Genomic DNA, 57671 nt, shown 5'->3' with positions numbered 1-57671 from the left:
TAAATTAAAGGATAAATCCCATATATTTCGTTATGATTGATACTATAAAAGAGGAATATGACAGTTATGTTAAAGGCTGAAATTAATTTGGAAAAACACAGATTTATTTTAAGACGCTTGTTTTTAAATGGATATAGAGCGTTTTATAATTTTTCAAAAGAAAGAAATAAGAAAGTAAAAAACTGTCATAAAGGTAATTGCCAGTAAAAACAATGACGGTGGAGTCTTTTCATATATTAAAGACTTAATTAACCGTTCTCCCTGTTTCAAATATTCCCATCGCCACAGTTATCCAATAAACTGACCCTTCAAAATTTTATTCGACTTTATCTCAGTCACTATAATTAAAAATCTCGATCACTATAATTAAAAAAATATAGGTACTTCAATGATTAACAAACTTGTCTCTTTGGCTGAGGCCGTTTCCATATATACAGGGAAGTGTGTGGCTTGGCTAACGTTAGTAATGATGCTACTTACTTGCCTCATTGTTCTGTTGCGATACGGTTTTAATATCGGCTCCATCGCTTTACAAGAATCTGTTCTCTATCTACATGCTTTAGTTTTTATGATGGGTGCCGCTTATACCTTTAAAGACGATGGACACGTTCGAGTGGATGTTTTCTATCGCAATTTTTCAGCAAGAAAAAAGGCGTGGGTAAACATTATCGGCGGCGTTTTCTTTTTATTACCTATGACCTTATATACTGGCTATCTCAGTATGGACTATGTAGGTTCCTCATGGCGAGTGCTGGAAACCTCTCAAGAACCCGGTGGTCTGCCTTTTGTTTACTTATTGAAAACACTCATTCCTTTAATGATGATCAGCTTAATCATTCAGGGCCTTGCTGACATTGGTAAAAGTGTTGGTGTATTGCAGTCGTCTTCTAACACCCTGACTGAGAAAGGACAATAAAATGGTTGAATTAATCCCTATATGGCTCTTTGTGGCTGTCTGCATTTGTTTAATGTTTGGTTATCCTGTTGCATTTTCTCTTGGTGGTACAGCGCTTATTTTCGCGGGTGTTGGTAGTTTAGCTGGTACGTTTGATAGCGTTTTTTTGGAGGCTTTACCAAACCGTTTATTTGGCATTATTCGAAATGAAACGTTAATCGCAGTTCCCCTCTTTGTATTAATGGGTGTTTTGCTGGAAAAATCGAAGCTGGCGGAAAAATTACTCGACAGCATGGCCATGCTTTTTGGCACATTACGTGGTGGTTTGGGCATTTCCGTTATTCTAGTGGGAGCGCTGCTTGCCGCCAGTACCGGCATCGTGGGCGCTACCGTAGTCACCATGGGCATGATCTCTCTACCAACGATGCTACGTCGTGGTTACGACCCTTCTCTTGCTGCAGGGACTATTTGTGCAACAGGAACATTAGGCCAAATTATACCCCCTTCTATCGCCTTGGTATTATTAGGTGATGTCATGTCTAATGCCTTCCAAAAAGCGCAATTAGAGATGGGAGTTTTTTCTCCAAAGACCGTTTCTGTAGGCGATCTTTTTGTTGGAGCCCTGATCCCAGGGCTTATCCTTGTTGTATTGTACATTGTGTATGTATCCATGGTCGCATGGTTGCAGCCTCACAAAGCGCCTGCCGTTTCTAAAGAAGAGTTACGTCAAGGTTCAACTGAATCCATTACGATGATGTTAATCAAAGGGTTGGTACCACCACTAGCATTAATCATCGCAGTACTAGGCTCAATTTTGTCCGGTATTGCAACACCGACCGAAGCCTCAGGTGTGGGAGCATTGGGTGCTGCAATTCTGGCTTTGGTGAGCGGTAAACTGAATCTAGAAACACTAAAGGAGGTGGTTTACTCCACCACAAAAGTCACCGCAATGGTCTTTTTGATATTGATTGGTGCATCGTTGTTTTCTTTAGTTTTCCGAGGGTTTGGTGGTGAAGAATTGATTCATGAGTTCTTCCATGGACTGCCAGGTGGCGTATTCAGCGCCATGATCATTGTTATGATTGTGATGTTTTTACTTGGGTTTATTTTAGACTTCATCGAAATTACTTTTGTGGTTGTCCCCATTGTTGCCCCTGTTTTATTGGCAATGGGCTTGGACCCAGTTTGGTTGGGTATCATGATGGCAATCAATCTACAAACGTCATTCTTAACGCCGCCTTTTGGTTTCGCTCTGTTCTATCTTCGCGGCGTAGCACCAAAAGAATTGAAAACAGCGTCTATTTACAAAGGTGTGATACCTTTCATAGGCATTCAAATATTTGTCTTAATACTGCTAACCATTTGGCCTGAATTGGCAACCTGGTTACCATCTATTGTTTATAGTTAAAAGTTATGGTGTATAGTTAATATTTATAACCAAATAATAGCGGCTTAGGCCGCTATTACTTTTCAGACCTACCTTATTTTTACATAAAGAGAGGAACCGTTAATGAGGTCCGTTCAAATACAACACTATGGTCCAGCCAATGAGCTTGCTTTAGAAAACGTCGCCACTCCCACCATTAGCGCAGGTCAGATCCTCGTTGCGGTCAAAGCCGCTGGCGTTAACCCAGTTGATACTTACATTCGTTCAGGTACCAACAATTACACAGCAAACTTTCCTCATACTCCGGGGCTAGATGGCGCAGGTATTATTACTCAAGTTGGGCAGGATATTGACGGCTTCCAAGTCGGTCAACGAGTGTATTTTAGTCGCAACTTAACGGGGTCCGCTGCTGAATTCGCTGTGTGTATGCCTACGCATACGTTTCCTCTTGCTGATGCATTAAGTTACGAAGAAGGTGCTTGTTTGGGTATCCCATATACCACAGCCCATAGAGCATTATTAGGCCGAGCCAACGCCAAAACAGGTGAAAACGTATTGGTTCATGGCGCAACAGGCGCTGTCGGTATTGCAACCATTCAACTAGCTCAAGCAATGGGAATGAACGTGGTGGCGAGTGCAGGTACAGATGAGGGCAAAGCATTATTAATAAAACAAGGCGTTAGCACGGTATTGGATCATACCCAGCCTGATCATCTGTCTCCTTATCAATCACTTGATCAAGGTTTTGACGTCATCATCGAAATGCTCGCTAACCATAACCTTGACCAAGATATAAAAGCACTCGCATTGGGTGGCCGTGTTGCGGTTGTGGGCAATCGTGGAACCGTAGAGATAAACCCAAGAGACTTAATGGCACGAGATGCAGCCGTGATGGGGGTTGCACTAGCAAACATCAAACCATCTGAACTGAATTTAATCGCTCGATCCCTTTACCCATTACTGAATAGTGGCCTTTTAAAACCCGTCATTCGTCAGGTTTACCCATTAACTGACTTAGCGAAAGCACATGAGGACGTTTTGAAATCCGGTGCTCAAGGTAATTTAGTCGTTAAAATCGAGTAAATAGGCCATTAAACCTATTTATTCTATTTACGTTCGCTCAATTTATAGCCACACTAAGAAGAGAGGAAAAACATCGTCCTCTCTTTTTACTTATGGACACCTTTGTGCGATGCACATCAATAGACAGTGTTATCAACCCAGAGGTCTCTTTTAATTAAAACACGGAATATCACCTTCGTAGGTATATTATAGGTTGTCGTTAAGGAGCGTGTTGTATGAGCGTAACGGTTGTAGTCACATTCAATGTTAAGCCTGACTTAGTAAAGCCTTTTATCAAGCTGTTAGAATCCAATCAAATACATATGATTCAAGCAGGCGCGTTAAGTGTGGCCTTACTCAAAGGCTTAGAGAAAAATAATCGTATTGTCGAAATTGAAAAATGGGAAAGCATCGAAGATCATAAAAACTTCGCGAATGTTGTCCCTACATTGCCGCATTTTGGTAATATCGATGAATATCTATTAGAGCCTTATAAGGTAATGTATTTAAACACATTATCGAGACAAGACGCATTTTAACGAACGCAAAGACCAAACGACGCTTTTAATTTAAAGCGTTGGTGAAACACCTTTTAAATCGTTGACAATATTGGCCTGAAATTTGAACCCAACAGATATTATCCGTTTACCCGACCAAGGAAATACGCACGAGCATGATTACCATCAGCTGGTAGTTGTATTGGACGGCAATACTGACTTTGATATCAACGGTAACGATAAACAGTTGCAAGTAGGCCAAGGTTGCTTGGTCCCCTCTTCGGAATACCACGCATTCAAAGGGTTAGGTGAAAACAGCGTTATGCTGGTCAACCTACCCACTCCTTCAGAAAAAGCCATCACAGATGAAGAATACGAAGTGGTATCTCGACTTTTTGATCAAGCGGCGTATTTCCAGCTTAACCCAAGGCTACAGGTTTTGGCCTCTGCTCTTAGCGGAGAACTGCAACAATACCCAGAAGACAAAATGCTTGCCAGAGCATGTGGCAATACATTACTGAGCTCCATTCGTCACCAACTGAGTACCGCTCATTCGGCAAAACCAAAAGGAAACCAGTTAGACATAGATCAACTCGATCAATTTATTGAATTAAACCTTTCCCGTAAAGTGCATATAAACCAATTAGCAAACTTTTGCTTTTTGAGTGTCAGCCAGTTCCACGAACGTTTCAAAGAGAAAACAGGCATCACACCACACCAATACCTAATGCGGAAACGCATAGAGCGTGCTCAAGCTTTACTCGTAGAAGGCTTCACACCTATCAATGTGGCAGAAATGTGTGGTTTCTCCAGCCAAAGCGCTATGACCAGTCTTTTTACGCAAATATTAGGTATTACCCCGATTAAATTTCAGAAACAGCTACGATAATCGGACTTTTTTATAAAAAAAAACGATTTTTCTGAAAGACTTAACACGCATCCTATCAGTACATTATCCTGACTATAGAAGCACTTATTCAACAGTAACTTTCTTGACTATTATTGAATAAGAACAACATGCACTATGACTCATTCTGTCAGCTGATCTCATTTTCAGACACTCTGATAGGTTATTGCGTTACGGAGAATCTACTATGTTCAATGCCATTGAAGTTTTACAGCCTACTTTCATTGAGAAGCCTCTTAATGAATTATGGTCGCTCATTTCCCCTCTTTATAAAGCGGATGAAGCGGCATGGATGAAAGAGTTATTACCTCTTGCGAAGCCAACTGAAAACGAGCTAAAAAATAGCACCAAAGTAGCCACTCAGCTTATAGAGCAAGTACGTAAAGACGATGACAGCATGTCGATGATCGATTCTCTGCTATTAGAATACAGCTTGGACACAAAAGAAGGCATTTTGCTTATGTGTTTGGCTGAAGCATTGATGCGAGTTCCAGATAAAGAAACAGCAGACGCTTTCATTAAAGACCGTTTAAGCGTTGCCGATTGGGCTTCTCACGCTAAAGGCTCCGATTCATTTTTTGTGAATGCGTCAACATGGGGACTCTTGCTAACAGGCAAGATCGTCACTATGGATGAAACCAAAGACGGTAAACCCGCCAACCTTGTTAATCGCTTAGTAAATCGTGTTTCCGAACCTGTGATTCGTAAAGCAATGAATCAAGCAATGAAAGTTATGGGGCATCAGTTTGTTTTAGGTCGTGATATTAAAGAAGCCTTATCACGTGGTAAAAGCTATCGTGAGAAAGGTTACGCATATTCTTTTGATATGCTTGGTGAAGCGGCGTTGACCGAAGATGATGCTAGCAAGTACCTGCGATCCTATGAAAAAGCCGTCGACGTTGTTGGTAAAGACGGTTATAAGAAAGGCCCTCGCCCAACCATTTCTATTAAACTTTCAGCATTGCACCCACGCTATGAAGTAGGCAATGAAGAAAGAGTCATGACAGAGCTGTTTGAAAGCGTAAAAGGCTTATTAATAAGAGCAAGAAAAGTCAACGTTGGCATTACCATAGATGCAGAAGAAGCCGATCGGTTAGAAATGTCACTGCATTTGTTTGAGAAATTGTATCGTGATGACGCCATAAAAGGCTGGGGGCTGTTTGGTCTTGTTATTCAAGCCTACTCTAAACGTGCACTTCCTGTATTAACTTGGTTAGCGGCATTAGCAAAAGACCAAGGTGATCAGATCCCTGTTCGCTTAGTGAAAGGCGCGTATTGGGACTCTGAAATTAAGCTGTCCCAGCAACGAGGTGTAAATGGTTATCCTGTTTACACTCGCAAAGAAGCAACCGATGTTTCGTACTTAGCCTGTGCTCACTTCTTATTACAAGAGCACACTAGAAAACACATCTTCCCGCAGTTTGCCAGCCATAATGCTCATACTATTGCGACGGTGACCAGCTTATCCAAGCAGTTAGGCGCTTCTACTAATGAATTTGAGTTCCAAAGACTTCATGGTATGGGAGATGCTCTGTATGACACTCTTATCAAAACAAGTGGCACAGACGTAAGAATTTACGCGCCTGTTGGTAATCATAAAGACCTATTGCCTTACCTTGTAAGACGTCTCTTAGAAAATGGAGCTAACAGCTCTTTCGTACATCGCCTTATTGATGCAACGTGCCCTGTTTCTGAATTAGTCGGTCACCCAGTTCCATTGCTAGAAAGCCGTAAATCTTTAGCAAACCCCTATATCGATTTGCCGATGAGTTTGTTTGACGACCGTAAAAACTCATATGGACCAAATATTGAGATTGAATCTGAATGGGCTCCTTTCAAAGCCGAAATCGATACTTTTATGGGTCAAGATACTCAATGGAGAGCCTTCCCAATTGTAGGTGGTAAAAAGATTGAGACCCATAATACCCATACGATCACAAGCCCTTACAACCTAGCAGAAACAGCAGGTAAAATAGATTGGGCAGACGAAAGCACTGTGAATCAAGCAATTGATCTTGCTACAGCGGCTTTCCCAGCTTGGTCTCGGCGTCCAGCAGGCGAGCGTGCGGATTGCCTTGATCGTATGGCAGACTTGATGGAAGAAAACTACGCAGAATTGATGGCTCTTTGTCACCGTGAAGCGGGTAAAACCATTCAAGACAGTATCGACGAAGTGCGTGAAGGCGTGGATTTCTGCCGCTATTATGCTCAACAAATTCGTAGTCATTTTGCTAAACCAATAAAATTTAAACACTTTTTAGGAAATGAACAAACCATATTACGTCAAGGACGTGGTGTGTTTGCTTGTATTAGCCCTTGGAACTTCCCATTAGCCATCTTCATGGGTCAAGTTTCGGCTGCGCTGGCTGTAGGTAATACCGTAATTGCAAAACCAGCAGAGCAGACCAGTTTGGTAGCCGTTCGTGCCATTGAATTATTGCTCGAAGCAGGTGTTCCGGGTGACGTGATTCATCTCGTACCGGGCGATGGCGCAACCGTCGGTGCACCACTCACCAGTGACAAGCGCATTGCAGGTCTTGCTTTCACAGGATCAACAGGCACAGCGCAGTTGATCAACCGTACCCTATCTAATCGTGGTGTTGCACCTATACCTGTTATCGCAGAGACGGGTGGACAAAATGCCATGATTGTTGACTCAACATCACTGCCAGAGCAAGTCGTTCGTGACGCAGTTCGCTCCGCCTTTGCTTCTGCTGGTCAACGCTGCTCTGCACTGCGAGTTATGTTCATTCAGGAAGACATTGCAGACAAAGTTATTCTAATGATAAAAGGCGCGATGAAAGAGCAGTCTGTCGGCCTGCCTTATTTGCACAGTACAGATGTTGGCCCTGTTATCGATAAAAAAGCACAATCTATGCTGTTAGATCATATAAAAGATATGACAGTCAAAGGCACACTTATCGCTCAATCTGCTTTACCAGCATGGGCAGAAGAAGGGACTTTTGTTGCTCCAACAGCCTTTGAAATCAGCAGTATTGACCTATTAACAGAAGAAAAATTCGGCCCTATTATGCATGTGGTTCGCTACAAGGCCAAAGACCTAGACCGCATTATCGATACAATCAATAACTCAGGCTTCGGTCTGACAATGGGAGTACACAGCCGTAACGAAACCACATGTGCTCGTATTGCTAGCCGCGCTCGTGTAGGAAATCTCTACATAAACCGTGACCAAGTAGGAGCCGTTGTTGGCGTACAACCTTTTGGTGGACAAGGTTTATCTGGAACCGGCCCTAAAGCGGGTGGACCACACTACTTACACCGTTTTGCCATTGAAAAAGTTATTTAGGAGTGAATTAAGATGACACAAATACAACCAGCTCAAATTCAAACAGCATTAGAGTCACTTGATCACTGGGAACAGCTCGGCGTAGAAGAAAGAGCAAACTTGCTACGTGTTTCTATACAAAATTTAAAAGGCAGGCCTCAACATATGGCTGAATGGCAAATTAGTAATGCCTTAGCTCATATTGGCGAGGTACTGACATTACCAGGGCCTACGGGTGAGAAAAATGAGTTATCCACTCAAGGTCGGGGAGTGTTTTTATGTACCTCTCATCTAAAGTCAGATAATTCTGAGCATGAAACAGCGTTAACTGGCCAGGTTTACGCTGCGTTAATTGCGGGTAACACGGTCATTTCAGTGGGTGACTTTGGTGAACAAATAACCATGTTACTTGATCCAATACTCCCGAAAGGAGTCATTCAAAACGTGAATGAAATCACCGAAGATCTTATTATTGATTCGCCTTTAATTGCGGGTGTCGCGGCTCTAACATCAACAGAAAAAGCCATTCATCTTTATCAAAGGTTAGCGAAGAAAGAGGGTCTTCTGTGTCAGTTAGTGGAAGAAACGAACTTAGTGAATTTACCAACTATTGCAAACCCTAACTACATCTTGCGTTTTATTACAGAACGTGCCATCAGCATTAATACCACCGCTATTGGTGGTAATGCGACCTTGCTAGAACTAGGCATTATGGAAGAATAGCACTTCCACTTCGTATTAAGGAAGGTGCGACTAAGTCTACTAAGACTCAGTCGCACCTTCCTTAACTCATTTTACAATATATGGCACATCGTAAAATGCGTTTTTATTTACTCTTGTATCTCAAACACTCCGCTTCTTCAGCCAAACGCTTCTTTTATATTCATTGCCACGTTCTCTGGATTTGATTAAATATGCTTCACATTGACAAAGTTAATGATAATTGATTTCATTAGCGTTCGTTATTGTGTTAGCATAATTTTATCAGTTAGATATTTAATTTAATTTGCATTTTGGAGAACATTGTGAAAAAAAGTCTATTGGCGTCACTTATTGGTTTAAGCATCACATTACCCGCTGTTGCAGCAGAATATAATTTTGATGTCACCTTAAAAGGCTATCAAGGTGAAGCAACGTCTTCTGTTGCGTATGGCGGCCAAATCGCTCGTCATGCATTGCATAATTCTCTAAAAAAACTCGTTAAAAAAGCTGATGGATCAAACAGTGATTCCATAAAAGCAGAATTGAATATGTATTATGGAAGTAAAGACGCAGGTCGAGTAATAGTAGACCCTGTCAGTAAAGAAGGTTTTCCAATTCTACAAACTCATATTGATCAGTTATCAAAAGGTAAAGACTTACAATCCAGTGCCTACAAAGGTGCTATCAGCGGCTGGCCTGGCAGTCTGTCTGGCGCAGAAGTGTTGGCTGACATGATCGATAAAGCCAGCCATACAAAAGCCGGTTTTGATCCAATCAATGGTTATGATTACACTCAGTTAATTTCTAAATTCACTATGGGCGCTGTTTTCTACAACAAAGCAGTTAACCATTACCTAGACGAAAAATTGGAAGAAGGTGCTTACCCAAATAACAAACCATACAAAAAAGGGGTTCCATACACAGGTAAAGAACACGTTTGGGATGAGGCATTTGGCTACTTTGGCGCTCCGGCACATTCTCTTAACTTAACGCCGAAAGAAATTGTACAAATCGTTAAGCTAAACCCTGACTATTTAGCAAAAGCAGATTTCAATAACGATGGTAAAGTCGATCTTGTCAGTGAAATGGCCTATGCCTATGCCTCTTATGCAGCTTTTATTGATAGCTCAACTGGCACAGAATACTTCCACACCATTGTTAAAGCGTTCCACGATGGTCGTTCTTTAATTCAGAACGCTGCAGGTGAAAAACTGTCATCAGAAGAGCTATCACAACTGCATGCTTATGCAAAGACCATCAAAACAAAATGGCAACAAGTGATCGCTGAAGCCGCATTCAAATACGCTGGCAGCGTGTATCGTGACTTGGCAACATTAGAGTCACTAAGCCAAACGGGTGGTGACGTTAAAAAAGCCTTCCGCAATTACGCAAAACATTGGGGCGAATTAAAAGGATTTGCACTGTCTTTAAGCGCAGCAGGGCAAGATCTTGGCGCAACAGAAGTTCAACTAAACCGTCTTATTGGATTTAGCCCAGTATTATTTGGTGACTCACAAGTTATTGCATTAAATGGGAAAGGCGAATACGTTCAATCTTCATCTATTAGTATGAAGTCTTACCAATTGAATATGATTAAAGTTCAGAATCTATTGGGCAAAGCATTTTCATTAGACGCACGCTTAAATGATGAAACAGCCAACATCGCGAATGTACTTAAGCAAGTAGACGCAGAAGCAAACAGCGCTGAAAACGACTAGTACTAAAATACATTAATCACATTACTGTCAAGAATAGTAATGATATAAACTGGAGCGGCCATTGATCTTATCAATGGCCGTATTTTTATTTGGATGCTTTTTTTGAATGGTTCTCGCTGACATTAAGCGATGCCTTTGCTGATCTTATTAACCCCAAAAAGCGGGTTACTTTGTTGTATCTATTTACCGCAATTGTTTTTGCCAGTACTTGGTATGCGCTTAAATACGGTAAACAAGGTTTCAAGCATTCCCTTAGTTGGCTGGCTCCTGCTATATGGTGGCACCCATCGTCTAGGCGCGATTACAGTATGTGGTTGCTCAATAAACTGATCATATCACTCATCGGCCCTTCTCTGCTGTCTCAAGCGGTTATTGCTACTTGGATTTATTGGCAGGCATTGAATTGGCAAGCGTTTAGCTGGATCGATGGTACGGCCATTATCACTTTGCCTAATGGCTGGGTTGTTGCTTTATTTACCGCCTGTTTTTTTATTATTGATGATTTCTCACGTTTTTTCCTACACTGGTTAATGCATAAATCGCCTACGTTATGGGCATTTCATCAAGTTCATCACAGTGCTGAAACGATGACGCCGTTCACTGTATTCCGTACTCACCCTTTAGAAGGGATATTGTTTTCTCTTCGCTCAGCCGTTGCTCAGGGTATCGTCATTGGTGTATTCGCGGTCTGTTTCCCAAAACAAATGTCGCTCTATACCGTCTTTGGCGTTGTCGTCAGTACCTATTTGTTTAACCTTTTTGGTGCCAATTTACGACACAGTACACTACCGATCAGTTACGGCAAGTACTTAGAAAGATTCATTGTTTCGCCAGCACAGCATCAATTGCACCATTCCTTAAACCCCTCTCATTTTGATTGCAATTTTGGTGTGGTATTGGCTGTGTGGGATCGTTTGTTTGGAACGTTACAGTTTGGCAACGACCATCAAAAAATACACTTTGGTGTGTCAGGGAAAATGAAGAGCCCTAAATTATTCGAACTGTATTATGTGCCCCTTCAGCTTGCTTGGGTCATCTTTAAAAAACGCTTACTCAACCTAAGAAAGAGGTTGGAACAGATCCAATGACCACATGAAATGCTGAGTTTCATTAAGCTAAAACATTGATTTTAGAGGGTGAAAAACAACTTATTCTAGCTGGTGACAAATTCAGACCTGAAGCTGAGAAATTGGTCCCTATCCTAGCCCATCTAGTGAATTTAATGTCTTTAATTCCGCTGGAGAAATCGCTAAAGGTAACTCAAACCTTGGACACGATTTTGGTACGGACTTGACTGATGCAGAAAAATGGCAATTAGTGGAATACATGAAAACATTGTAACTATAGCCATAACCATTAGCGTCAAACGTCCATAAAAAAACCCAAACCTTCAAGGTTTGGGTTTTTTTATGATTCATGATTCGTTATAAAAAATTAACAATCAGAATTAATCACCGTCACGTGCATTGATGTAAGCACGTTCAGATACTGAGTGCCATGCACCCACTTTTTCACGGAAGTCTTTAAATGATGCATATACTTTTGCACTCATTTCATCGCTCGCTGCCACTTCTTCTAACGTTGTTTCAGACGCCGCTTTCAGAGCGTTCAATACATCTTTAGGAAATGGTTTAAGCTGTACATTGTGCTCTTCAACTAATGTTTTAAGTGCATCGTTATTCAATGCTGTAAATTCATCCAACATATCTTGAGTTGCTTGACGAGCCGCAGAGCGAACAATCAACTGTAAATCTTTTGGAAGCGCGTTAAACGCTGTTTTGTTGACCATTGCTTCCATTGAGGAACCAGGCTCATGCCAACCTGGGTAGTAATAATATTTAGCCGCTTTGTATAAACCAAATGCTAAATCGTTATATGGGCCAACCCACTCAGTTGCATCAATTGTACCTGTTTGTAATGCGGTGAAGATTTCACCACCAGGAAGGTTAACAGGAATACCGCCGGCTTTTTTCAATACTTCGCCACCTAGACCTGGTATGCGCATTTTCAGGCCTTTAAAGTCATCAACGGAATTGATTTCTTTATTAAACCAGCCACCCATTTGTACGCCAGTGTTACCTGCAGTTAAAGGAATAAGATTAAATGGTTCGTATACCTCTTCCCATAGCTTCATACCACCGCCATGGTAAATCCAAGAATTGATTTCTTGAGCTGTTAAACCAAATGGAACCGCTGTGAAGAATTGTGCAGAAGGTGCTTTGCCTTTCCAGTAGTAAGCCGCACCGTGACCCATTTCAGCCGTACCACGTGATACCGCATCAAACACTTCTAATGGTGGAACCAATTCGCCTGCAGCGTACACCTTTACATTTAAACGTCCACCAGACATTTCAGTAATGCTCTTCGCTAAGTTTTCTGCGCCCGTTCCCAAGCCAGGAAAATTCTTCGGCCAAGTGGTGACCATTTTCCAATTAATGGTCTCAACTTTCTTTTCAACTTCCACTTCTACAATTTCTTTTTCAGCACCGCCACACGCAACCAACGTTGCAGCGGCCAAGCTTGCCAGTGCAAACTTACCCCAATCTTTAACTGTTAACATTATACAATCCCTCAATATTATTATTTTTAATGTATTCTTATTTTCAATACGCTTTATTTTATTCAATAAACGTAAGCCCTAACCTAGATACTATGAGGAGTTCGGCATTCTCTCAATAGAATTTTGAATTTTTTTTAAGTTTGCTTGTGGAGAGTTCAAAACGATGGTGTATATACCCAAGGCAATCGACTCCCTTTCGTTGACGATTTCTCCGCCAACTCCAACCCATAAATCAATCTACAAGCATCATTTAAACTAACAGATGCGTCACCGTTTCCCAAAATAGCTTGGCTTAACGATTGGTAGAACGCATTGTATAAACTCAATGCTAACGACTCCTCAATCTCTTCAACTACGCCGTCTGAATTCGCTTGATACAAGGTGGCAGATTGAATCGTCCCCATACTTGGAAACTCAGAGTCGCTTGGCATTTGCCCTGCTCTTAATGCTTCTTCTTGAGGGTCTAAACCAACGCAATGCCAACTGCCTTTTGTGGCATTCACTTTAAACCTCATCTGATTTCCCGCTTCAAACGGTGATGATGCAATACGAATGCTTTTATCGTCATACCCTAGCTCGACATTAAAAAAATCGATTGCTTCACTCTGGTCCCTAAGTTTTTCCATACTTGCTTGAACCCATAAAGGATCACCAAAGAGGCATAGTATTTGATCAAGTAGATGCGGTCCCAAATCCCAAAAAATTCCTGTACCCTCTCCCGGCAGTTCACGCCATCTGTCTTGCACATTAGGACGAAAACGATCAAAACGGGATTCAATGTACTTTATATTTCCAATGGTTGAAGACGCAACCAATTCACGTAAGCGTACAAAGTCACTGTCAAATCGACGATTCTGATACACACTTAGAACCAAATTTTTTGAAGCGGCTATCGAAGACAAAGTTTCAATGTGCGCTAAATTGGTAACAGAAGGTTTTTCCAATAAAACATGTTTCCCCGCAAGCAACGCGGCTTCAGCAAGAGAAAAATGGACATGATTCGGTGACGTAATGACCACAAGATCAATGCTTTCATCGGCTATCAAAGCCTCCGTAGTCGCAACCACTCGGGCTTTAGGTGCAAGCAACGCCACTTCCTCAGGCTTGCTACTGCACACACAGTCCAGAGACATATTGGTATTCGCAAGAATAAAAGGTGCATGAAAAATGCGACCCGACAGCCCAAACCCTATTAGCCCTACTGATATCGACATTTCACACTCCTCTCTTATTTGATGTTAATACGTCAAAACAGTCTACAGGATAAAAGAATACCCGAGGAAAAAGAAATGACCGTTATCACGTAAGATTTATCAACGGCTAATACGTCGAGTTAGGAGCAATGTCCGTATTCACTTCACCATCCACCTCATCGGGGTCGATGCCATTAACCAATAACACTTCCCTCACTGTTTCTACATGCTCTAGCACGACTTGGTATCGATCGCCGTATTCGTATTTATTCACTTCAATTGACTTAGGCATGTATGTAAACGCAATTTTTAACGCCTCTAATGTCGCTTTTTTATCTTCTTCATTCATAAAAACCACCGTATTATTAATTAAGAGTTGAATCTAAAAAACGCCGAGTAAAACATCAAGTTGTTTCATGGTTTCCTTCACGGTATTCATCGTATAAGAGATAAAAAACGCTTATCTTTAATGCAATAACGACGACGTGGCGTAGATAAAAAAGACAAGAGTTTTGAGTAAATGGTGCAAATTTCAAAGCTTATGTTAACGGTAGTTTATCACTGCCTATAAGACCTCTAGTTTGGCAAATGCCAATACCAACCACTTACTTCCCTCATCATCAAAATTGACTTGGACGCGGGTCTGAGCCCCTTGACCTTCATTGTTAATGACCAACCCTTCTCCAAATACAGGATGTTTTACTGTGTCTCCTATACTGATATCAATCACCGACTGCTGTAGATTGCTGAGCGATGAGTTCATTGGTCGATTGACTGTTGGTCGTTGCATAGAAACAGGGCGGCTTACTTGCGATCGTAAACGCACTTCTTCAATACAATCCGCCGGAATCTCACTAATAAATCGAGAAGGGCTGTTAAACGATTCACTGCCATACAGACGACGTGATTCTGCGTAGGTAATGTAGAGTTTTTCCATCGCGCGGGTAATGCCTACATAACACAGTCGACGCTCTTCCTCTAAACGCCCCGGCTCTTCAAAAGACATTTTGCTTGGGAATAAACTCTCTTCGACACCGGTTAAGAAGACCAATGGAAACTCTAGCCCCTTGGCAGCATGCAAGGTCATCAATTGAATAGAGTCTTGATATTCATCCGCCTGTGCTTCACCCGCGTCTAAAACGGCTTTATCAAGAAACGCCATCAAGGGTGAACTAAATTCTTCATCTTCTGAAGACCAATTAAACCCACTGGCGGCACTCACCAACTCTTTTAAGTTTTCTACTCGCGCTTCGCCTTTTTCGCCCTTTTCCTTTTCATGAAAAGGAATTAACCCAGCTTCTTGGATAAGTTGTTCGAATACATCGCCTAAACCAAGATCAGGTTGTTGGATGCACGATGACATGCCTTCAATTAATGTTAAAAAGCTTCTAATAGCATTACTCGCTCTAGCGGGTAATACGCTTTGTTCAACCACGGTTACAGCGGCTTTCCACATGGAAAAACCTTGATCCCGGGCCAGTTCTCTTAAGGTTCCAATGCTCCGTTCACCGATACCTCTAGGAGGCACGTTAATGACCCGCTCCATGGCACCATCGTCATTTGGGTCCATTGCTAGTCGGGCATAAGCTAGAGCATTTTTAATTTCTAAACGATCGTAAAATCTGTGGCCACCATAAATTCTGTATGGAATTTGTTCCCTAACCAAACATTCCTCAACCACGCGAGATTGGGCATTCGATCGATATAAAATGGCTATGTCTCTGAGGTCTGACCCTTTATCACGCCATTTTTTTATAATCTCGGTAATAAAACGCGCTTCGTCCTGTTCGTTAAAACCAGCATAAAGAGAAATAGGCTCGCCGCTACCACTGTCTGTCCAAAGCTCCTTTCCTAAACGATCTTCATTGTTACTAATCAACCCGTTGGCGGCTTTCAGTATGTGTCCTGTAGAGCGGTAGTTTTGTTCTAAACGAATGGTATTTACATCAGCAAAGTGTTTTGTGAAATTGTGAATGTTTTCAATTTTCGCACCACGCCAACCGTAGATGGATTGGTCATCATCTCCGACGGCCGTAATCGAGCCTTCTTGACCGACTAAAATACGTAACCATGCGTATTGAATGCTGTTTGTATCCTGAAATTCGTCCACTAAAACGTGCTTAAAACGTTCTTGGTAATGCCTTAATAAAGGCGGGTTTCCCAATAATAATTCGTGTGTCCTCAATAAAAGCTCGCCAAAATCCAATAATCCGCCCTGCTCACTCGCTTCTTCATAATGAAAGTACAGCTCTTTCATTCCTTTGGAGAAAGGGTCGTGACTGTCTGGAACATGTGCAGCTCTGCGGCCTTCATCTTTTTGAGCATTGATAAACCAACACACTTGCTTTGGAGGCCAGCGTGTGTCGTCGATGTTGAAGGCTTTCATAATTCGTTTAACGAGACGTAACTGATCATCACTGTCCATGATTTGAAAGTTTTCTTTTAATCCCGCATCACGCCAATGTGCACGTAATAATCGATGCGCTAAGCCGTGGAATGTCCCTACCCACATACCTTGTGGAGGCACCCCCACTAACTGCTCAATTCGAGATTGCATTTCTTTTGCTGATTTATTGGTAAAGGTTACAGCCATCAAGCTGTACGGCGAGATTTCATACATGTTCATTAACCATGCAATACGATGCACTAATACCCGCGTCTTGCCACTGCCTGCCCCAGCTAAAATGAGTGTGTTTTGTAACGGCGCTGCGACAGCGTCTCTCTGCTTATCATTTAAATCATCTAAAATAAAAGAAACGTCCATTCATTGCCCGCCGTATTTAAACTGTCATATAAGTTGCGTATAAAAGATATTGAGACCAAAAATAGGTTGATTTTTGATCAAAAATAGTGTTTTTTAAAACATATTACTTGTTGTATGCCTATTTTGGCTTTTTTCACTGGTCGATGACAGTAATCAATACATTCTCTGTCATCTTGGTTAATTCAGAGAGGAATCACGATGAGCAAGTCTACTCAAATGTTAAGTGAAGTGAAAACAAATATTCTTTACGCTTCCATGTCGATAGACAACGAGAAAAACGAAAAGGATCAAAAAGAAGGCAGTATTCGCATGTTAAAAGCGAGACGCTCTATTGAAGATTATCTGGAGGAAAAACGATTAAATGAATCCATTTCAAATGGGTGGGACTTAAACTAACACTCTGGATTAAATCGTACCCTCTTAGGGTTAGTAAACATTTGCCTCAGCGTTCATGCCCGTTGCTTTATTAACCCTTAATGATGTTTTTTTACCGCTTATAATACTATCTACAGCGGCGTCTTGCCGTATCAAAAAATTACACTTCATACCCATCATTTTTCATATAAAAACGGTCTCAAGGTAGCGGAGTCAAGCCGCATCGAGTAATATATCCACAAAATTTATACCCTCATTTAAATGTACTAAAAACGGTAAATAACCCTATTGGGGAGTCACCATGTTTGCACATATTCAAGCCGCTCCAGCTGATCCTATTCTTGGCCTAAATGACGCCTACAACAATGAAACCAATCCTGAGAAAATTAATCTAGGTGTTGGTGTTTATAAAGATGAAAAAGGCAATACACCGATTCTTCAAGCAGTAAAACAAGCTGAGGAACGACTACTAGAACAGGAGTTAACAAAAAGCTATTTAAGTATCGAAGGTACTGAGAATTACCGACAAACTGTTCAAACACTATTATTTGGTGACAATCACCCAATTGTTCATAAAAAACTGGCTCATACCGCCCACACACCAGGAGGAACAGGGGCATTACGTGTTGCTGCCGAATTTATTAAAAAGCATCTGCCAGAAGCGACTATTTGGGTAAGCAATCCAACATGGGCAAACCATCAAGCGATTTTCCAATCTGTTGGCTTAGAAGTCGGCAGCTATGCCTACTATAATGCAGCATCCAAAAGTTTGGATTTCGAATCACTATTAGCAAGCCTTTCTCAAATACCTGAAGGGGACATTGTTCTCTTCCATGGTTGCTGCCATAACCCAACGGGGATTGACCCAACAAAAGACCAATGGCGACAGCTAGCCAAATTATGCAGTAAACAAGGCTTTCTACCGTTATTTGATTTCGCTTACCAAGGTTTTGGTGTCGGCCTAGAGGAAGATGCTCAAGGGTTACGCGCTTTCTCGGAACAAGTGCCTGAGATGCTTATTGCCAGCTCTTTCTCTAAGAATTTTGGCTTGTACAATGAACGTGTTGGCGCCATCACCATTGTTTGTGAAACACCAGAACAAGCCGATGCATCGTTTACTCAAATCAAACGCGCAGCAAGAACCAACTACTCTAATCCACCAGCACATGGTGCGGCGATTGTGACAGAAATCTTATCCAATAAAGTATTACGCAGCTTATGGGAAATGGAATTACAAAGCATGAGAACTCGCATACACGATATGCGTGGCTTGTTTGTTAGCACATTGAGATCAAAAGGCGTCGAGCAAGACTTTTCTTTTATCTCTAAACAACAAGGTATGTTTTCTTTTTCAGGACTCAACCCAGAACAAGTCGCTCAACTTAGAAAGCAATACGGCATCTATATCGTGGGTTCAGGACGCATCAATGTCGCTGGTATGGCGCATGATAATATGGATCCTTTATGCTCAGCTATTGCAGCCATACTCAAGCAAAGTTAATCTAAGAAGGCTCGTTACGTTTTTATAAAAGGCAGATCATCGATTTGCCTTTTTTATTCGACTCTATTTTTCATCCAGAGTGGGCGAATTCAGTCATTGTGTAACGCTCTTAAAATGTATTTTTCAATTACTAAGGACATATCATGTCAGCCACATTAATTTACTGTTATGACCCTATGTGCAGTTGGTGTTGGGGATTTAAGCCAACTTGGCAAGCATTGCAAAAAGCGTTAGAGCCAATCATAGAGTCTGGTGACCTTTACATTAACACAATGCTCGGCGGCTTAGCTGTCGACTCAGACGCACCAATGCCCCCACAGATGCAAACTCTGCTACAGGGCACATGGGAACGCATTGCAAGTCAATTAGGTACAAAGTTTAATTTTGATTTTTGGACTCAATGCCAACCTAGACGCTCAACTTACCCTGCCTGTCGTGCGTGCCTTGTCGCAAGAGACCACAATTTAGAATCAGACATGATGTCAGCGATTCAAGAAGCTTATTATTTAAACGCCCAAAACCCTTCTGATGTTGAAACATTAAGCCATTGTGCAGAACACATCGGGCTCAATCCCATGCAGTTTAAAAAAGCCATGCAACATACTAAAGAACAAGGATTACTGGAAAAAGAAGTCAACAGTGCTCGCAGTTTAGGCTTAAATTCATTCCCTTCTTTAGCCGTCTTAAAAGGTGATAAATTGGTGCATATTCCTTTAGATTACGAAGACATAACATCCATGTTGAACGACATAAAAGCGGTGATATAATTCTATCACCTCTTTTACACTCGTTCGTAATAACGGCCGTTAGCGTGATAAACACAATTCAAGAGCATTAAGTAACTGGTCTATTTCTTGCTCATTTGTGTAATGGACAAAAGACAATCTTAATACACCGGTTTCTGTATTAACTCCCATTGCTTCTAATAATCTCACCGCATAAAAGTGCCCTGTACCGCAAATAATACCTTGTTTTATTAACGCCAATGCCAGCTGTTGCGGTGTTTGGTTCTTAGGTACCAAAGAAATAACTGCCGTCCTTTCTTGAGGGTTGGATGAACCTAACAACGAAAGCTGTGGGTGCCCGTCAACAAAAGACAATACCCGCGATAGCAAAGGGGCTTCTGCGAAATGTATCAAAGACCGAACCCGTTTTGCTTTTTCTTGGACATCAGCCGCCTCAGGATAATGATGATCATGCAGTACATCAAAATAATCAACAACGCCTCGACTTGCTGCAACTTGCGCATGATCGGGTCCAGCAGGTACAAACCATTTATGCCTGTATTCACCATTAAAATAATGTGATTGATTACCTAACGCTTCCGCACAGTCTGGACGAATGACCATCACACCAATGTGAGGCCCATACACTTTATAAAGAGAAAACAAATAAATATCTGCGTCTAGAGCACCAACATTCGGCAATTCATGACCAGCGTACGACACACCATCAACCACAGTTCTCACACCACACAGTTTGGCTTTACGGCAAATTTCAGCTACAGGGTTGATGTGCGCCACCACGTTTGAACAATGTGGGAACACGAGTAACTTCGTTTTATCGGTAAACAATGTGTCTAATTGAGAAACGTCCAATTGCCCAGTAAGCGGATCAATTGGCCATTCTTTCACAACAACGCCTTTTTTTGAAAGACGGCGCCAAACGCCCGAGTTTGCCTCATGATCTTGATTGGTGACGACGATTTCATCTCCTTCATTCAAAATATCACCAAATGCCTGTGCCAGCACATAGGTATTTTGAGAAGTGGATGGACCAAGGTGCACATCTTTCGCCTCAACATTTAAATACTCAGCAAGCCTTTTATGGGATAAATCCATCTGTTCACCCGCCTTTTGAGACGCTGGATGCAGATGATAAGGCTGCAATTTCGTTTCTTTATAATAGTGCGTCAAATGATCAATCACCTGTGTGCAGGCATACGATCCTCCCGCATTATCAAAAAAAGCCTGCCCTTGAAGAGACGGCTCTGCAAAAGCGGGAAATTGTGAGCGAACAAACTCAATATCTAAACTAGGGGTCATAAACCTCTCCATATAAGGGTGAAATTCTTAACTCAAGTATAGAAATTAATTGACACAAGGTGTTTGCAATCTCTAGGCTAAAACGCTAGCTTAATACACTTTTTTTGCACGATAGGTCGACTTAATGACTGAAATTTGCCTTGATAGGATAGATCATAAAATTATTACCGCATTAGAACAAAATGGCCGTGCCAGTAATATTCAGCTCTCAGAACTGGCAAATTTGTCTCAATCACAATGTTTGAGGCGGATAAGGAAACTGGAAGAGCAAGGAGTAATCAATGGCTACCATGCTCATATCAACTATGAAAAGTTAGGCTACAGCGTGGTTGCTTGGACATTGGTGACAGTCAATAAGGATTTGATCAATGCAAGAGACGAGGTTATGCATTTTCTACAAGAGGAAAACCGAGCTATTTCTGTGTTTGGCGTCACGGGGGACGTTGATTTAATCGTGGAAGTTAGCGCCAAAGACATGACAGAATTCACTGACCTTATTGTCAAGCGCCTTTATTCACACCCTGCCGTGCTCAGTACAAAATCTTATATGAAACTCGACACGGCCAAATTAAGAGGTGTTCCTGTTGTCTACTAACGCATTCAACTGGATAAATCAGCTAGCCAAAATCATGATTAATCAAATCTAGCATTGGGTTATAAACAGGCTCAATTTCTTCTTGGCACTCTGGTGGCTTTTTGGATGGCGTTTCAGACGTCTCTGTAGGATCGGCTCCCAAAGTATCTGACTCACTATCATCGACTGCCACAACAGGCTCCACTTCTTCTACTTTTGTTAGTGTTTCAATCAACCACAGAACCGTTGTATCAAGCTCTTCCGTTGTCAGGTTCAACGCCAACCATTCATTCGCACCATTTTCATAAAAAACGGATTTGCCTGATAACAGGCCTGATTTACGTGTTGTTTTCGCTATTTCCAATGCAGAGTCTAGAGAACCCGTTAGAGAAGCATCAAAACGCAACCATAGAAAACGCCCTCCTTTCGCCAGCATCACACTGACTTTTTCACCTAATGCAGAGTCTAATTGTGCTTTGATACGTTCGGATTTCCTCCAAATAGCACGGGCTAAACCATTAAGTTTTCTATTCAAGTTTTGTTTTACGCCTTGTAAAAACCCATTTTGAACACCTAAGGATGGCGTTAGTTGGGCAGCAAAAAAAACATGATTAAAAGAAGCAAACTTGCCATCCAGCAATACCCAAGCGATGTCATTACCATATTGATCAAAGTGCTCAAACGCCCCAATATAGAGAACGCGCCCTTGAGTATCTAATGACTTATACGTAATTGGCCACTTACCTTTATAGCTAAGACAGGAGGACATGTCCCATTCAATGGCCAACAAGTTTTGTTCATCTAATAAAGCAATCCAACGTCTTAAGCTTAAATTACTAATTAGCTGACCCGCTGGTAACGAAAATTGCCCAGGTAATACCACTAATCTGATTTTTTGTTCTTTAATACACGCACGAGCCAAATCCAAATCTACTCCGTGATTGCCTGCGGTAACCACAACAGGGACTCGACCTAAATCCAGCAGAGTTTGAGTAAGACGATAATCACACGGAGCAATAACCAGAACCTTATCTTTTACTTTGGTTAATTGCTGCACCGCTTGAGTAAAGATCGCCTGCGCGCTGCTCCCCAACCAAATAGAATCCGACTTACTTTGGATACCAAGCGCAGTTAAATGTTCATTCACACCATCAAGAACAGCCTTGTCTCCTTGCCCAATCGCCGTTTGTGATTTCGCACCTAACGTAAATAAATCGCTCTTCATTAATGGATGAACTTGCCCTGTCAGCGCAGTTTGGTTAAATGCACGTTGATCAAAAGGCAATAAAGCAGCGGTTGTGAGCGTCTGTGAAACATCACTTAAAATAGGAATAGCGGCGCGCAGCTGAGAACGATGACAGACAAAATAACCTGATTTGGGCTGTGATTCAATCCAGCCCTCTTTTACCAATACTTCATAACCATGGATGACGGTGTTTAAGCTAACACCTTGCTCTTTTGCAACCGACCGCAACGAAGGCATTTTATCACCAGCAACAAAAGCACCTTTCGCAAGCTGCTCCTGAAACCAGTCAATTAGGTTTTGATAAAGAAATTCCGTCATTTTTTGTACCTTTTAAATATATAAAATGAAACTCTGTAACTAATAATGGTCGTGAATGAAGTATTTTCCAACTAAAAATAAAAAATAAAATCGTAAGTTCTATTTTTCTGGCGACTTCAGGTACAATGAAATGACTCGAAAATATTTAGCATGAGTCAATCTATGGTATTTGATCCTCACTCTATTCGACAAGAATTCCCTATTTTACAACAGCCAGCGAATGATCATGCGCTGGTGTATCTAGACAACGCTGCGACAACTCAAAAGCCAATGTTCGTCTTAGAACGATTGCTCGGGTACTACCAAACCTCCAATGCCAATGTCCATCGTGGTTCTCATTTCCTAAGCGATCAAGCCACCTCTCAATTTGAAAGGGCTAGGCAAGTTGTTTCTCGATTTATCAATGCGCCCGAGTACGGACAAGTCATTTGGACAAAAGGCACCACCGAAGCCATAAATATGGTGGCTTACGGCATTGAACACCTTATTGACCCAGAAGACGAGATCCTCATATCCAGCCTTGAACATCATGCTAATTTAGTGCCTTGGCAACAACTTGCTTTCCGTACAGGTGCACGATTAAGAGTCATTCCTTTTACGTCTGATGGTTTATGGCAACCCGAATACGCAAGTTACTTCTCAGAAAGAACCAAAATTGTTGCCTGCACCCAAGTTTCGAATGCCATTGGTGTGCCGCTCCCTGTCCAAGACGTTATTCAACACGCGAAGCGAGTTAATGCCATTACCCTAATAGATGGCGCTCAAGCTGTGGCCCATTATGAAATTGACGTGGACCAATTAGATTGCGACTTTTATGTTTTCTCTGGACATAAAATGTATGGCCCTACAGGAATAGGTGTACTTTATGGAAAAACAGATGCTTTAGACAGCTTATTACCTTCTCAAACGGGAGGCGAAATGGTACTGCACGTTACTTATCAAGCAACAGAGTTTAATGTGCTTCCTTATCGCCTTGAAGCAGGTACACCAAACATTGAAGGAGCCGTTGGTTTAGCCGCTGCCTGTGAATATTTGCAAAAGCACGACCGAGAATCACTGCTTCAGTGGGAACAATTCTTAGTCCAAAGCGTTCATGCGTTATTAGGAAACAGAACCGATATTGAAATTTATTCCCCTAAAGACACTTGTACCCTTGTTTCTTTATCGGTAAAAGGTCCTCATATTATGGATTTAAATGGCTATCTAGACAGCAAAGGCATTGCCGTTCGTGGAGGCAGCCATTGTGCACACCCTTTGATGGCGCAATTAGGGGTATCTGGCACATTAAGAGCGTCTTTTGCTTGCTACAATACCATAGAAGAAGCCGAGTACTTTGCTAACACTTTACTGGACGGCATTGAGTTTTTATCCGAGGATTAATGTTAATGAGTTCATTCTCTCATCAACGTATTAAAGAGCAACTACAGGCATGTCGCAGTAAAGAAGACACCTTTAAAACATTGGTCACCTTAAGCAAAACCTTATCGAGACTCAGTGCAGAAGAAAAAACCAACAATAATCAAGTAAAAGGGTGTGAAAGTGCCGTTTGGCTTATTATCGATAATGAAACAAATGTTCCTCAATTCAGAGCCGACAGCGACGCAAAACTAATGAGAGGCGTGTTAGTTGCGATATTAAGCATACTGGAAGGTAAAACCATCACCGAGATTCAAACAATGGATTTGAAGGCTAAACTGGCTGAATTTAACTTATCCAGTTATCTTACCACGTCCAGAACAAACGGCGTATTGTCCATATTGGATAAAATCGCGCAAAAATAAACCGAGCTTTGTCTTTTCTTATCGACGTAGTCATTCTTAAAGTCATCCGTGAATTTAGCGACATTTTGAATGGTTTCAGTAGGGTTATATAGGAATTTATAGTGACGAGCATTGATTGGGTACACCAGTCCATATAGACAGTAAAATAGAAGGTTCAAAGAGCCTAATTACCACGTTATTATTTTCCCAACCACAAGCCGCAAAAGGCTCTAACACACCGACAGCCATTCCTGCCGCAATCATGGCATAATCCGTATGGGAAGTATCAGTCATAATTTGTATTGTCATTCAGTACACTACCTAGTTCACTTCAATAAATCAGAGTGCTGTCTACGATAGTAAGCACAAACTCTCCTCTCAAATCTTGTTCCGTAATAATGTCTTTTTGCGCTAAAGGATGATCTGGCCAATCACTTAATCGGTTTTCTTCCATTATGCTCAAACACATATCAACCTGCCATTTTAGCCAGTTTTTCCAAGACTCTTCCAGCAGCTACTAGCCCAAACGTCGCGGTTACAACCGTACTTGAGCCAAATCCTGAATCGCATCCAAGTTTGGTGTTCGCCCCCCAGTCAGGGCGCTGTAGACTAATATTACCATCTTCATGTTGATATCTAAGTTGCTCAGTAGAATACACACACTCAACTTCAAAACGTCGCTTGGTATTCTTAGGGAAATTGTTATGACGCCTTAAAAAGTTTCGTAGTTTAGCGGCTAATGGATCTCTTTCTGTGCGGGATAAATCTGCTATCTGAACTTTCGTCGGATCAATTTGACCACCCGCACCACCAATCGTAATAATCTTAACTTTATTACGGCGGCACCATGACACCATTGCGGCTTTTGGTTTTAGGCTGTCGATCGCGTCGATTACATAGTCGTATTGGTTGTTGAGCAATTCAGCAGCATTCTCTGGTGTCACAAAGTCTTCAACAGCATTCAATTGGCAATTAGGATTGATCAGTTTGATACGTTCGGCCATGACATCCACTTTGGCTTTACCAACGCTCCCGTCCAAAGCGTGTATCTGACGGTTGGTATTCGTGATACAAACATCATCCATATCAATTAATGTAATCTGACCAACTCCCGAGCGCGCCAATGCTTCTGCAGCCCAAGCTCCTACCCCACCAATTCCAACAACACAAACATGTGCTTGAGTAAAATGTTCATACGCTTTAACACCGTATAAACGCCTGATCCCACCAAAACGCTGTTCTTCTGACACCTATAACACCTCAAAATCAAACTAAAAATCGCATCTTTAAACCAACTTGATTAGAATCAAATTCTACTAATTTTGACTCAGTTTTACTTTCATGAAATACCGCAAATAAAAAGGTTATACGGAATGATTCAACAAGCATTTGAACAACTTGGTCTTACACCAAGAGAGACCCAATTGTATCAAACCTTATTACAACTTGGACCAGCCTCTATTCGAGACATCGCTGAAAAAAGTGGTATTAATAGAGGTGCTGCGTACGAATCACTTAAACAGTTGCAGGTTAAAGGAATTGTTAGTTATTTTCCTAAAGGAAAGCGCCGCTTATTTTCAGCAGAAAACCCTGACATTTTATTAAGACTTGCTGAAGAAAAACAACAACGCTTAGAAAAAACCATCGAATCCCTTAAAACAACTATTATTCCAAATTTACACCAACAACAACCAGATTATAATCAAACAAACGTGCGTTATTATGAAGGCGATGATGGTATTGAATGGGTATTAAGAGACATTTTGGACGTTGTTTCTCAACAGGATAACAAAGAATATTGTGTTTTTTCTTCTAAACCAATACGACCTTATTTATATCGCCCCTTTCCAACCTATACAAAACATAGAGTTAAACTGGGCATTAATGTGAAAGTGATTGCCATTGGAGATGGTGGTGAAGAAGCCGAATTATCCGAACGTAAATGGATAAAAACAGATGGGGCTGTTGATGCTAGCTATATAGCTATCTATCCACCAAAATGCGCTATTATTTCTCTGGCCAGTAATAATTTTCCATCGGCTGTTGTTCTGGAATCAAAAGACATATCTAAGGCACAACAGATTATTTTTGATACTTTATGGAAATTATTGTGACATCCTTTTTAAATAGATGTAAAAAAACCACCTTTGTTTACACTAAGGTGGTTTTTTTGACTTGGTACGACTAAATCAATTATTTATGACGTAATTGACTGATGGTTCGTAACCTAGCTACAGCTTCCGCTAGTTCAGCAGACGCACGAGAAAAATCAATATCCGCGTTTTGTTGGCTCAATAATTCTTCTGCATGTTTCTTCGCTTCTAACGCAGCCGCTTCGTCCAGATCGTGTGCACGAATAGCGGTATCTGCCAAAACAGTAATACAATGTGGCTGTACTTCAAGATAACCACCTGATACGAAGATTAACTCTTCTTCACCGTTTTGTTTAACCACACGAACAGGGCCTGGAAGCAGTGGTGTCAATAGCGCTGCATGACCAGGTGTAATACCTAGATCACCATAACTACCGGATGCCACAAGAGTCTCTACCGATCCAGAGAAAATCTCTTGCTCAGCGCTTACGATATCGCAGTGAACTGTGATAGCCATAAGATGCCTCTCTTATTCAGGCTTAACCGAAGCTTAGAAAACTAAACTTCGGTTATGCATGGTTAAAGTTTCTTAGCTTTATCAACGGCTTCGTCAATGCTGCCAATCATATAGAACGCTTGTTCTGGTAATTCATCAAACTCACCGTCTAAAATACCTTTGAAGCCACGAATAGTGTCTTTCAAAGAAACATATTTACCAGGTGCGCCTGTAAATACTTCAGCTACGAAGAAAGGCTGAGACAAGAAGCGCTGGATTTTACGAGAACGGTTAACCGTTTGTTTATCTTCTTCAGATAACTCGTCCATACCCAAGATAGCGATGATGTCTTTCAATTCTTTATAACGCTGTAATACAGTCTGAACACCACGAGCTACATCATAATGTTCTTGACCAATTACAAGAGGATCTAACTGGCGAGACGTACTATCTAGTGGATCGATTGCAGGATAAATACCCAATGCAGCAATATCACGAGACAATACAACAGTAGCATCCAAATGTGAGAATGTTGTTGCTGGAGATGGATCTGTCAAATCATCCGCAGGTACGTATACCGCTTGGATAGATGTGATAGAACCCGTCTTAGTAGAAGTGATACGTTCTTGAAGAACGCCCATTTCTTCAGCAAGAGTTGGCTGGTAACCTACCGCAGAAGGCATACGACCCAACAATGCAGATACTTCAGTACCCGCCAATGTGTAACGATAGATGTTATCTACAAAAAATAGTACATCACGACCTTCGTCACGGAATTTTTCTGCCATGGTCAAACCAGTCAAAGCAACACGTAAACGGTTACCTGGTGGCTCATTCATTTGACCATAAACAAGAGATACTTTATCGATTACGTTCGAATCCGTCATCTCATGATAGAAATCGTTACCTTCACGAGTACGCTCACCAACACCAGCGAATACAGAGTAACCGCTATGCTCAATTGCGATGTTACGGATAAGTTCCATCATGTTTACAGTTTTACCTACACCGGCACCACCAAACAGACCCACTTTACCACCTTTCGCAAAAGGGCAAACAAGGTCTATTACCTTGATTCCCGTTTCTAGTAGTTCATTACCAGAAGATTGTTCCGCATAGCTAGGCGCTGCGCGGTGAATCGACCAATTATCTTCAGCACCAATTGGGCCTTTTTCGTCAATTGGATTACCTAGAACGTCCATAATACGTCCTAGTGTTTTAACACCTACAGGAACAGTAACAGGGTTATTTGTGTTGTCTACAACTAGACCACGCTTCATACCTTCTGTTGATCCCATTGCGATAGTACGAACAATACCATCACCTAGTTGTTGTTGAACTTCCAACACCAACTCTCTACCCTCAATTGTAAGGGCATCATATATCTTTGGCACACTGTCACGTGGGAATTCCACGTCGATGACGGCACCTATAATCTGTACGATTTGTCCGCTACTCATGTTCGGATCCTCTATAATACCAAAATACCTTAAACCGCTGCCGCGCCGCTTACAATCTCAGAAATTTCCTGAGTAATCGCTGCCTGACGAGCCTTGTTGTACACCAGCTGTAGTTCATCGATGATATCACCAGCGTTATCCGTTGCGTTTTTCATAGCCAACATTCGAGCGGCTTGTTCACACGCAATGTTTTCAACAACTGCTTGATATACCTGAGATTCGATGAAACGAACCAATAAACCATCAAGAATTTCAACAGGTTCAGGTTCGTAAATATAATCCCAGTGGTGTTGTAATTTTTCATTCTCTTCTGCATTAAGCGGTAGAAGTTGCTCAACCGTTGGTTTCTGAGTCATCGTATTTATAAACTCATTAGAAACAACATATAAACGATCAAGACGACCTTCATCAAATGCATCCAGCATGACCTTAATACTGCCAACTAGGACAGAAGCTTCAGGCGCGTCACCTAAACCGGTAACCGCAGCTGTCACATTACCACCGTAGTTCTTAAAGAATGAAACAGCTTTATTACCGATTGCACAGATATCAACTTCGATACCGTTATCGGAAAACTGTTTCATATCTTTTAATGCTGTTTTGAATATATTTACATTCAAACCACCACATAGACCACGATCAGATGAGACTATGATATAACCAACACGCTTCGCCTCACGATCGGTAAGGTAACGGTGTTTATACTCAGGATTAGCATTAGCCAAATGGCCAATGACTTGGCGAATTCGCTCCGCATACGGACGAGAAGATCTCATACGATCCTGAGCTTTACGTGTCTTACTCGCAGCTACTTTTTCCATAGCACGAGTAATTTTACGTGTATTATTTATGCTCGAAATCTGTGTGCGTATCTCTTTTCCGACTGCCATAATGAACTGCCCTTGTGAGAATGTTAATTCACAAACAACAAATATGGATTGGTGATGTTTAGCACTAAACCAACACCACCAAAGCCATTACCAAGTTTGTGTTGCTTTAAACTTCTCGATTGCCGCTTTAAAAGTTGCTTCAATCTCGCCGTTATAATTACCAGTTTTATTGATGTCAACCATCAAATCCGCATGTTCGCTGTGCATATAGCCCAACAAAGATGCTTCAAAACTGCCAATTTTGCTTGTTTCAACATCTGCAAGGTAGCCATCATTAGCAGCGTAAAGGATAACGCCCATGTCAGCAACAGGCATTGGACTAAACTGTTTTTGCTTCATCAGTTCAGTAACCTGTTTACCGTGTTCTAATTGTTTGCGTGTTGCTTCATCAAGGTCAGAAGCGAACTGAGCAAATGCAGCTAGTTCACGGTATTGAGCTAATGCTAGACGAATACCACCGCCTAGTTTTTTAACTATTTTAGTCTGAGCAGCACCACCAACACGAGATACAGAAATACCAGCATTCATTGCAGGACGAATACCTGCATTGAAAGAGCTCGCTTCCAAGAATATCTGCCCATCAGTGATGGAAATTACGTTAGTTGGTACGAACGCAGATACGTCACCACCTTGAGTTTCAATGATAGGTAGAGCAGTCAAAGAACCAGTCTTACCTTTCACTTCCCCTTTAGTGAAGGCTTCTACATAATCCACATTGACGCGAGATGCGCGCTCAAGAAGACGAGAGTGTAGATAGAAAACATCACCTGGGTAAGCCTCACGACCTGGAGGACGACGAAGTAGCAATGAAATTTGGCGGTAAGCCCAAGCTTGTTTAGTCAAATCATCATACACGATCAACGCATCTTCACCGCGATCACGGAAGTATTCACCCATAGTACAACCAGTGTATGGAGCTAAGAACAGCATAGCAGCAGGGTCAGATGCACCCGCAGCAACAACTGTTGTATATTCCATTGCACCAGCTTCTTCTAATTTGCGAACTACGTTAGCGATAGTAGATTGCTTTTGACCAACAGCTACATAAACACATTTAATACCACTGTCTTTTTGAGCAATGATTGTGTCGATAGCAAGTGCTGTTTTACCAATTTGACGGTCACCGATGATCAACTCACGTTGACCACGACCTACAGGTACCATAGCGTCTACCGCTTTGTAACCTGTTTGGATTGGTTGATCCACTGATTGACGTTCAATTACACCAGGTGCAACTTTTTCAACGGCATCAGTTAGTTGTGCATTTATAGGACCTTTGCCATCGATTGGGTTCCCCAATGCGTCAACAACACGACCTAATAGTTCTGGACCGATTGGAACTTCCAAAATACGGCCAGTACATTTAACTTTTTGACCTTCTACAAGGTGTTGGTAGTTACCTAATACTACAGCACCAACAGAGTCACGCTCTAGGTTTAATGCCATACCAAAAATACCACCAGGGAATTCAATCATTTCCCCGTACATTACGTCAGCTAGACCGTGAATCAATACGATACCGTCTGCTACGCTGACTATTGTGCCCTCATTTTGGGCATCAGAAGAGACATCAAGATTATCGATGCGCTTCTTAATGATCTCACTGATCTCAGATGGATTCAGTTGCTGCATGCTAAATTCCTCAACCCTGGTTTTGATTTTTCAAAACACTAGGAGTTTATCGCCTCGGCCAGTTTTGCTAATTTTCCGCGTACTGAACCGTCGATGATTAAGTCACCTGTTCGGATAACCGCGCCACCAATCAGGTCTGCGTCTGTTTCACTCGATAAATTGATCGTTCGATCTAATTTTTTACCTAATGAAACGGCTAATGTATTTTCTTGTTCAGTTGTAAGAGGAAAAGCAGATGTCACAACAACATCTACCGCTTTCTCATAATTCAACTTTAACTCGTTAAACAACGTTGAAATAACCGGTAATAATGTCAAACGATTATTTTCTGCTAAGGTAAGCAAAAATGCTTTCCCTTCAGTTGTGGTCACTTCAGTACATACATCAGCTAGAGCACTTGCCTTTTCTTCCGCACTAAAAGAAGGGTTTGCTAGAGCTTGTGAAAAATTACTATCACTTGCAGAATGAGCAAATATACTGAGCATATTGTCCCATTCAACAACTTGATTATTTTCACGTGCCACGTCAAACGCTGCTTTTGCATACGGGCGCGCGACTGTCTTTAATTCAGCCATTGGACCCTCGCTTAAAGCTCTGCTGCGAGTTTTTCAACTAGCTCGCTGTGGGCTTTTTCGTCAACAATGGCACCCAAAATTTTCTCTGCACCAGTCACTGCAAGTAGAGAAACTTGAGAGCGTAATGCTTCTTTAGCACGCATTACGTCTTGTTCAATCTCTGCTTTAGCGGCTGTTTGCAAACGTTGACCTTCAGTCAATGCTTGCTCTTTCGCTTCGTCAATAATTTGGTTTGCACGTTTGTTGGCTTGTTCAATAATCTCGGCTGCTTGAGCTTTGCTTTCCTTCAATGCCTGACTAGCTTGTTCTTGTGCTAGTTCAAGATCTCGGGAAGCACGATTCGCTGCTTCTAAACCATCTGCAATTTTCTTGCTGCGCTCTTCTAGCGCAGCAATAACTGGTGGCCACACAAATTTCATGCAGAACCAGACAAAAATGGCAAACGAAATAGCTTGGCCGACGAGTGTGAGATTCAAAGTCACGCTAATGTCCTCGCTCTAAGTCGTTTAAAAAAGTTTTCAACTGAAAACTTAGCCAGCAACCTGAGTAATAAAAGGATTCGCGAATGTAAAGAACAAAGCGATACCAACACCGATCATTGAAACAGCATCTAACAGACCCGCAACAATAAACATTTTAGTTTGTAGCATTGGTGCAAGCTCTGGTTGACGAGCACTAGCTTCAAGGAATTTACCACCTAAGATGGCAAAACCAATGGCTGTACCCAATGCAGCAAAGCCTATTAGCATTGCTACTGCGATTGCCGTCATACTTACTACTAGTTCCATTTTAACTCCTAACTTTAAGTTTTAATTTACAAGGTTTAAAAAACAAGGGTATTACAAAAGCATTAATGTTCTTCGTGCGCCATACTTAAGTAAACAATTGTTAGCATCATAAAGATAAATGCCTGCAATGTTATTACCAAAATATGGAATATTGCCCATGGTACTGATAGTGCCCATTGAGCGAACCAAGGCAAAACAGCGATCAAAATAAAAATCAACTCACCTGCATATAAGTTACCAAACAGACGCAAAGCTAATGACACTGGCTTAGCTAACAAGCCTACCATTTCCAATAAAAAGTTAAATGGAATCATAATAGGAGTGTTGAAAGGTTGTAGTGTTAGCTCTTTGACAAAACCACCAACACCTTTAATACTAATGCTATAGAAAACAATCAAGAAAAACACAGATAAAGACATACCTAATGTTGCATTTATATCTGTTGTTGGCACTATTTTAAAGTACTCAAGACCAAAAATATTCTTAGCTACCAATGTCGGTACAAAATCAACAGGTACCAAATCCATCAAGTTCATTAAGAATATCCAGACAAAAATTGTCAAAGCCAAAGGTCCTATAACCTTACTTTTGCCATGAAAACTTTCTTTAACTGATTTATCTATAAACTCAACCATCATTTCTACAAAGTTTTGAAGACCTGTTGGCGTTCCTGCAGTAGCTTTTGTAGCAGCCATGCGAAATAGCCATAAAAACAATATACCAAGACCTATAGAAAATCCCATAGTGTCTAGATGAATTGCCCAAAAGCCCATATCAGATGCCTGTTGAGATGTTTCCGCAATACCCCAGCTACCATCAGGATGTTGACCATAAGTCAAATTCTGAAGATGGTGCTTTATATATTCGGAAGGAGTTAGATTTTCACTAGCCATACACTATCCACGCCCTTTTAATAATAAAAAATCGTTCCCACATCATAGATTCAATGTCGTATGAATGCTGGGGTGAGCCAATGACTCAAAATTGCTAATACGAAACCGATAAAAAAGGCTCCAATAATTAAAGGTTTTACTAAAGCAAAAGTTAACGACAATATCACGGTAGTCATCACTAACTTTCCTGCTTCACCTCGGTAAAAAGATTTCACTATGTATTGAGCAGATCGAACACCATTATTTCCAAATACTCTAACAGCAAAATACAAACTTGGTAGCAAACTAGATAAAGTGCCTAATAAAAAAGAATAAGCAGATGCACTATCAAAGCTAATCCAAATGACACCTGTAACAAAAAATGCAAAGATAAGTTGTGTGCCTAGAAATCGAAAAACAGACTTCTTTCTTACCTCTATTAACTCTCTAGAGCTGAGAGGTTTCTTACTTACCATTACATGCCCCTAAGCTATTGCTACCTTAGATCAAACAGCTCTTTTTATTTTCGACTGTAAATATTAACCTAGGATTTCTAAAATCCGACGCATTATATGGGGAATACGCCTTGCATTCAACTCAAAGTGCCTCAGAAATGAGCATATAATTATAGAATTGCATCATAACGGCATATTATAGCGTTTATACTTTAATTCTTGTTAAACCACTCACTAATTAGCAGCTCTAAATGCTCAGGATTACGATAATCAATAATTAATTTTCCCTTCCCTTTTGACGTTGATTGTATTTTCACATCCGTATTTAACCGTTGGCTAATCGTTGATTCATAACCGCTATAATCAGGAGCTTGTAGTTTATTCACATCCGAGCGTTCAGGGTTTTGTAAAGATTTAACTAAACGTTCAGTTTCTCTTACAGAAAGACTTTTAGTTACAACTTGAGACGCCGCTTGAATCTGTAAATCATGCTCTAAAGGCAATAAGGCTCTTGCGTGGCCCATCTCTAGATCGCCGTGTTCTAATAAACGTCTAACCTCGGTGGTTAACGTTAACAATCGAAGTAAATTCGCGACTGAAGAACGAGATTTACCCACCGTATCCGCGACCTCCTGCTGTGTTAAATGAAACTCCTCCACGAGTCGCTGCAAGGCAATCGCTTCTTCAACGGGGTTTAAATCTTCTCGTTGGATATTTTCAATCAAGGCTAAAACAATCGCATCACTGTCATCGACATGTCGCACAATAACAGGAACTTGAGTTAAGTCAGCTAACTTAGCCGCTCTCCAGCGGCGCTCTCCAGCAATAATTTCATAATTATTTGCATCAATAGGACGAACCACTATTGGCTGCATGATGCCTTGTGTACGAATAGAAGCGGCAAGTTCTTCTAATTGCGCAGGATTCATATCTCTACGCGGTTGAAACTTCCCTTTTTGCAACCAATTTAAGGGCAAATACGTTAATCCATTTACCTGTTCTGTTAATTCTGTATTTTCTTCAGACTCTGAAGACGAAATTTGAGGTGCTAATAGTGCATCTAGCCCTCGACCTAATCCACGTTTTTTTATCGCCATTCTATAAGCCTTAAATTACTTTTTAAACTTCTAACAAATTGCAGTTACTTAGTTTTGTTTTTACGGATAAATTCAGCCGCTAAAGCAAGATACGCCATCGCACCACGCGATTGCTTTTCATAGTGCAATACTGGAAGCCCATAACTTGGCGCTTCGGCTAAACGGATATTTCGAGGTATCACGGTATCGTAAACATTGTCTTTAAAATGCTTAATCAATTGCTGAGAAACATCGTGTGTCAGACTGGGTCTTGGGTCGTACATTGTTCTCAGAATACCTTCGATAACTAAAGAAGGATTTAATGATTCGGTAATTCTCTCAATAGTCTGTAGCAACGCGGTTAAGCCTTCTAATGCATAATATTCACACTGAACAGGGATCAGAACCCCCTGCGCTGCAGACATTGCATTGACTGTCAGCATATTAAGCGATGGTGGGCAATCAAGTAAAATATAGTCGAAGTCATTATCTACTTCATACAATGCTGCTCTTAAACGTGTTTCTTTACTAGGTAGATCCAATAAAACAATTTCAGCGCCTGTTAAATCTGAATTAGCAGGCAAAATAGAATAGCCTGCTGGATCGGTACTTAACATCGCCTCTTTTACACCATGGCTCCCCACCAACACGTCAAAGACGCTTGTAGTGAGCTCTTCTTTAGCAATACCACTCCCCGTTGTTGCATTACCTTGAGGATCTAGGTCAATAACCAATACTCTGCGCTTCATAGCAGATAAAGAAGCCGCTAAATTAACACACGTTGTTGTTTTACCAACACCGCCTTTCTGATTAGTTACGGCTATTGTTTTTGCCATTACTTACTTCCTTTACGAACCATTCTGACTAAGTGACGTTCGGCTTCCACGTTAGTGACTTTTAAAGGAGAGATATCTAAAACAACAACGTCTTTTGGTAATTGTTGAATTTCAGATTCAGGATAAACACCTTTCATTGCTAAAAAATTACCGGTTTTATTTGGCAGAAGTAACGTCCAGTTAATCATGTCTTCCAAAGAAGCAAATGCACGAGAAATAACGTGATCGTAATGACCCTTTAATGCATGTTTTTCAACTCGCTCATTTAAAATGATGGCATTTTTGATACCTAATTCCATTTTAACTTGAGTAAGGAAACGTGTTTTTTTCCCATTACTGTCTAGTAACGTAAAATTTTTCTCAGGTAAACAGATAGCCAATATTATACCAGGCAACCCGGGGCCTGTTCCCACATCTATAATCTCTTTCCCGGTGATAAAGGGTAATGTTGCAAGACTGTCCAACAAATGCAAATGTATCATTTGTTCAGGATCTCGTATTGCTGTTAAGTTATACGCTTTATTCCACTTTTGAAGTAATTCTAAATACTTTACTAAAGTAGAAAGCGTCTCGTCAGACAAGTTGACGCCCATTGAATGAGCGCCTTTTTTTAGAGTATCAAAATGTGTCACTGTTGAATCCGTCAGTTAATAGCCAATTGGCATCAGATTCTAGGCACTTTTTCGTGCAATCGCACGTTTTTTCAAACTGACTAGCAATAAAGATACGGCAGCAGGTGTTACACCAGGAATTCGAGAAGCTGCAGCAAGGGTCTCAGGTTTCATCTGAATAAGCTTTTGTTTTACTTCATTTGATAACCCTTCTATTACGCTGTAATCCATATTTTCAGGTAATGCTGTATTTTCTTGTCGACGCATACGCTCTATATCATCGGCTTGACGAGAAATATACCCAGCGTATTTAACCGCTATTTGAACTTGTTCTGATACTTGTTCAGAAACAGCGTCTTCTGGTGCATTTTTCAAATTAGCAACATCAGCATACTCTATTCCAGGGCGACGCAATAAGTCCATTAAGCTGTACTCGTGACTAATTGGCGTGTCCAATTTTGGATTAATTTGTGCTGCTTCAAGCGTATTTGGAACAATCCATGTGGCTTTTAAACGTGCGCTTTCAATTTCAATCGCTTCTCGTTTTTTACAAAAGGCTTCCCAACGAGTATCAGACACTAATCCAAGTTCACGCCCTTTTTCGGTTAGACGTAAATCAGCATTGTCTTCACGCAAAATTAAACGATATTCCGCACGACTGGTAAACATACGATAAGGTTCTTTCGTTCCCATTGAGATTAAATCATCAACCAAAACACCTAAATACGCTTCATCACGACGAGGGCACCAAGAATCTTTCCCTTGTGATAGTAGAGCGGCATTTAGCCCAGCAAGAAGACCTTGAGCGCCCGCTTCTTCATATCCAGTTGTCCCATTTATCTGCCCTGCAAAAAACAACCTCGGCATGTGCTTTGTTTCAAGAGAATATTTAAGATCTTGCGGGTTAAAGTAATCGTATTCAATGGCATAACCAGGACGAGTAATATGGGCGTTTTCAAACCCTTTCATAGAACGTACTAATTCAAGCTGAACATCAAATGGTAATGAGGTTGAAATGCCATTTGGATACAACTCATGTGTCGTTAACCCTTCAGGCTCTACAAATATTTGATGCGAATTTTTATCAGCAAAGCGAACAATTTTATCTTCTATTGAGGGGCAATAGCGTGGACCAATACCATCAATTACTCCAGTATACATAGGAGAACGATCCATCCCAGAACGAATGATCTCATGTGTTTTTTCATTTGTATGAGTAATAAAACAATTAATTTGAGCAGGATGTAACTCTTTATTGCCCATGTAGGACATAACCGGAGTAATAAGATCTCCCGGTTGAGGTTCCATAACAGAAAAATCAACGGTTCGTGCATCGATACGTGGTGGTGTACCCGTTTTCAGTCTATCAACTCGAAAAGGTAAGGCGCGTAACTTTTCCGCAAGACCAATTGAAGGTGGATCACCAGCACGTCCACCAGAGTGATTTTCTAATCCAATATGAATCAGACCACCTAAAAATGTTCCGGCGGTTAATACAACAGTATCGCTTAAAAAGCGAATGCCTGTTTGAGTAACAACGCCTCGTGCTTCACCGGACTCAACAATCAAATCTTCACAGGATTGTTGAAATAACCAAAGATTTTCTTGGTTTTCTAATGTATGACGAATTGCGGCTTTATATAAAATTCGATCGGCTTGTGCTCTTGTGGCTCTGACCGCAGGACCCTTCCGTGAATTCAATGTGCGAAATTGAATTCCAGCTTTATCTGTTGCTAATGCCATTGCGCCATCCAAAGCATCAATTTCTTTTACCAAATGAGATTTACCAATCCCCCCAATTGCAGGGTTACAAGACATTTGACCTAACGTTTCAATATTGTGAGTTAATAAAAGTGTTTTAACACCCATACGAGCTGAAGCTAATGCGGCTTCTGTACCAGCATGTCCTCCACCAACAACAATTACATCAAAACGACTAGGGAAATTCACAAAAACCTCATCTCTCAAAATGAATAAAAAACGAACAACACTTTTAATGGCGCTTAGTATATCTTCAAATATCGAAAAAGAAAGACTTCGATGGTTAGCTCCCCGGTCATCAATAAGATATAAATTAAAGTATCTTTATATTTCTTCTAATTATGTTTATATCTATATAGAGCTGATTTTTCTGTTGATAAATAGTAAAAATATATATAAATCATATTATTACAGCCTTTAAATCTTGTTGTAAACTACATGAATATGATGTGCTGTGAATAACACATTTATGTGTATAAAGTAGATAGTTATACAGTTGTGGAAAAATGAAGCCAACTTATTAAAAACTGTGCAAAACATAATGACTAGCTATCACCAAAGTTATTAACATCAGGTTTATACAGTATGGTTTTAACTATGTGTTTGAAAATAAAAGATTTTATTGTTTCTTTTGATAATTTAAACGCCTCTTCAAAAAAATACTATCCACAATAGACGTTATAAAAAAAGAACATTTTTTTCAATTTTTTCACTTTATGTGCAAAACTTTTCAAATTTTTAAAAATGTCAACGGTGAATAAGTCATAAATAAGAAATGAAATGTTAGAATCGAAAACGAAAATTAAGAGGGAGTGTGAATAAAATACGAAAATGAGATGGAGTCTGGGTGCGTACAGTATGAGAGTCTTCTATTCACTAACAGAAACAAGGACATCGATTTAATCATTCGATGTGATATACAGCCATATTTTCACTTCATATCTTTTATTGAATGAGAAGAGTTTGAAGGGCATTTGAGTGGTATTTTTTACCCACTGTATCTAAGCAGTGGAATAGATAAGGTGGCATGAAGAAAAAGGCTGAAGGACATTTTTATTATGATTGAATTCAAAATTTAATAGAAATGCCCTTAAGTTATTTAGAGCGAAACCATGGAGAGTTGTTATTTTCCTATGCAGAAAGATCCAAAAATACGTCCTAATAAATCATCACTAGTAAACGCTCCTGTTATTTCGTTAAGCGCGTTTTGTGCTTCCTTTAAATCTTCAGCGAGCAGTTCACCGGCACCAAAGCCATGAAGCTGATCACTGCCAGACACAAGAAACTTTGCCGTCTTATTTAACGCTTCTATATGGCGACGACGAGCAATAAAGCCCCCTTCTGTTGTACTGTCATACCCCATCACATCTTTTAAATGCTGAGTTAAATTTTCTATTCCTGTTTGTGTTTTTGCAGATAAAGAAATGACGGGAATGTCATTGACTGTATTCACTCCCGTACTTTCTTTTATTAAATCTATTTTATTTCGAACAATCGTAAGGTGATTGCGATTTTCTAATTTATTAACGAACTCTGGCCAGATAGTGGTAGGGTCTAAATTAGGTTCCGTATTACTATCAACCATTAATAGAATACGATCCGCTTTGTGTATTTCTTGCCATGCTCTTTGAATGCCTATTTGCTCAACTTCATCTGGGCTTTCTCTGAGCCCTGCTGTATCGATAATGTGTAAAGGCATACCATCTATATGGATATGCTCTCGTAAAACGTCTCTGGTTGTCCCTTCTATGTTGGTTACAATGGCGGACTCTTTACCTGAGAGAGCATTTAGCAAGCTTGATTTACCTGCATTTGGACGACCTGCAATCACAACATTCATCCCTTCTCTAATAATAGAGCCTTGCTTCGCTTCTTTTAGAACATCTTGCAGATTTTGTTGTATATTTGAGAGATCTCTTGCTACTTTTCCATCGCTGATAAAATCAATTTCTTCTTCAGGGAAATCAATGGCTGCTTCTACATAAATACGCAAATGAATAAGTGATTCAACGAGAAAATCAATTCGTTTAGAAAACGCTCCTTGAAGAGATCTTAATGCGCATCTAGCAGCCTGCTGTGATGATGAGTCGATTAAATCTGATATGGCTTCAGCTTGAGTTAAATCCATTTTATCGTTTAAAAATGCTCTTTCAGAAAACTCTCCAGGCCTTGCCAATCGTGCTCCTAGTTCAGTTGCTCTGCTTAATAGCATATCAATAATAACGGGGCCACCATGGCCTTGTAACTCAAACACATCCTCACCGGTGAATGAATTTGGACCAGGAAAATAGACAGCAATACCCATATCTATTTGTTCGTCATTACTGTCTTTAAAAGGAACATAATGAGCGTATCTAGCTTGAGGAGTAAATCCAATTATCTGTTGAGCAATTGTTAGACTGGCAGGGCCTGACAAACGAATAATTCCAACCCCTCCTCTTCCTGGTGGAGTTGCTTGGGCCACAATGGTGTCTTGATCAATAGAGTGACTAAAGTCGGTCATAAATTGGGATTTTCCTGATGTGTGAAAATAATTTTCTAGATTGTCTCCCAGCTTGTAAACAAGCGCAATAACTCTGTTTCGAGACACCAGCTTGAATGATCAAAAATGGATTTATAAATGTCATGGAGACAAGAGAGAGAAAATGTCTTTGATGAGTCAGATGATCTTATTTTATAAGTATTTAAATAAAAAAGGCCCACAATGTGAGCCTTTTTGGAATCGTTTTAAAAGATAAGTATTAAGCTTCTCTTTCGATTCGTTTTGTAATGATGTATTGCTGAATAATCGATAAAGTATTGTTGCAAACCCAATACAATACTAGACCACTTGGGAACCATAAGAAGAAAAACGTAAAAGCGATCGGCATGATTTTCATAATACGAGCTTGCATGGGATCTGGAGGTGTTGGATTCAACATCTGCTGACCAAGCATACTAAGACCCATCAGGATAGGTAAAACGAAGTACGGATCCATGTAAGATAGATCATCAATCCAAAGTATAAATGGTGCATGGCGTAGTTCAACACTTTCCATTAGTACCCAGTATAACGCTAAGAAAACAGGCATTTGTACTAAGATAGGTAAACAGCCCCCAAGCGGATTGATTTTTTCTTTCTTATAAAGCTCCATCATAGCGGCTGACATTTTTGTTCTGTCATCGCCATACTGTTCACGTAAACGAGTTAACTCTGGCCCAAATTTACGCATTTTCGCCATCGAACGATAACTTGCCGCAGAAAGTTTAAAGAACACTGCCTTAACACAGACTACGATCAAAATAATGGCTACACCCCAGTTGATAACAACAGATTGAATTGCTGTTAATAGCCAGAATAAAGGCTGAGCCAACCACCATAACCAACCATAATCTACGGTTAAATCTAAGTTTTCCGCCGTTGCTAAAAGTTGATCTTGTAGTTTAGGGCCGACATAGAATGTTGATGCTAGCGTGCCTTCTTGACCTGCTGCAATTTCAACACTGTTTCCTGTAAAGCCAATGAGGTTAAAGTCGTTATTTTTGCGTGCTTGAAGGGTAAAAGTTTGACCCTGCTCTGGAACCCATGCCGTAACAAAATAATGTTGAAGTAATGCAATCCAACCTTTTGTTGAGGTTATTTTCACAGGCTCTTCGGCCATGTCTGAGAAAGACACTTTCGAATAAGGTGTTTCTTCATTGGAGATAGCACCACCTAGGTAAGGCTGTAGCCCTAAGCTAGTCGTACTACTTGGATCTTCTGAATTATCACGTTTTATCTGTGCGAATAGATTACCTTTCCAAGCTGAATTAGATTGGTTATTTACAGTAATCAATTGACGAATCTTGTAGTCGCCTTCAGTAAAACGAAACGTTTTTGTGTATTGAACACCAAGTGCATCGGTGTAATACAAATTAACGTCTAAAGTTCCGTCACCTTCATTTAATTCATAAGACGTTTTTTCAGTCTTATAAACCGGACGGCCTTCTTTTGATGCGTCAGGTCCATTTGGACCGATCAGACCGCTTTGGGTAACGTAAGTACGTTGGGCACTATTTTCGAGAATGATTAATGGATCATCTTCACTAATAATACGCTTATATTGTAATAAAGAAGCATTGACGATATCGCCACCACTTGGATTAATTCCAATGTGTAACGTATCTGTGGTGACGCTAATGAGTTCACCTGATTTTATAACAGAAACGGTCCCCGGAATTTCCGAGTTACTGCTTGTTGTATCCGTAATAATAGCTGATGGTATATCGCTATCAGTACTTGTATTTGAAGGGGTTGATTGAGAGCTTTGAGCAACACTTTGTGTGGACGAAGAACCATAATCTTGGTTCCACTGTAAAAACAGCATATAGCCACTGACAAAAAGCGCACCCCATAAAAAGTAACGTCTGAAATCCATGGTATTCAACTAATTATTGATTGGTTAGACAATTGGTTCAAAAGAACCCTTTTAAAAACACGCGCTATTAAAACAGTCTTTTGCTGTTTTTTCAGCCTATTTTTGCTTTAAAGAGGCGTTTTTGGCTTTTGGGAAGAATTCTTAGACTTTTTAACGATTTGAATCCACGCTTTATCGAGTCTTTTCAATAAAGTTGCGTTATCAATATCTTTAATTCCTTGTCGAGAGAGGAACACAATATCAAATCCTGCTAGATCCAATTTGTGATGTCGAAAAGAGTTACGTACCAAGCGTTTAATACGATTTCTTCCAACGGCTCTTTTTTCCGTTTTTTTAGCGACAATCAAGCCTAACCTAGAAAGGTCATCGTTTCTTTTTGTTGCTAATAAGAGGAATTCCCCGGCAAAAACTTTCGAAGTAGTGTGATCGAATACGGTTTTATAATCCCCAGCCGTCAGAAGTCTGACTTGCCGGGGAAAACAAAAGTCGGTCATAAGCGAGATTATGCGCTTAGAACCTTGCGACCACGAGCACGACGACGATTTAGAATGTGACGTCCATTCTTCGTAGCCATACGAGCGCGGAAACCGTGATTGCGTTTGCGTTTTAAAACGCTAGGTTGAAATGTTCTTTTCATCTCTATTTACTCTTACTGAAGCAGTATTTCAGTTTTGAGGGTTAGCCTTAGCCAAGCCTCTACAATTTGATTCAAAATCAGGCGGCAAATTTTAATTAAGTTTGCTACGTAATTCAATGAATTTTAACTCTTTTTGATTAATATTTTTTCCACAATTCTATTCTACATTTATGCACAGTCTTTCTTTGTGATTTCTTGACTGCGTCGTGCTTACCACTATTTATTATCCACAAGTTGAAAGTGATTTACTTTTTTCTCATTTTAATTCATAAGGTTAAAGCTAGAAAAGCTGTGTATAAAAATGATCAAAAATATACAGAAGCTTGTTAATAATTTACATTTATATTCACAGGGTAAAGCAACCATAAACAGGTGTGTATAACTATTGGTGTTATTAACATTTCTCCTTCTTCAATAGTTTCTCAGTGAATAATTCTTTTTTTGTGGATAAGTTTTTCTTGGCACTGTATGATTTCATTCTATTTGTCTTTTTTATTATGGGGTATGCGTATCGTGTCTTTGGAGCATTGGGATCTTTGCTTAAAGCGGTTGCAAGACGAGTTCTCCGCTCAACAGTTCAATACTTGGATCCGTCCGTTACAAGTAGAGGTCTCTGATTTAGGTGATTTGCAATTAACCGCACCAAATCGATTTGTATTAGATTGGGTAATGAATAAGTATCAGACTCGTATAAAAGAAATCTTGTCTGAGATATATGGTAATGAGCCGTCCCCTAGTCTTATTTTTAGCGTGCGTTCACAAAGTATGGCGAAAGCGATAACATCTCCAACACCTGCGATTATATCGACGCCTGTAGCGATCGTTACGGACGATTCATCCAGACAACCTTTTAATACAGGGTTTGGATTAATGGACGGTGAATCAAATAGTCGTACGGACATTGAGTTCGAAGCACCATTGAAACTGAAAGAATCTTCTCTTATAGGGGCATTAGAGCCTTATGAGCAGGGTCAACTGCCTCTTAGCGCCACAAATCGTAAGGTAGAAGTTGAAGGTGGTATTAACCATGGAGCAAACTTAAACAACTCTTTTACGTTTGATAACTTTGTTGAGGGTAAGTCAAATCAACTTGCTCATGCTGCGGCATTGCAAATTGCAGAAAACCCAGGTGGTGCTTACAACCCTCTATTTATATATGGAGGGGTAGGTCTAGGTAAAACCCACTTAATGCAAGCAGTTGGTACTGAGCTGATGAGGCATAATCCAAATGCCAAAGTTGTGTATCTTCATTCAGAACGCTTTGTAGCCGATATGGTGAAAGCGCTTCAACTGAATGCCATTAATGATTTTAAACGCTATTACCGCTCTGTTGACGCTTTATTAATCGATGACATTCAATTTTTTGCGGGGAAAGATCGTACACAAGAAGAATTTTTTCATACTTTTAATGCCTTGTTAGAAGGTGGACAACAAATGATCCTTACGTGTGATCGATACCCTAAAGAAATTCAAGGGCTTGAAGATCGTTTGAAGTCTCGTTTTGGATGGGGATTAACCGTTGCGATTGAACCACCAGAATTAGAAACACGAGTTGCTATTTTAATGCGTAAAGCAGATGAAAGTGGCATTAAGTTGTCTTATGATTCTGCTTTCTTTATCGCACAAAAAATTCGTTCTAATGTTCGTGAATTAGAAGGTGCCTTAAAACGAGTCATTGCAAACTCTCATTTCACAGGTAGAGCCATTACGCCTGATTTTGTAAGAGAGTCGTTAAAAGATTTGTTAGCATTGCAGGATAAGCTGGTTAACATTGATAATATCCAACGAATTGTTGCAGAATATTATAAAATTAAAGTGAGTGATCTCCTATCCAAGCGCCGTAACCGCTCTATTGCCAGACCAAGACAAGTTGCTATGTCTTTAGCAAAAGAGCTAACTAGCCACAGTCTACCTGAGATTGGTGATGCTTTTGGTGGGCGTGATCATACCACTGCGCTCCATGCGATTCGTAAGATTAAAGAATTACAAGATACAGATTCTGATATCCGCGAAGATTACAAACAACTTATGCGAATTTTGACCACCTAATGATAGGTGATAAGTTAAGAAAACGGGGATCATAATGAAATTTTCAGTCGTCCGTGAGGCGCTACTTAAGCCACTTCAGCTTGTTGCTGGTGTAGTAGAACGTAAACAAACTATGCCTGTATTGGCTAATGTATTGGTAGAAGTTAAGGATAATATTCTAACTTTGACTGGGTCGGATTTAGAAGTAGAATTAATTAGTCATGTACCATTAGACGAATGCGAAGAAGGTCGTGTTACTGTACCGGCTCGTAAGTTGGTCGATATTTGTAAAAGTTTACCGGATTCAGCCGTTATTGAATTTCTTCTAGATGACCAAAAAGCAGTCATTCGTTCAGGTCGTTCACGTTTTAGTTTATCGACGTTACCTGCGGAAGAATTTCCAAATATTCAAGACATGCAAGGTGACTTATCTGTCATTGTTTCTCAATCAAGCGTCCGCCGCCTGATTGAAAGAACGGGCTTTGCAATGGCAAACCAAGACGTGCGTTATTACCTAAATGGTATGTTATTTGAGGTTGCGGATGGACAGTTACGTGTTGTTGCAACTGACGGACATCGTCTAGCAACGGCAATTGAAGATGCGCAAGTAACGGGTGACCTAACGCAAGTAATCATGCCTCGTAAAGGGGTATTAGAATTAAACCGCTTACTGAATGACTCTGAAGACACCGTTGAACTGCAAATTGGCAGTAATCACATCCGTGCCAAAGTAGCGGATTACGTCTTTACGTCTAAATTGGTGGAAGGTAAATTCCCTGATTACCATCGTGTCATCCCTCGTAATAATGAAAAAATCATTATTGCTGATCGTTTAGAGCTACGCCAAGTCTTTTTACGTGCATCGATTCTATCGAATGAGAAATACCGTGGTGTACGTCTGATTCTAAAAAATGGCATGTTGCAGGTTTTTGCAAATAACCCAGAGCAAGAAGAAGCGGAAGAGTCTGTTCTTGTTCAATATCAAGGTGACAACCTTGAAGTAGGCTTTAATGTTGGTTATTTATTGGATGTGTTGGGTGTAATTAACAGTCAAGAAGTGCGCATTTTATTAAATGATTCAAACAGCAGTGCCCTAGTGGAAGAATCCCAAAGCCATGCTGCACAGTATGTTGTAATGCCAATGCGTCTATAATATGGCTTCTCGATGAACCGTTTACAGTAATAAATGTAAACAGCCTCTGATTGAGCAATCTCCATCAGAGGCTGTTTATTATCTGAATATTTCGAGAAAAGGTTATTGGTAGCATGTCTATAGTCCGTTTGGACATTTCGAAAGTTCGTAATCTCGAAAAAATTTCGTTTGAACCTTCTCCTCAAGTGAATTTAATTTCGGGTGTTAATGGAAGCGGTAAAACATCCATTCTTGAAAGCATTCATCTGTTGTCTTTTGGGCGCTCCTTTCGGAGTTACAAACATAAAACCTACATCCAGCATGATCAAACGGAGAGTGTTGTGTTTGCTCAATTGAGCACACAACACAGCGATTTGATCTCTATGGGATTAAGGCGTGCTCGTGATGGTGAGATTGAAGTACGAATCCAAGGTCAGAAAGTACAATCGGTTGTCGAGCTGGCAGAACGTTTGCCAGTACAGCTAATCAACCCAGATGCGTTTCGATTATTAGAAGGTTCTCCGAAGATCCGTCGTCAATTTGTGGATTGGGGAGCCTTTCATTTCGATAATGGCTTTATAAATGCTTGGCGAGGGTGGCAAAAAGCATTAAAACAGCGCAATTCCTTGCTTAGACGTGGTAAAATATCGTCCAGTTTATTAATGGCTTTTGATCATGAATTGGTTCGTTTAGGGGATATGGTAAACCAGTATCGCTTAAATTATATTAGCCAACTTACACCGATTTTTTTATCAGTATTAGCTGAATTATCTGATTCAATTCAGGTTCGTTTGGTGTTTTCTCAAGGGTGGGACGCGACAAAAAGCCTGACGGATACAATGACGTTATCTTGCCAACGGGACATAGACATTGGTTACACTCAAGTAGGGCCTCAAAGAGCAGATTTGAGAGTAAAGACCGACGCTGGAGACGCATTAGATACCCTATCGAGAGGACAGCAGAAGTTAGTTGTTTCTGCTCTTAAAATTGCCCAAGGCAAAATGCTTATTGAAATGGGCTGCCCTTTGGTATTTTTAGTGGATGACTTACCTGCAGAATTAGACAGTCAGCACAGGCAAAAGTTGTGTGCTTTGTTAGAAGCGTTAAATAATCAAATTTTTATTACCAGTGTTGAGCCAGATATCATGGATTACACTTGGTCCGACACAACCGACGTTCGTCACTTTGAAATGAAAGACGGCGAATTGTCTTTATCCGAGCGAAGGTTTGCAGGAGAGTTAAATGAGTGAAAATAGTTACGATTCGTCCAGTATCAAAGTATTAAAAGGCCTTGATGCCGTTCGTAAAAGACCAGGAATGTACATCGGTGATACAGATGATGGAACAGGTCTGCATCATATGGTATTTGAGGTTGTCGATAACTCAATTGATGAAGCATTAGCGGGTCATTGCGATACAATCACTGTGACTATTCACCCAGATGAGTCTATCTCTGTTTCAGATAACGGCCGTGGCATCCCTGTTGATGTACACGAAGAAGAAGGCATATCGGCAGCCGAAGTTATTATGACGGTACTGCACGCTGGGGGTAAATTCGATGACAACTCCTATAAAGTGTCTGGTGGCCTTCATGGTGTTGGTGTCTCTGTTGTAAATGCGTTATCTAAAAGCTTGACGCTTACTATTCGTAAAGAGGGTAAAGTTTACGAGCAAGAATACGTTCATGGTGTTCCTCAAGCGCCACTGGCTATTATTGGTGAGTCGGACGGTGCAGGTACAACGGTTCATTTTGAACCTTCTGAAGAGACGTTTACGAACATTGTATTTGTTTACGATATTCTAGCGAAACGTCTACGAGAATTGTCTTTCTTAAATTCGGGTGTTGCTATTCATCTTAAAGACGAGCGTTCTGGTAAAGAGGATTTCTTTAACTATGACGGTGGCTTACGTTCTTTTGTTGAGCATTTGAATACCAATAAAACGCCAATAAATCAGATTTTCCACTTTATTTGTCAGCGTGATGATCTGGATGATGGTATCGCGGTGGAAGTCGCTTTACAGTGGAATGAAGGTTTCCAAGAAAACATTTATTGTTACACCAATAACATCCCTCAACGGGACGGCGGTGCTCACTTAGCAGGTTTCCGTGCTGCTTTAACTCGTACCTTAAACTCGTTTATTGAAAAAGAAGGCTTGGCTAAGAAATCGAAAGTAGCTACCACGGGTGATGACTGCCGTGAAGGTTTAACAGCAATCGTGTCTGTTAAAGTACCTGATCCAAAATTTTCGTCTCAAACGAAAGACAAACTTGTGTCTTCTGAAGTCAAAACCGCTGTTGAACAAGAAATGAGCCGTCGTTTTTCTGAATTCCTTTTAGAGTCTCCAAGCGAAGCAAAAATCATCGTTAATAAAATGATTGATGCTGCGCGTGCACGTGAAGCCGCACGTCGAGCTCGCGATATGACACGTCGTAAAGGTGCATTAGACATCGCTGGTTTGCCAGGTAAATTGGCGGATTGCCAAGAGAAAGACCCTGCTCTTTCTGAAATCTATCTAGTGGAGGGTGATTCCGCTGGTGGGTCTGCAAAACAAGGTCGTGATCGACGTACACAAGCAATTTTGCCGTTGAAAGGTAAGATTTTGAATGTTGAAAAAGCTCGCTTTGATAAAATGCTGTCCTCGGCTGAAGTCGGTACTTTGATCACTGCATTAGGTTGCGGTATTGGTCGAGATGAATTTAATGTCGAGAAATTGCGTTACCATAGTATCGTTATCATGACTGATGCGGACGTGGATGGATCTCACATTCGTACCTTATTACTGACGTTCTTTTTCCGCCAAATGCCAGAAGTGATTGAACGTGGTCATATCTTTATTGCACAGCCACCTTTGTTTAAAATTAAACGTGGTAAACAAGAGCAATATATTAAAGATGAACACGCTCTTGATCAGCACTTGATTGAAGTCGCGTTAGATGGTGCAAATATGTTCGTTAATGAAGATGCGCCTGCTATTCATGGCGAGCCTCTTTCTAAGATGATGCACGATTACATTCGTATAGAAGACGACATCAATCGTATGTCGCGTGTGTATCCTAGAGACGTAATGAGTAAGCTATTGTACTGCAAAAAGTTAACTCAAGACGATTTAAAAGAAGAAGCAACGGTCATTGAATGGGTTGACACAATACGCTCAATGATGCCTCTGGATGCTCGTACGGGTTTCCGTTTTGACTTCTCTGTTGAATTTGATGTTGAACGCAGTGATTACCTGCCTGTTGTAGAAATCATGTCTCACGGTGTATCGAATCGTTATCGTTTTGAAGCGGCTTTCTTCCATTCTCCAGAGTACAAACGTTTGGTAGACATGTCGGAATTAGTAAGTGAAATCTTTAGTAAAGAATCTTTCATTAAACGTGGTGAACGCCGTCAAAGAGTAGAAACGGTTGAAGAAATGAAAGCGTGGTTAATGAAAGAAGCATCACGTGGCATGTCCATTCAGCGATACAAAGGATTGGGAGAGATGAACCCAGATCAACTTTGGGAAACAACAATGGACCCAGATGCGCGCCGTATGTTGAGAGTGACCATTGACGATGCGGTTGCAGCCGATCAAATGTTCACTACCTTAATGGGTGACGAAGTAGAACCACGTCGTCACTTCATTCAAGACAATGCACTAACGGTTGAAAACTTAGACGTTTAATGTAAGTTTAAGTTTGTCAAATCTCATATTGAGTGGGATATCGTCTCATAAGTATGAGATATGATCTCATTTTGAATGATCTGTAAAAATAAAGCAGCCGGTTGGCTGCTTTTTTATTTACAATCTTCAAGATCATTATTGGAGTATAAAAATCACTTAGAAGCTTGTTATTGCATAAGTGGCAAAGGGCAGGTGTTAGAGGAAAATGGAGCTGTTCATGAAATCGAGGTTGGCACTGTTTACGTTCTTGATAAGAGCGATAAGCATGTATTAATTAATGCTAGCGAAGAGGACTTCGTACTAGTAAGTGTTTTTAACCCTCTTTTAAAAGGAACTGAAGTCCATTCTCTGGATGGCTCAGTTTCTTCAGCATATTAGTTGGAACCATGATATGAGTAGAAAACTAGTTGATTTTCTTTTCTTTTCTTTAACTCGCTATTTTCATCAAGATTGGCTGATCAATTAGTTCTCTTTATGGTTCCTTTAATAGTGTATAAATTGACGGGGAGTGCTTCGATATCAGGGATTGCTTTTTTCTAGAAACCCTCCCAAGGTTTTTATCTTTTCCGATTGCAGGGATCTTGTGTGATCACCTATCACCTTACAAAGTGATTAATTTTAGCCAAAAAACCCGATTTATCATTATTTCTTTAGGGTTGTTAGGGAATTTTTTTGTAGATAGTGTTTACTGGCTGATCGCAATTTCCGCGTTTACAGGTATTGCTACAAGCTTTGGGGCGATAGCTCGTGAGGTTATAATCCCGCAAGCATTTAAGCATGCTCGTTTAGAAAAAGTGATGTCTTTCACCTCTCTCTCGGATCAGCTTGGTATCGTTGCTGGACCTGTTCTAGCAGTCGCTTTGTTAGAGTTCTTAGATTGGGAAGTTGTACTTATAATTGGTGCTTTGCTTTTTGTTTTATCTGATTTGCTTATTAAATTTTGGAATAATGAGAGCGCAGTAGAAATTAAAACACTAAACGAAGATAAAATAGACATAGTTCACTCTATTAAGGTTTCATGTGGCCATATAATAAAGTTGAATGGTTTATTGCCAGCAATTATTTTAGCTTTCTCTATTAATCTAATCTTAGGGACGGCACTTGCATCCGTAGTGCCCATGTACACAGGTACTTACGAGTAAGGAAGTTTATCATACGGTGTTCTGCAAGCATTTAGTGCTATATCAGCTATGTTTGTTCTGTTCTTAATTGCTAGTTATAAAATCAGGATTGGGTTACTAGGAGGGATTGGTTTTATGGCAATTTCGATTGGAGCTTTGATGACTGCTTTGGCTAGTAATTATATTATTTATTTTCTAGGCTTTGTTCTTATAATTGCCTTCGATAAAATGTTCAATATCTTCGTTAGATCCCTAAGAGTGAAGGTTATTCCTCCAATCGAACTTGGAAAAACAACAGGATTAATTGTTCTCTTAAATAATATGTCGCCACCTCTTGCTGGATTGATAGTTGCTTCATTCGTGGGTTTTATCGATTTGCAAAGCATCGTAATATATCTCAATATCGCTGCTGTTTTACTGGGGCTAGGGGCTTTGAATTATGCCGTCTCAAAGGTAACCTCATGGTAAAGAGCACATAGTTTTGTGTGCCTTATGTCATTTTGATATGAGATTTGACATTGTCGGATCTCGTAATCTTTGAAAATTAGTCTCACATTCGTGAAATACAAATATCAAGGCCACTCTCATGAGTGGCCTTGATATTTGTAGGGTTACCTGATCTCGTATCTAATTTTTGTATTTGGCTAAAGTGGTATAGACCCACTTTTGTAGACATTTTATAGCGTAATAATGCCATTTTCTTTAAGTTTTAATATTTTAATATATTGGATTAATAGTAACTGTCCGATGTGTTTTTTTAATTATTATAGGCTTTGGTAAAATCTCTACCTCTATGTCATCACTTAAATGTGTGATACAAGGTAGAATGTAATTAACACCTAAACCATTATGTATTTTTGATTTCACTACAACCTTACAAGCTTTACATCGTCCTCTTCTACAGGAGCTTGAAATTGGTAGCATCATACTTTCAATACATTCTAATATTGAATTATCAGAACTAAATTTATCTGTATGCTTAATTCCATCATGTATAACGTTCAGTTTATACTTTTTCATATTTACACTATAGTTAACATTTGATTACTTATGAAATAAAGACCAGTAAGGACTAAAAGCCCTCCCATAATTTTATTAAAGACGATAACTTTTTTTTCATTATTCAGTACTATGTTGAACTTTTCTCCAATTATTGTCCAAAGTATCATTGAAAAAAAAGTTATGATAAAAAATATTAATACAAACATTGCTATAGAGCTGTTTCCTGATTGTGAAAACATAGATATTCCTGCTACCGCTACAATATATCCTTTGGGGTTAAACCACTGCAATATTAATCCATCATGTAATTTAAGAAGAGTATTATCAGATTCTCTATTTGATATGGATGATTTTGATAATGATACTTTATAACCCATATACATTATATATAGAGATCCAATTATAGTTACTAGAATTAATATTTTTGGGTATAAATCGGCAACTGTCATTAGCCCAAATGCAACCGATGCTAATAATGATGTAAATCCTAAAGCAGCACCAATTATAAATGGTATTGTTCTTGCTAGCCCATTACTTAATCCTGATGATATAAGCATCATATTAATTGGCCCAGGTAATAAATTCATTGTTAATGCAAATGTAACCATTGCTGTTAGTATTGATGCAGTCATATTTTTTCTCTATTAATTTAATTAACAAACCATTAATCAATAATAGTTTAGTGTATTATTTTTCAATAATTTTAGACTTATTATGACCAAAGGTTTAATGAGCCATCTTTCTTCAACCCGATAAATGAAGATTGAGAAAACCTGTCAGATCCAGAGTGGCCTTTAACTTCATGGAAATTCTGGCTGTTGAATAAAATTAAATCACCTACTTCGGGAGTTATTTTTAAAAAATTTGAGTTATTAAGAACATCATATTGATAAAAATAGTCACCTTCGTTTTTATAATTTTCACTATTTTCTGAATGAACAGTGTCATAAATTATAACTTCTCCTCCGCCTTCTAAATATGTTAGGTAATAAATATTCCAACTCAATTGCTTTATAACCTCGGACACCGCCCAAGCACTTCCTATGTGAATCGGAGCATAATCTACGTGCAACTTACCATGCCCTTTGAAACTTCTGAAAGTTCCTGCAAAATAGTTCCCATAATTCTTTTCATTAAAAATTCTCACAGCATTCACAGTAAATTTAGATAGTTCGTTTATTACCATGTCAACTGGATCTATATCTACTTTTTTAAAAACATCTTTAAAGACTTCTAAAGCGTTGTCACGCTCATTAAAATAAAACTTTTTATCTTTGTCTGCATATTGACTATGACAAACGCCTAAATTGTAAACTGGTATTTTTTTTAAATGAGAGTAACTACCAAAATCAATATTTTTCAATGCTTTCGATACCTCTTCACAAGTATCTAACGGAATAAAGTTCTTAATAATTATCCCAGGTATTTTGTGATCTAATAGCAATTTTAAGTTGTCACTTGTTAAATCACATAGCTTATTTTTTATCCAATTAGTCATATTTACCAGCCTGTATTATTGAATAAAAGTTTTACTTTTTATAAAAAGCACTGCATTTTCAGCATTTTTTCTTGCATCTTCATTATTTTTTCCTGTACACATCACTTGCGCAATCCAACTGAAATTTGAATCTATACCGTAATTTATGTCACCAATTTTCGCATGTTCCCATACTTCTTTTACCCCTGGAAGCCTTTTTACATCATTAATATTAGGGAAGGATCTTATTACTCCTTTCTTATTACTTATAAAACACTCCCAAGCTGCAGAAATAGAATTTGTATACGATAGCCTCTCATTTGAGACGACCAATCCTAGGCACAAATCAATACAATCTCCTACAATATTAGAACCCGTTGATAGATCCATCATCACCGAGTGCCCACTGCCTCCAACTCTTGCATTTATCTCGATTAAATGGATACCTGTCTTTGTAATAATCATTTCTATATGACTAGGTCCAAAATCGTAACCGACTGCATTAAGTGAAGATTTTGCTTTATTAATAATTTCTTCTTCTCTGTTTTTAATAGGAAATGATGAACCTATTTCGATACTTTCATTAATTATTTTCCTGTCAGATATTCCGATAATATTATGTATTTTTTCACTAGATGTAATCACTTCAACGCTAATTATTTCACCAACAAGATAGTCTTCGATAACTAATTCTCTGGACACTCCTTCATATTCTAATTTATTTAGACGCTCTATTAATGAATCAATATCTTTTTCTGCATGACAAACGAAAGCACCTAAACTTGAATGACCTTTATTTGGTTTTATAAAGAATGGATAATTAAGTTCTCTTTTAATTAGAGTTAATTCATTAGCATTCTTTATTAACCTATAGCTCACGTTATCTACATCACTATCTATCATGGTTTTTCTGAAACTAGATTTGTTTTGAGATATATCAATCGATTCTACACTTGTTCCTTTTAGACTTAACTCTTTACAAATTGATGCAACAGTACGAACTCTAATATCAGCGAACGTCAATACTGCATCTACAACTCCTATATTTTTTTTAATATTAAAAACTACGTCATTAACATTGTTAGAATCTTTAACACTTATAATTTCATCGATATAATCTAACTTATATCGACTAGATTTTGGAAACCACCGAGAGTATCTTGATATATCATCGGTAACTAATACTGATTTATACCCTTTATTTTTACAGTATAAAAAGGCATCTAATCCACTGAAATTTGTTTCAATAAAAACCACTATTTTTAAATAATTTTTTTTCATAAAACGCTCATAATTTTATTTTTAAATTTCTGCATAAAAAATATAATTGTAAAAAATTATTTATGCAGAATTTCATCATTAAATATCTGAAATTACCACAGATTTCATTCTAGACCAGAAATCATTCCAAAATAAAATACCTTCATCAAATGATTTTTCAAATAAAAATTTCTGCTCATCACTGCCACAAAACCTAAGAAAATTTGCTATCGAATGTCTAATATGTTCACTTTCGTCTTCCCTGTGTATTTGAAAGAATTTACTTTTGGATAAAATATCATTACATTTATCGTTATAGCATAATCCATTAAATAACATTTCCACATTTTCTTCTGCTATTATTTCAAAACTTAATAAAAGTCCGACAATTCCATACTGGCTTATATTATTATCCATAACACTATCCAACTCAGATAGAACTCTAGTCATAGAAGATGAAATATGATTTTCTGGAATGTCTATTCCTATTTCACTCACTGCATCTAAAAATAGCTTTGAATGTATGTAATCTTTATCCCGCCCTCCTAGCTCATCGTATGCGATTTGAATTAAGTGATGTTGCCTCTCCGGATCTGTCGTTAAAACAACAGCTTTACTTATAAAACCAGGAACGTACCGAGTAAACTCATACCATGCAATAGATACTTTTTTTGCAGTTTCTATAGATCTTAAGTTATTTAATGTAAAATCAATTTCATCAAATATACTTTTTCTATTAGATCTTTCTAAATAATACTGAGTCCAATAGACCACATCAGGATGATCAAAATCATATACTTCTTCTGGGATTAAGTACTTTCTAGTAGAACTGTCAATAGAAAAATTTGCATTCATATTTATTTCCTTATAATTGATTTTAATAGTAAGTATCAGATCGTTTTCACAGTTTGATTTCAGACTTGAAATGATAGGTCTCATATAAAGGCTTGACTAATCATTATTTCTACCAATAGACTGTAGATAAACTACTGCCTATTAAGGACAATAATGCACTCTTCTAATTTGAAAGCGTTAAAAATGTTTGATGCTGCTTCTCGTCATTTAAACTTTAGATTAGCAGCAGAAGAGCTAAACTTGACTCAAGGAGCTGTGGCGCAACAAGTACGAAATTTAGAGAGCAATTTGAAAGTAGCTTTATTTCACAGACGGGCAAGAGGTTTAGAACTAACAGATAATGGTAAAGATTATCAACGTCAGATACATCGGGCCTTGACAATAATAGACTCTGCAACAGCAAAATTAATTAAGAAAAACAATCAAATAACACTAAGTGTTACGCCTTCTTTTGCCAGTAAATGGTTAGTACCTCGCCTAGCAAAATTCACTTCGGATCACCCGGACATAGATCTACGCATTGTGGCCAGTGGGAATCTCAGTAACTTCAAGACAGACGGTATAGATATCGCGGTCCGTATTACAAAAAAGCCTTTTTCGTTGGAGCATGACGTTATTGAACTAGCGCCCATTACTCTCTGTGCCGTTTGTAGTATGGAGTTTTCCTCTAAACTTACTACTCCTACTTGGCCTTTCGACTTCCACAAATATCAATTAATTCAAGATGGGCACTTTTATTGGGAGTACTTGTTAGAATCTATTAAAAATACAAATTCCTCAAAAATATTACAGTTTAACCAGACCTCTCTAGCTATTGATGCTGCAGCAAACGGCCAAGGAATTACTTTATCACCACTAATTCTTGTCTCAGAAGAGATAGCCAGTGGTAAGTTAGTTGATCTCTGGCGCACGAAAGATAATGGATCAGAAAATGCATACTATTTATTATCGCTTAAATCAGCACCAGAGAACTCGTCCAGAGATCAGGTTATTCATTGGCTATTAAATGCAGCTAGAGAGAGCATCGCCATGTAGGACGTTCAGGATATGGCAAGGCTGTATCCATGAGGTTATTAAAAATCAATCTGATGGCTTTGTTTTTTACGAATCATCTAGGCCAACAATAAATTTAATTTATATATTTCAATAACTTATCAATAAAACTAGACACTCATAGATCAATCCGAGACATATATGGACACTCCGGGGTAGTCAAGGGCGCAGTTCGCCGCATCACTCTTTTTAGGGTGATTTTTTACTTTCTTATTAACTAATCTTGATCTTTTTCTTGTCGATCATCACTGATGAAGGGTCGTACTGACATATATCCGTAAGCGTCCGGTGAGTTACACCTTAATCTAGCACCTTAGATACGACATAGTTATGACTTTTGGAGTAATGACTGTGTTCAATACAAACGATTCCCTTCCTGTCATTCTGATTTGTGGTCCAACCGATATGCGTAAATCCATTGATGGCTTGACGGCTATCGTTGTGTACGACTTAGAACAAGAACCGTGCTCAGATCGTTTATTCGTCTTTTGCGGTCGAACTCGTAATCGTCTCAAAATCCTGCAATGGTCTACTAATGGTTTTTGGTTGCATTACAAACGCTTAGAAAAAGGTGTGTTTCAATGGCCTGGCATCGAAGATGAGCAATTGTCTCTGCAAGTATCACCAAGGCAGCTCAATTGGCTATTGGGTGGCTTACCTATCCATCTCGATCAAGCTCACCCCAAAGTAGCGTACCGTTATCAC

Annotated in this window: 55 protein-coding genes and 1 pseudogene; 25 read left to right on the top strand and 31 right to left on the bottom strand. The window is 39.7% G+C overall.

Annotation, left to right across the window (positions count from 1 at the left end):
• Positions 1-388: 388 nt before the first annotated feature.
• The 9 genes from ACMUMJ_RS05405 (at position 389) to ACMUMJ_RS05365 (ending at position 11545) form a co-directional block, all read left to right on the top strand.
• Positions 389-916 (top strand): TRAP transporter small permease subunit, encoded by a 528-nt coding sequence (locus ACMUMJ_RS05405; protein WP_414677770.1) that lies wholly within the window; start codon positions 389-391, stop codon positions 914-916.
• Position 917: 1 nt separating this feature from the next.
• Entirely contained in the window at positions 918-2303 is a 1386-nt protein-coding gene (locus ACMUMJ_RS05400) for a TRAP transporter large permease (protein ID WP_414677769.1), read from the top strand.
• Between the two features lie 102 nt (positions 2304-2405).
• Positions 2406-3365 carry an NADPH:quinone reductase gene (locus tag ACMUMJ_RS05395; RefSeq protein WP_414677768.1) on the top strand — a complete coding sequence of 320 codons (960 nt, stop codon included), beginning with the start codon at positions 2406-2408 and terminating at the stop codon, positions 3363-3365.
• Positions 3366-3580: 215 nt separating this feature from the next.
• Complete coding sequence (locus ACMUMJ_RS05390) at positions 3581-3883, top strand: putative quinol monooxygenase (protein ID WP_414677767.1); 303 nt, start codon at positions 3581-3583, stop codon at positions 3881-3883.
• Between the two features lie 82 nt (positions 3884-3965).
• Positions 3966-4730, top strand: a complete 765-nt coding sequence (locus tag ACMUMJ_RS05385) for an AraC family transcriptional regulator (RefSeq protein ID WP_414677766.1) — start codon at positions 3966-3968, stop codon at positions 4728-4730.
• A 205-nt stretch (positions 4731-4935) separates the two neighbouring features.
• Positions 4936-8058 carry a bifunctional proline dehydrogenase/L-glutamate gamma-semialdehyde dehydrogenase PutA gene (gene putA, locus ACMUMJ_RS05380; protein WP_414677765.1) on the top strand — a complete coding sequence of 1041 codons (3123 nt, stop codon included), beginning with the start codon at positions 4936-4938 and terminating at the stop codon, positions 8056-8058.
• Positions 8059-8070: 12 nt separating this feature from the next.
• Positions 8071-8760, top strand: a complete 690-nt coding sequence (locus tag ACMUMJ_RS05375; RefSeq protein ID WP_414677764.1) for a 1-pyrroline-5-carboxylate dehydrogenase — start codon at positions 8071-8073, stop codon at positions 8758-8760.
• A gap of 302 nt (positions 8761-9062) precedes the next feature.
• Positions 9063-10457, top strand: coding sequence for a DUF4856 domain-containing protein (locus tag ACMUMJ_RS05370; RefSeq protein ID WP_414677763.1), 1395 nt, complete (start codon positions 9063-9065; stop codon positions 10455-10457).
• Between the two features lie 89 nt (positions 10458-10546).
• Positions 10547-11545 (top strand): sterol desaturase family protein, encoded by a 999-nt coding sequence (locus tag ACMUMJ_RS05365; protein ID WP_414677762.1) that lies wholly within the window; start codon positions 10547-10549, stop codon positions 11543-11545.
• Positions 11546-11904: 359 nt separating this feature from the next.
• On the opposite strand, the gene ACMUMJ_RS05360 is transcribed toward ACMUMJ_RS05365, so the two are convergent.
• The 4 genes from ACMUMJ_RS05360 to uvrD all read right to left on the bottom strand — a co-directional run bounded on the left by ACMUMJ_RS05360 (position 11905) and on the right by uvrD (position 16974).
• Positions 11905-13017 (bottom strand): TRAP transporter substrate-binding protein, encoded by a 1113-nt coding sequence (locus tag ACMUMJ_RS05360; RefSeq protein ID WP_414677761.1) that lies wholly within the window; start codon positions 13015-13017, stop codon positions 11905-11907.
• A gap of 155 nt (positions 13018-13172) precedes the next feature.
• Positions 13173-14231 carry a Gfo/Idh/MocA family protein gene (locus ACMUMJ_RS05355; RefSeq protein ID WP_414677760.1) on the bottom strand — a complete coding sequence of 353 codons (1059 nt, stop codon included), beginning with the start codon at positions 14229-14231 and terminating at the stop codon, positions 13173-13175.
• A gap of 106 nt (positions 14232-14337) precedes the next feature.
• Positions 14338-14559 carry a hypothetical protein gene (locus ACMUMJ_RS05350; RefSeq protein WP_414677759.1) on the bottom strand — a complete coding sequence of 74 codons (222 nt, stop codon included), beginning with the start codon at positions 14557-14559 and terminating at the stop codon, positions 14338-14340.
• A gap of 216 nt (positions 14560-14775) precedes the next feature.
• Positions 14776-16974: a DNA helicase II gene (uvrD, locus tag ACMUMJ_RS05345; protein WP_414677758.1), complete on the bottom strand. Its 2199-nt coding sequence runs from the start codon at positions 16972-16974 to the stop codon at positions 14776-14778.
• Between the two features lie 198 nt (positions 16975-17172).
• Here uvrD and ACMUMJ_RS05340 point away from each other — a divergent pair, with 198 nt between their 5' ends.
• The 3 genes from ACMUMJ_RS05340 (at position 17173) to ACMUMJ_RS05330 (ending at position 19617) form a co-directional block, all read left to right on the top strand.
• Complete coding sequence (locus tag ACMUMJ_RS05340) at positions 17173-17370, top strand: PA3496 family putative envelope integrity protein (protein ID WP_414677757.1); 198 nt, start codon at positions 17173-17175, stop codon at positions 17368-17370.
• Positions 17371-17650: 280 nt separating this feature from the next.
• A complete protein-coding gene (locus ACMUMJ_RS05335) occupies positions 17651-18850 on the top strand; it encodes an amino acid aminotransferase (RefSeq protein ID WP_414677756.1) in 1200 nt (399 codons plus the stop codon).
• A gap of 143 nt (positions 18851-18993) precedes the next feature.
• Positions 18994-19617 carry a DsbA family protein gene (locus ACMUMJ_RS05330; protein WP_414677755.1) on the top strand — a complete coding sequence of 208 codons (624 nt, stop codon included), beginning with the start codon at positions 18994-18996 and terminating at the stop codon, positions 19615-19617.
• Positions 19618-19656: 39 nt separating this feature from the next.
• Here the strand turns inward: ACMUMJ_RS05330 and ACMUMJ_RS05325 are convergent, their stop codons facing one another.
• Entirely contained in the window at positions 19657-20895 is a 1239-nt protein-coding gene (locus ACMUMJ_RS05325) for an aminotransferase class V-fold PLP-dependent enzyme (protein WP_414677754.1), read from the bottom strand.
• Positions 20896-21019: 124 nt separating this feature from the next.
• Here ACMUMJ_RS05325 and ACMUMJ_RS05320 point away from each other — a divergent pair, with 124 nt between their 5' ends.
• On the top strand, positions 21020-21490 hold the full coding sequence (locus ACMUMJ_RS05320; protein WP_414677753.1) for an Lrp/AsnC family transcriptional regulator: 471 nt from the start codon (positions 21020-21022) through the stop codon (positions 21488-21490).
• 22 nt (positions 21491-21512) lie between these two features.
• Here the strand turns inward: ACMUMJ_RS05320 and ACMUMJ_RS05315 are convergent, their stop codons facing one another.
• On the bottom strand, positions 21513-23033 hold the full coding sequence (locus ACMUMJ_RS05315) for a GntR family transcriptional regulator (protein WP_414677752.1): 1521 nt from the start codon (positions 23031-23033) through the stop codon (positions 21513-21515).
• Between the two features lie 162 nt (positions 23034-23195).
• On the opposite strand from ACMUMJ_RS05315, the gene ACMUMJ_RS05310 reads away from it, so the two are divergent.
• Entirely contained in the window at positions 23196-24413 is a 1218-nt protein-coding gene (locus tag ACMUMJ_RS05310) for an aminotransferase class V-fold PLP-dependent enzyme (RefSeq protein ID WP_414677751.1), read from the top strand.
• 5 nt (positions 24414-24418) lie between these two features.
• Positions 24419-24814, top strand: a complete 396-nt coding sequence (locus tag ACMUMJ_RS05305) for a SufE family protein (RefSeq protein WP_414677750.1) — start codon at positions 24419-24421, stop codon at positions 24812-24814.
• 96 nt (positions 24815-24910) lie between these two features.
• Here ACMUMJ_RS05305 and ACMUMJ_RS05300 read toward each other — a convergent pair whose 3' ends face one another.
• The 3 genes from ACMUMJ_RS05300 to tcdA are packed head-to-tail and all read right to left on the bottom strand — an operon-like array spanning position 24911 to position 26043.
• Positions 24911-25102 carry a type 2 periplasmic-binding domain-containing protein gene (locus ACMUMJ_RS05300; RefSeq protein ID WP_414677749.1) on the bottom strand — a complete coding sequence of 64 codons (192 nt, stop codon included), beginning with the start codon at positions 25100-25102 and terminating at the stop codon, positions 24911-24913.
• A gap of 22 nt (positions 25103-25124) precedes the next feature.
• Positions 25125-25262 carry a hypothetical protein gene (locus tag ACMUMJ_RS05295; RefSeq protein WP_414677748.1) on the bottom strand — a complete coding sequence of 46 codons (138 nt, stop codon included), beginning with the start codon at positions 25260-25262 and terminating at the stop codon, positions 25125-25127.
• 1 nt (position 25263) lies between these two features.
• Complete coding sequence (tcdA, locus tag ACMUMJ_RS05290) at positions 25264-26043, bottom strand: tRNA cyclic N6-threonylcarbamoyladenosine(37) synthase TcdA (RefSeq protein WP_414677747.1); 780 nt, start codon at positions 26041-26043, stop codon at positions 25264-25266.
• A 123-nt stretch (positions 26044-26166) separates the two neighbouring features.
• Between tcdA and ACMUMJ_RS05285 the strand changes: the two genes are divergently transcribed.
• The gene (locus tag ACMUMJ_RS05285; RefSeq protein ID WP_414677746.1) at positions 26167-26907 is read left to right on the top strand and encodes a TrmB family transcriptional regulator; all 741 of its coding nucleotides are present in this window, start codon (positions 26167-26169) and stop codon (positions 26905-26907) included.
• Positions 26908-26986: 79 nt separating this feature from the next.
• Here ACMUMJ_RS05285 and ACMUMJ_RS05280 read toward each other — a convergent pair whose 3' ends face one another.
• The 17 genes from ACMUMJ_RS05280 to rpmH form a co-directional block, all read right to left on the bottom strand.
• Positions 26987-27403 carry a F0F1 ATP synthase subunit epsilon gene (locus ACMUMJ_RS05280; RefSeq protein WP_414677745.1) on the bottom strand — a complete coding sequence of 139 codons (417 nt, stop codon included), beginning with the start codon at positions 27401-27403 and terminating at the stop codon, positions 26987-26989.
• A 62-nt stretch (positions 27404-27465) separates the two neighbouring features.
• The gene (gene atpD / locus ACMUMJ_RS05275) at positions 27466-28842 is read right to left on the bottom strand and encodes a F0F1 ATP synthase subunit beta (protein ID WP_414677744.1); all 1377 of its coding nucleotides are present in this window, start codon (positions 28840-28842) and stop codon (positions 27466-27468) included.
• Between the two features lie 29 nt (positions 28843-28871).
• Positions 28872-29732, bottom strand: coding sequence for a F0F1 ATP synthase subunit gamma (gene atpG / locus ACMUMJ_RS05270; protein ID WP_414677743.1), 861 nt, complete (start codon positions 29730-29732; stop codon positions 28872-28874).
• An 87-nt stretch (positions 29733-29819) separates the two neighbouring features.
• Positions 29820-31364, bottom strand: a complete 1545-nt coding sequence (gene atpA, locus ACMUMJ_RS05265; RefSeq protein WP_414677742.1) for a F0F1 ATP synthase subunit alpha — start codon at positions 31362-31364, stop codon at positions 29820-29822.
• A gap of 38 nt (positions 31365-31402) precedes the next feature.
• Positions 31403-31939 carry a F0F1 ATP synthase subunit delta gene (locus ACMUMJ_RS05260; protein ID WP_414677741.1) on the bottom strand — a complete coding sequence of 179 codons (537 nt, stop codon included), beginning with the start codon at positions 31937-31939 and terminating at the stop codon, positions 31403-31405.
• An 11-nt stretch (positions 31940-31950) separates the two neighbouring features.
• Positions 31951-32421 (bottom strand): F0F1 ATP synthase subunit B, encoded by a 471-nt coding sequence (locus ACMUMJ_RS05255; RefSeq protein WP_414677740.1) that lies wholly within the window; start codon positions 32419-32421, stop codon positions 31951-31953.
• A 48-nt stretch (positions 32422-32469) separates the two neighbouring features.
• Positions 32470-32727: a F0F1 ATP synthase subunit C gene (gene atpE, locus ACMUMJ_RS05250; RefSeq protein ID WP_414677739.1), complete on the bottom strand. Its 258-nt coding sequence runs from the start codon at positions 32725-32727 to the stop codon at positions 32470-32472.
• Positions 32728-32789: 62 nt separating this feature from the next.
• Positions 32790-33620 carry a F0F1 ATP synthase subunit A gene (gene atpB / locus ACMUMJ_RS05245; protein WP_414677738.1) on the bottom strand — a complete coding sequence of 277 codons (831 nt, stop codon included), beginning with the start codon at positions 33618-33620 and terminating at the stop codon, positions 32790-32792.
• Between the two features lie 50 nt (positions 33621-33670).
• Positions 33671-34075 carry an ATP synthase subunit I gene (locus ACMUMJ_RS05240; RefSeq protein WP_414677737.1) on the bottom strand — a complete coding sequence of 135 codons (405 nt, stop codon included), beginning with the start codon at positions 34073-34075 and terminating at the stop codon, positions 33671-33673.
• 191 nt (positions 34076-34266) lie between these two features.
• Entirely contained in the window at positions 34267-35151 is an 885-nt protein-coding gene (locus ACMUMJ_RS05235; protein WP_414677736.1) for a ParB/RepB/Spo0J family partition protein, read from the bottom strand.
• A gap of 44 nt (positions 35152-35195) precedes the next feature.
• Positions 35196-35966, bottom strand: coding sequence for a ParA family protein (locus tag ACMUMJ_RS05230; protein ID WP_414677735.1), 771 nt, complete (start codon positions 35964-35966; stop codon positions 35196-35198).
• Entirely contained in the window at positions 35966-36598 is a 633-nt protein-coding gene (gene rsmG, locus ACMUMJ_RS05225) for a 16S rRNA (guanine(527)-N(7))-methyltransferase RsmG (protein ID WP_414677734.1), read from the bottom strand. Before rsmG ends, ACMUMJ_RS05230 begins: the two co-directional genes overlap by 1 nt.
• 39 nt (positions 36599-36637) lie before the next feature.
• Positions 36638-38527 carry a tRNA uridine-5-carboxymethylaminomethyl(34) synthesis enzyme MnmG gene (gene mnmG / locus ACMUMJ_RS05220; RefSeq protein ID WP_414677733.1) on the bottom strand — a complete coding sequence of 630 codons (1890 nt, stop codon included), beginning with the start codon at positions 38525-38527 and terminating at the stop codon, positions 36638-36640.
• A gap of 934 nt (positions 38528-39461) precedes the next feature.
• Positions 39462-40841, bottom strand: coding sequence for a tRNA uridine-5-carboxymethylaminomethyl(34) synthesis GTPase MnmE (gene mnmE / locus ACMUMJ_RS05215; protein ID WP_414677732.1), 1380 nt, complete (start codon positions 40839-40841; stop codon positions 39462-39464).
• Positions 40842-41079: 238 nt separating this feature from the next.
• Complete coding sequence (gene yidC, locus ACMUMJ_RS05210) at positions 41080-42735, bottom strand: membrane protein insertase YidC (RefSeq protein ID WP_414677731.1); 1656 nt, start codon at positions 42733-42735, stop codon at positions 41080-41082.
• Between the two features lie 107 nt (positions 42736-42842).
• The gene (gene rnpA, locus ACMUMJ_RS05205; RefSeq protein ID WP_414677730.1) at positions 42843-43229 is read right to left on the bottom strand and encodes a ribonuclease P protein component; all 387 of its coding nucleotides are present in this window, start codon (positions 43227-43229) and stop codon (positions 42843-42845) included.
• A gap of 8 nt (positions 43230-43237) precedes the next feature.
• Positions 43238-43372, bottom strand: coding sequence for a 50S ribosomal protein L34 (gene rpmH, locus ACMUMJ_RS05200; protein WP_414677729.1), 135 nt, complete (start codon positions 43370-43372; stop codon positions 43238-43240).
• A 513-nt stretch (positions 43373-43885) separates the two neighbouring features.
• On the opposite strand from rpmH, the gene dnaA reads away from it, so the two are divergent.
• From dnaA to ACMUMJ_RS05165, 7 genes and pseudogenes are all read left to right on the top strand, one after another.
• Positions 43886-45421, top strand: coding sequence for a chromosomal replication initiator protein DnaA (dnaA, locus tag ACMUMJ_RS05195; protein ID WP_414677893.1), 1536 nt, complete (start codon positions 43886-43888; stop codon positions 45419-45421).
• 34 nt (positions 45422-45455) lie between these two features.
• Positions 45456-46553 (top strand): DNA polymerase III subunit beta, encoded by a 1098-nt coding sequence (dnaN, locus tag ACMUMJ_RS05190; RefSeq protein ID WP_414677728.1) that lies wholly within the window; start codon positions 45456-45458, stop codon positions 46551-46553.
• 113 nt (positions 46554-46666) lie between these two features.
• Positions 46667-47774: pseudogene (gene recF, locus ACMUMJ_RS05185) on the top strand (DNA replication/repair protein RecF).
• Positions 47775-50198 (top strand): DNA topoisomerase (ATP-hydrolyzing) subunit B, encoded by a 2424-nt coding sequence (gene gyrB, locus ACMUMJ_RS05180; protein WP_414677727.1) that lies wholly within the window; start codon positions 47775-47777, stop codon positions 50196-50198.
• Positions 50199-50273: 75 nt separating this feature from the next.
• Entirely contained in the window at positions 50274-50576 is a 303-nt protein-coding gene (locus tag ACMUMJ_RS05175; RefSeq protein ID WP_414677726.1) for an ectoine synthase, read from the top strand.
• Between the two features lie 119 nt (positions 50577-50695).
• Positions 50696-51340 (top strand): MFS transporter, encoded by a 645-nt coding sequence (locus tag ACMUMJ_RS05170; RefSeq protein WP_414677892.1) that lies wholly within the window; start codon positions 50696-50698, stop codon positions 51338-51340.
• A 114-nt stretch (positions 51341-51454) separates the two neighbouring features.
• Positions 51455-51787: a hypothetical protein gene (locus ACMUMJ_RS05165; RefSeq protein ID WP_414677725.1), complete on the top strand. Its 333-nt coding sequence runs from the start codon at positions 51455-51457 to the stop codon at positions 51785-51787.
• Positions 51788-52036: 249 nt separating this feature from the next.
• Here ACMUMJ_RS05165 and ACMUMJ_RS05160 read toward each other — a convergent pair whose 3' ends face one another.
• The 5 genes from ACMUMJ_RS05160 to ACMUMJ_RS05140 form a co-directional block, all read right to left on the bottom strand.
• On the bottom strand, positions 52037-52339 hold the full coding sequence (locus tag ACMUMJ_RS05160; RefSeq protein ID WP_414677724.1) for a 2Fe-2S iron-sulfur cluster-binding protein: 303 nt from the start codon (positions 52337-52339) through the stop codon (positions 52037-52039).
• 2 nt (positions 52340-52341) lie between these two features.
• Positions 52342-52953 carry a LysE family translocator gene (locus ACMUMJ_RS05155; RefSeq protein WP_414677723.1) on the bottom strand — a complete coding sequence of 204 codons (612 nt, stop codon included), beginning with the start codon at positions 52951-52953 and terminating at the stop codon, positions 52342-52344.
• A gap of 80 nt (positions 52954-53033) precedes the next feature.
• On the bottom strand, positions 53034-53819 hold the full coding sequence (locus tag ACMUMJ_RS05150) for a 2OG-Fe(II)-dependent halogenase WelO5 family protein (protein ID WP_414677722.1): 786 nt from the start codon (positions 53817-53819) through the stop codon (positions 53034-53036).
• Between the two features lie 15 nt (positions 53820-53834).
• Positions 53835-55079, bottom strand: a complete 1245-nt coding sequence (locus ACMUMJ_RS05145; protein ID WP_414677721.1) for an ATP-grasp domain-containing protein — start codon at positions 55077-55079, stop codon at positions 53835-53837.
• A gap of 78 nt (positions 55080-55157) precedes the next feature.
• The gene (locus ACMUMJ_RS05140) at positions 55158-55913 is read right to left on the bottom strand and encodes an iron-containing redox enzyme family protein (protein ID WP_414677720.1); all 756 of its coding nucleotides are present in this window, start codon (positions 55911-55913) and stop codon (positions 55158-55160) included.
• Between the two features lie 153 nt (positions 55914-56066).
• Between ACMUMJ_RS05140 and ACMUMJ_RS05135 the strand changes: the two genes are divergently transcribed.
• Positions 56067-56948 carry a LysR substrate-binding domain-containing protein gene (locus tag ACMUMJ_RS05135; RefSeq protein WP_414677719.1) on the top strand — a complete coding sequence of 294 codons (882 nt, stop codon included), beginning with the start codon at positions 56067-56069 and terminating at the stop codon, positions 56946-56948.
• A gap of 369 nt (positions 56949-57317) precedes the next feature.
• Positions 57318-57671, top strand: a 354-nt coding sequence (gene tnpB / locus ACMUMJ_RS05130) for an IS66 family insertion sequence element accessory protein TnpB (RefSeq protein ID WP_414677718.1), incomplete at its 3' end; no start/stop codon positions are given.

It is taken from the genome of Marinomonas phycocola (assembly GCF_047525455.1).
Classification (GTDB): domain Bacteria; phylum Pseudomonadota; class Gammaproteobacteria; order Pseudomonadales; family Marinomonadaceae; genus Marinomonas.
Note: the sequence above shows the minus strand (reverse complement) of the source record. Positions and strands in the feature narration are given on the sequence as shown.

Excerpts from the sequence above, each read along its gene's own strand:
- ACMUMJ_RS05395 (WP_414677768.1), top strand. The coding sequence starts at position 2,406 with ATGAGGTCCGTTCAAATACAACACTATGGTCCAGCCAATGAGCTTGCT.
- ACMUMJ_RS05150 (WP_414677722.1), bottom strand. The coding sequence starts at position 53,819 with ATGACTAATTGGATAAAAAATAAGCTATGTGATTTAACAAGTGACAAC.
- ACMUMJ_RS05155 (WP_414677723.1), bottom strand. The coding sequence starts at position 52,953 with ATGACTGCATCAATACTAACAGCAATGGTTACATTTGCATTAACAATG.
- ACMUMJ_RS05145 (WP_414677721.1), bottom strand. The coding sequence starts at position 55,079 with ATGAAAAAAAATTATTTAAAAATAGTGGTTTTTATTGAAACAAATTTC.
- atpG (WP_414677743.1), bottom strand. The coding sequence starts at position 29,732 with ATGGCAGTCGGAAAAGAGATACGCACACAGATTTCGAGCATAAATAAT.
- ACMUMJ_RS05405 (WP_414677770.1), top strand. The coding sequence starts at position 389 with ATGATTAACAAACTTGTCTCTTTGGCTGAGGCCGTTTCCATATATACA.
- ACMUMJ_RS05310 (WP_414677751.1), top strand. The coding sequence starts at position 23,196 with ATGGTATTTGATCCTCACTCTATTCGACAAGAATTCCCTATTTTACAA.
- atpD (WP_414677744.1), bottom strand. The coding sequence starts at position 28,842 with ATGAGTAGCGGACAAATCGTACAGATTATAGGTGCCGTCATCGACGTG.
- ACMUMJ_RS05175 (WP_414677726.1), top strand. The coding sequence starts at position 50,274 with ATGATCTGTAAAAATAAAGCAGCCGGTTGGCTGCTTTTTTATTTACAA.
- ACMUMJ_RS05235 (WP_414677736.1), bottom strand. The coding sequence starts at position 35,151 with ATGGCGATAAAAAAACGTGGATTAGGTCGAGGGCTAGATGCACTATTA.
- putA (WP_414677765.1), top strand. The coding sequence starts at position 4,936 with ATGTTCAATGCCATTGAAGTTTTACAGCCTACTTTCATTGAGAAGCCT.
- atpA (WP_414677742.1), bottom strand. The coding sequence starts at position 31,364 with ATGCAGCAACTGAATCCATCTGAGATCAGTGAGATCATTAAGAAGCGC.
- atpE (WP_414677739.1), bottom strand. The coding sequence starts at position 32,727 with ATGGAACTAGTAGTAAGTATGACGGCAATCGCAGTAGCAATGCTAATA.
- ACMUMJ_RS05165 (WP_414677725.1), top strand. The coding sequence starts at position 51,455 with ATGGCAATTTCGATTGGAGCTTTGATGACTGCTTTGGCTAGTAATTAT.
- gyrB (WP_414677727.1), top strand. The coding sequence starts at position 47,775 with ATGAGTGAAAATAGTTACGATTCGTCCAGTATCAAAGTATTAAAAGGC.
- ACMUMJ_RS05315 (WP_414677752.1), bottom strand. The coding sequence starts at position 23,033 with ATGACGGAATTTCTTTATCAAAACCTAATTGACTGGTTTCAGGAGCAG.
- rnpA (WP_414677730.1), bottom strand. The coding sequence starts at position 43,229 with ATGACCGACTTTTGTTTTCCCCGGCAAGTCAGACTTCTGACGGCTGGG.
- ACMUMJ_RS05340 (WP_414677757.1), top strand. The coding sequence starts at position 17,173 with ATGAGCAAGTCTACTCAAATGTTAAGTGAAGTGAAAACAAATATTCTT.
- ACMUMJ_RS05160 (WP_414677724.1), bottom strand. The coding sequence starts at position 52,339 with ATGAAAAAGTATAAACTGAACGTTATACATGATGGAATTAAGCATACA.
- ACMUMJ_RS05325 (WP_414677754.1), bottom strand. The coding sequence starts at position 20,895 with ATGACCCCTAGTTTAGATATTGAGTTTGTTCGCTCACAATTTCCCGCT.
- ACMUMJ_RS05300 (WP_414677749.1), bottom strand. The coding sequence starts at position 25,102 with ATGACAATACAAATTATGACTGATACTTCCCATACGGATTATGCCATG.
- ACMUMJ_RS05335 (WP_414677756.1), top strand. The coding sequence starts at position 17,651 with ATGTTTGCACATATTCAAGCCGCTCCAGCTGATCCTATTCTTGGCCTA.
- rpmH (WP_414677729.1), bottom strand. The coding sequence starts at position 43,372 with ATGAAAAGAACATTTCAACCTAGCGTTTTAAAACGCAAACGCAATCAC.
- ACMUMJ_RS05240 (WP_414677737.1), bottom strand. The coding sequence starts at position 34,075 with ATGGTAAGTAAGAAACCTCTCAGCTCTAGAGAGTTAATAGAGGTAAGA.
- mnmE (WP_414677732.1), bottom strand. The coding sequence starts at position 40,841 with ATGACCGACTTTAGTCACTCTATTGATCAAGACACCATTGTGGCCCAA.
- atpB (WP_414677738.1), bottom strand. The coding sequence starts at position 33,620 with ATGGCTAGTGAAAATCTAACTCCTTCCGAATATATAAAGCACCATCTT.
- ACMUMJ_RS05295 (WP_414677748.1), bottom strand. The coding sequence starts at position 25,262 with ATGTGTTTGAGCATAATGGAAGAAAACCGATTAAGTGATTGGCCAGAT.
- ACMUMJ_RS05285 (WP_414677746.1), top strand. The coding sequence starts at position 26,167 with ATGATTCAACAAGCATTTGAACAACTTGGTCTTACACCAAGAGAGACC.
- ACMUMJ_RS05305 (WP_414677750.1), top strand. The coding sequence starts at position 24,419 with ATGAGTTCATTCTCTCATCAACGTATTAAAGAGCAACTACAGGCATGT.
- ACMUMJ_RS05400 (WP_414677769.1), top strand. The coding sequence starts at position 918 with ATGGTTGAATTAATCCCTATATGGCTCTTTGTGGCTGTCTGCATTTGT.
- ACMUMJ_RS05360 (WP_414677761.1), bottom strand. The coding sequence starts at position 13,017 with ATGTTAACAGTTAAAGATTGGGGTAAGTTTGCACTGGCAAGCTTGGCC.
- ACMUMJ_RS05355 (WP_414677760.1), bottom strand. The coding sequence starts at position 14,231 with ATGTCGATATCAGTAGGGCTAATAGGGTTTGGGCTGTCGGGTCGCATT.
- uvrD (WP_414677758.1), bottom strand. The coding sequence starts at position 16,974 with ATGGACGTTTCTTTTATTTTAGATGATTTAAATGATAAGCAGAGAGAC.
- ACMUMJ_RS05140 (WP_414677720.1), bottom strand. The coding sequence starts at position 55,913 with ATGAATGCAAATTTTTCTATTGACAGTTCTACTAGAAAGTACTTAATC.
- ACMUMJ_RS05350 (WP_414677759.1), bottom strand. The coding sequence starts at position 14,559 with ATGAATGAAGAAGATAAAAAAGCGACATTAGAGGCGTTAAAAATTGCG.
- ACMUMJ_RS05390 (WP_414677767.1), top strand. The coding sequence starts at position 3,581 with ATGAGCGTAACGGTTGTAGTCACATTCAATGTTAAGCCTGACTTAGTA.
- ACMUMJ_RS05230 (WP_414677735.1), bottom strand. The coding sequence starts at position 35,966 with ATGGCAAAAACAATAGCCGTAACTAATCAGAAAGGCGGTGTTGGTAAA.
- yidC (WP_414677731.1), bottom strand. The coding sequence starts at position 42,735 with ATGGATTTCAGACGTTACTTTTTATGGGGTGCGCTTTTTGTCAGTGGC.
- ACMUMJ_RS05330 (WP_414677755.1), top strand. The coding sequence starts at position 18,994 with ATGTCAGCCACATTAATTTACTGTTATGACCCTATGTGCAGTTGGTGT.
- dnaN (WP_414677728.1), top strand. The coding sequence starts at position 45,456 with ATGAAATTTTCAGTCGTCCGTGAGGCGCTACTTAAGCCACTTCAGCTT.
- ACMUMJ_RS05375 (WP_414677764.1), top strand. The coding sequence starts at position 8,071 with ATGACACAAATACAACCAGCTCAAATTCAAACAGCATTAGAGTCACTT.
- ACMUMJ_RS05280 (WP_414677745.1), bottom strand. The coding sequence starts at position 27,403 with ATGGCTATCACAGTTCACTGCGATATCGTAAGCGCTGAGCAAGAGATT.
- ACMUMJ_RS05320 (WP_414677753.1), top strand. The coding sequence starts at position 21,020 with ATGACTGAAATTTGCCTTGATAGGATAGATCATAAAATTATTACCGCA.
- ACMUMJ_RS05135 (WP_414677719.1), top strand. The coding sequence starts at position 56,067 with ATGCACTCTTCTAATTTGAAAGCGTTAAAAATGTTTGATGCTGCTTCT.
- ACMUMJ_RS05260 (WP_414677741.1), bottom strand. The coding sequence starts at position 31,939 with ATGGCTGAATTAAAGACAGTCGCGCGCCCGTATGCAAAAGCAGCGTTT.